Source organism: Cupriavidus sp. 30B13 (assembly GCF_049059565.2).
In the GTDB taxonomy this organism is placed as follows: Bacteria; Pseudomonadota; Gammaproteobacteria; order Burkholderiales; family Burkholderiaceae; genus Cupriavidus.
The window spans coordinates 226,253-283,065 of record NZ_CP188224.1 but is presented as its reverse complement, the minus strand read 5'-3'; the positions used below and the strand labels follow the sequence as shown (position 1 = coordinate 283,065).

The following is a 56,813-nucleotide window of genomic DNA, read 5'->3' as shown; positions in this document are numbered from 1 at the left end:
CGCCCCCGACGATGCGCCGGCCGAGGTGGACATGCTGCGCAGATACCTCGCCCGGCAGGCCGCGCAGGCCCGCGGCGGCGAGTACGCGCAGGAACTGCTGGCCTCGGGCATGGTGAGCGCGCTCGAAAGCGGCAGGCTGCCGGCCTACTGGGGGCGCGCCGAGGTGATCGCCGACCAGGCCGCCAAGGTCACGCTGCCGCCCGAAGACGATGCCAGCCACGCGATCCCGCAACTGGCGCGCCTGCTGGGCAGCGCGCAGAGCGAGCTGTCGCTGGTCTCGCCGTACTTCGTGCCAGACCGCAAGTCGATCGACTGGCTCGCCGGCATCGCCCGGCGCGGCGTGCACGTGCGCATCCTTACCAATTCCTTTGCCGCCACCGATGTCAGCGCCGTGCACGCCGGCTACGCGCCCGCGCGCCAGGCCCTGCTCGCAGCGGGCATCGAGCTGTACGAGCTCAAGCCCTCGGCCTACGCGGAAATGGCGCGCGGCGGCCACCGCAGCCTGGTCAGCAAGAGCCGCGCGAGCCTGCACGCCAAGAGCTATATGGTGGACCGCCGCCTGCTGTTCGTCGGCTCGCTCAACCTGGACCCGCGCTCGGCCCGGCTCAACACCGAGATGGGCGTGGTGCTCGACAGCGCGGCGCTGTGCGCCGCCCTCGGCGCGGGGCTGGACGACAAGCTGCTCGACGTCGCCTACAAGGTCATGCTGGAAACCGACCCCGCCGGCGGGCAGCCGCGGATGGTGTGGATCACGCGCGAGGACGGCCTGCTCAAGACCTACCGCAGCGAGCCGGACATGAGTTTCCTCCAGCATGTCGGCCAGGGGCTGCTGCGCCTGCTGCCGCTGGAGGCGGAACTGTAGGCGCGGCGAACGACGCTAAACTGCCTGCCACGCCGCGCCCGCCGGCACGCTCTCACTGCAAGGATTTCAAGCGCCACATGGACCTCAACGCCCTCCGCCTGTTCGTGGACATCGTCGACGCCGGCAACCTGTCGGCCGCCGCGCGCAAGCTCAAGATGACGCGCGCCAACGTGAGCTACCACCTCAAGGCGCTGGAGGAAGCGCTCGGCGTGCAGCTGCTGCGCCGGACCACGCGCCACGTGGAGCCCACCCCGGTGGGCGCCGGCCTCTACGAGCATGGCCGCAACATCCTCGGCGAGGTGGCGGCCGCCAACGCGCTGATCAACAGCATGGGCAAGAGCCTGCAGGGCCATGTGCGCCTGTCGGTGCCGACCGGCCTGGGCCACGCGCTGATGTCCCAGCTGCTGGTGAAGTTCAAGCACCGCTACCCCGACATCACGCTCGACGTGGTGTTCGACAACCGCATCCACAACCTGGTGTCCGAAGACGTGGAAGTGGCCCTGCGCATCATCTCCACCCCGCCGGACTCGGTGGTCGCCACCGAGATCGGCGTGGTGGAGTGGATCGTGTGCGGCGCGCCCGGCTACCTGGCCGCCCACCCCGCCCCGCGCGAGCTGGCCGACCTCAAGGATCACGCCATCGTGTGCGCCTCGCCGATCGGCCAGAAGCTCAAGGCGTTCGGCACGCGCGGCCACGGCGCCGATGCCGCGCGCGAACAGGTGGCGCTGGAACCCACGCTGAGCTCGGAGAACTTCGCCTTCCTCAAGGACGGCGTGCTGGGCGACGTGGGCCTGGGCATCTTCCCGCTCTACGCCGTGGCCGGCGAACTGGCCGCGGGCACCCTGGTGGCGCTGCTGCCGGACTACCGCATCAGCGTGTTCGGCAGCCGGCTCTACATGCTGACCATGCCCAACCGCTACCAGACCATGGCCACGCGCTACCTGCTCAATTTCCTCAAGACCGAGCTGCGGGTCCTGTGGCCCGCCCCGCGCCAGGCGGTGCCCGCCGGAGAGCCCGACGCGGCACCCGGCGCGGACTGAGCCCCGCATGGCGCCGGCGTCACCGCCATCCCATCCCCACCGATAGCGGCTTTGCATCCGGGCGGCGCCGTCTATAGTAGGAAACGCAGGGGTCCCCCGGCCCAGACTGCAACGTACAGCGAAGGAGACGCATCATGGCCTTGGCTACCACCCTGGCAAATTGCCTGAACAGCAGGAACAGCCGTTTCGATACCATCCGCCATCCCTACACCCTCAGCAGCATGGCCACTGCCGAGGCAGCGCACGTTCCCGGAGACCGCCTGGCCAAGACCCTGTTGCTGGAAGACGAGATCGGCTATGTGGCCGTGGTGATCCCGTCCACCCATCACCTGAACCTGTCGGCGCTGTGCGCGCAGACCGGCCGCACGCTGATCCTCGCGCAGGAGGACGAGATCCGCGAAGTCTTCAAGGACTGCGACTTCGGCGCCATCCCGCCGGTGGCGATGGCGTACGGCATGCACACCTACCTCGACGACAGCCTGCTGGCCCAGCCGGAAGTGTTCTTCGAGGCGGGCGATCACCAGCAGCTGGTCCACATGACCTGCGAGCAGTTCGCCGAACTGATGGCCGGCGCCGAGCACGGCCGCTTCTCCCGCCACATGATGTAGGCCGGCACGGGGCGCATGCCGCCGGCCGGCGGCATGCGCTACTGCAGGCTGATCCCCGACTGCCTGACCAGCTTTTCCGTGCGCGGGATCTCCGCGCCCACCATCGCGCTGAAATCCGCCACCGAGCCGCCGCGCGGCTCCGCGCCCGTGGCAGCCAGCTTCTCGCGGAAGCCGGGGTCCTTGAGCAGCTTGTTGATCGACACGTTGAGCTTGTTGACCACGTCCGGCGGCGTGCCCTTGGGCGCGACGATGCCGTACCACGGCGCGATGTCGTAGCCCGGATAGCCCTGCTCCGCGATGGTGGGAATGTCCGGCGCCATCGCCGAGCGCTTGCTGTTGGACACGCCCAGCGCGCGCAGCTTACCGGCCTTCACGTAGGGCAGCCCGGTCATGATGGTGTCGAAGTACATCGACACCTGGCCCGACAGCAGCGCGGGGATCGCCTCGCCGGCGCCCTTGTACGGCACGTGCACGATGTCGATGCCGGCCAGCGCCTTGAGCATCTCGCCGGCCATGTGCGAGGTGGTGCCGGCGCCGAACGACGCATAGGTCAGCTTGCCCGGATTGGCCTTGGCGTAGGCGACCATCTCCGGCAGCGTCTTGAACGGCAGGTCCGGGCTGGACAGCAGGATGTTGGGCGTGAAGGCCACCACCGCGACCTTCTCGAACGCATCCGGGTCGTAGCTGAGCTTCTTGTACAGGAAGCGGTTGGTCACCATCGAGGCGGGGCCGGACATCAGCAGGGTGTAGCCGTCGCCGGGCGCGCGCGCCGCGGTCTCGCTGCCGATCATGGCCGCCGCGCCGGGGCGGTTCTCCACCACGAAGGTCTGGCCGTATTCCTTGCCCAGGCCGATGCCGATCTGGCGCGTGATGAGGTCGGTGGCGGAGCCCGCCTGGAACGGCACCACGATGCGCACCGGCTGCGTGGGCCAGTCGCGCGCGCCCTGGGCGAACAACGAAGGCGCGGCGGCGCCCAGCAGGATGGCGAGCATGGCTGCGCGTCGTTTCTCGAACGAAGGATTGTGCATGGTATGGCTTGCCTCTAGGAGATTGGATCGTCCCGGCTCGGGGTGTAGGCCAGTCAAGCAATTGCCATGCCATTGAGAAACGGCATTTTTTTGAATTTCCAATACCGTTTACGGCGCAATATGCACGCTATTGGATTTCCGCTTCCGTTTCATGCACTGCGATGGAATTTCAAGCCGGCGCGCGCCGGCACAAAAAACGAAAAAAGCAGGACAGTATCGCGCAGAAGGCGACAGGTTCGCCCTTTCCGTGCGATACGGTCCTGCCATTTTTCGGGAAATCCGAAGTTATGAATTGCTCGATTTCTTTAAATCAATACCGTCATTCGAGATGAATCCAGGTCGTCTTCAGGTCCGTGTATTTATCGAGCGCATGCAATGACTTGTCACGCCCGTTGCCGGATTGCCTGACGCCGCCGAACGGCACCGTGACGTCGCCGTCCATGTAGCAGTTGACCCACACCAGGCCGGCGCGCAGCCGGCGCGAAACGCGATGCGCGCGCGACAGGTTCGCGGTCCACAAGCCGGAGCCGAGGCCGTACGGCGAATCGTTGGCCATGCGCACGGCTTCGTCCTCGGTGTCGAACACGGTCACGGCCAGCACCGGGCCGAAGATCTCCTCGCGCACGATCGACAGCGACTGCGACGGGCACTCGAAGATGGTCGGCTCGAGGAAATAGCCGCCGCTCTCGCCGCGCACGCGCTGCCCGCCCAGGCGCAGGCGCGCGCCTTCGCGCTGGCCCGCGTCGACGAACGACAGCACGCGGTCGAGCTGGCGCGCGTCGACGATGGCGCCCATGGCGGAGGACGGATCGAGCGGGTCGCCGGGCTGCATGCGCGCCGCGGCCGCTTCGAGCCGCGCCATGAAGGCATCGTAGATGCCGCGCTGCACGTAGAGCCGCGAGCCGGCGATGCAGATCTCGCCCTGGTTGTTGAAGATGCCCACGGCGGCCGCCTGCGCGGCGCGGTCGAGGTCCGGGCAGTCGTCGAACACGATATGCGGCGACTTGCCGCCGCACTCCAGCCACACGCGCTTGAGGTTGGACTGGCCCGCGTATTCCATGAAGCGCTTGCCGGTGGCGGTGGAACCGGTGAAGGCGATGCAGTCCACGTCCGGGTGGCGCCCCAGCGCCTGGCCCGCTTCCGCGCCCAGGCCCGGCACCACGTTGAACACGCCGGCGGGAATGCCGGCCTGCTCCGCCAGCTCGGCCAGGCGCAGCGCGGTCAGCGGCGACTGCTCGGCCGGCTTGAGGATGACGCTGTTGCCGGCGGCCAGCGCCGGCGCCACCTTCCAGCTTGCCATCAGCAGCGGGTAGTTCCACGGCACCACCGCGGCCACCACGCCGAGCGGCTCGCGCGTGATGGTGGCCAGCGTATTGCCGTCGGTGGGCGCGATCTCGTCGTAGAGCTTGTCGATGGCCTCGGCGTACCACGCATAGGTGCGCGCGGCCTCGGGAATGTCGTACAGCAGCGCGTCGCCGATGGGCTTGCCCATGTCGAGCGTCTCCAGCAGCGCCAGTTCCTCGCGCTGCGCCTCGATCAGCGCGGCCAGCCGCAGCAGCGCCGCCTTGCGCTCGCGGCGCGGCATCTGCGACCACACGCCGGACTCGAACGCCGCGCGCGCGGCCGCCACGGCGCGGTCCACGTCCGCGCCGCCGCACGCGGCGACATGCGCCAGCAGCGCGCCGGTGGCCGGGTTGCGGGTCTCGAAGGTGGCGCCGCCGGCGGCGTCGGTCCAGGCGCCGCCGATATAGGCCTGGGTGCGCATCGGCACCGTGGCGGCGCGCTGGCGCCAGTAGGCGAGGTCGTGCAATTCACTCATGATGATTCCGCGGTTGAGGTGGAACGAAGGCGCGCACCGTCCGGAGCCGGCGCGCGCGTTGGCAAGGTCAGGGACAGCCCGGCCGCGATGATCAGCGCGATGCCCGCCAGCGCCGGGCCGTCGGGCCAGCGGCCGAACCACAGCGCGCTGTACACCAGCGCCAGCAGCAGGTGGCAATAGTTGAGCGGCGCCAGCGTGGAGGCCGGCGCGCGCTGCAGCGCCAGGATCAGCAGCACCTGCGCGCCGGCGCTCATGAAGCCCATGGCGAGGATGGCCAGCCAGTCCGCCGCGCCGGGCCACGCGGCCGGCGGGAAGAACGGCGCCGGCAGGCCGGTGGCGACCAGGCAGATCACCGCCGCGAAACCGTACTGCACGCCCGCGTCGGCCTTGCCGGCCAGGCGCCGCGTCAGCAGTTGCAGCAAGGCGTAGGACAGCGCCGCGGCCACCATCAGCAAGGTGCCCAGCAGCGGCAGCTGCCCGCCCGGGCGCACGATCAGCAGCATGCCGCCGAAGCCGGTGGCCACCGCCAGCCACTTGCGCGGCCCCACGTACTCGCCCAGCAGCCACGGCGACAGCGCGACGATCACCAGCGGCGACATGAAGTAGATGGCGGTGGCCTCGGCCAGCGGCATCCACAGCAGCGCGGTCATGAAGCAGGTGCCCACCAGCGCCAGCATCACGCCGCGCAGCGCGAGCTGGCCGCGGTGCGGCGTGCGCCAGAAGCGCAGGCGCCCGGCGCGCGCCAGCATGACGGCCGCCACCGTCGCGGTGGCGGCATAGCGCACCGCGTTCAGGAACGGCGCCGGATAGCGCCCCACCAGGTGCTTGGCGGTGGCGTCCACGGTGGCGAACAGCGCCACCGCGCACAGGAAGATCAGGCCGCCGCGCCACCAGCCCGCCGCGCTGCCGCCCGCCGGCACGGCGGCGCTCATGCGCCGGCCTGCGCCACCATCGCGCCCAGCAGCACGTTGGCGCCGGCTTCCAGGTGCTCCGGCCTGGCATCCTCCACCTCGTTGTGGCTGATGCCGTCCTTGCACGGCACGAAAATCATGGCGGTGGGCGCCACCGTGGCGATGTACACCGCGTCGTGCCCGGCGCCGGTGACGATGTCCTGGTGCGTGTAGCCGAGTGCCGCGGCCTGGCCGCGCACGTGGCCCACCAGCTCCGGCGCGAACGGCGTGGGCGGGAAATACTGCACGTCCTCGATCTTCACGCCGAGCGGCGCGCCGGTGGTCTCGCCGCGCGCCAGCGCCGCGCAGGCCGCGCGCAAGCGCGCGTCCATCTCGGCCAGGCGGTCCGCATCCTGGTGGCGCAGGTCCACCGTGAACTTCACTTCGCCGGGGATCACGTTGCGCGAGGCCGGATGCACTTCGAGCACGCCCACCGTGCCGCGCCCGTGCGGCGCGAAGTCATGCGCGATGCGCACCACTTCCTGCACGATGAACGAGGCGCCGTACAGCGCGTCGCGCCGCAGCGGCATCGGCGTGGGGCCGGCGTGCGCCTCCATGCCGGTCACGGTCAGGTCGTACCAGCGCAGGCCGAGCGAACCGGTCACCACGCCGATCACGTTGTCGGCTTCCTCCAGCACCGGCCCCTGCTCGATATGCGCCTCGAAATACGCGCCGATCCCGCGCCCGCCCACCTCGGCCTCGCCGGCATAGCCGATCGCGCGCAGCTCGTCGGCCACGCGCTTGCCTTCGTTGTCGGTGGCATCCAGCGCGGTCTGCAGCGGGAAGATGCCGGCGAACACGCCCGAGCCCATCATCACGGGCACGAAGCGCGTGCCTTCCTCGTTGGTCCAGATCGCCAGCTCCAGCGGCGCCTCGGTCTGCACGCCGTGGTCGTTGAGGGTGCGCATCACCTCCAGCCCGGCCAGCACGCCGAAGCAGCCGTCGAACTTGCCGCCGGTGGGCTGGGTATCGATATGGCTGCCGGTCATCACCGGCGGCAGGCTGCCGTTGCGCCCGGCGCGGCGGCCGAAGATGTTGCCCACGCGGTCCACGGTGACGCTCAGGCCGGCCTCGCGCATCCAGCCCGTCACCAGGTCGCGGCCCTGACCGTCGAGCGCGGTCAGCGCCAGGCGCGCGTTGCCGCCGCGCGGCGTGGCGCCGATGCGGGCCAGGTCCATCAGCGATTGCCACAGGCGCTCGCCGTCGATCTTCAGTGCGGTCATGTCGTGTCTCCGTTGTTCTCTGTTCATGCCATCGCCGGCACCAGGCCGGACAGGAAGGCGTCCAGCGCCGGGCCGATCGCATCGACCTCGTAGCCGCCTTCCTGCACCACCACCGTGGGCACGCCCAGCGCGTTGATGCGCTCGCCGATGCCGCGGTAGGCGTCCAGCCCCACGCGCAGCACGCTGATGGGATCGTGGATGTAGGTATCGAAGCCCAGCGCCAGCACCAGCGCCTGCGGACGGTAGTCGCGCAGGGCGTCGAGCGCGTTGTCGAGCGCGGCCAGGAAGCCGTCGTCCTCGGTGCCGTGCGCGAGCGGGAAGTTCAGGTTGTAGCCGTAGCCCGCGCCGTAGCCGCGCTCGTTGGCGTAGCCGGTATAGAACGGGTAGTAGCCGCTCGGGTCGGCGTGCAGCGAGATCGTCATCACGTCGGAGCGCTGGTAGAAGATCTGCTGGGTGCCGTCGCCGTGATGGGCGTCCACGTCCAGCACCGCCACCTTGCCGAAGCGCTTGAGCAGCGTCTCCGCGGCGATGGCGGAGTTGTTGACGTAGCAGAAGCCCACCGCGCGGTCACTGTGCGCATGGTGGCCGGACGGGCGCGACAGCGAGTAGGCGATGCCCTGGCGGTCCTGCTGCTCGCACACATACTGCGCGGCGGCCACCGCGCTGTGCGCCGAGCGCAGGATGGCGCGCCAGCTCTGCGGCCCGAGCGGCGCGCTCAGGTCGCCGAGGTAGTAGCCGGCCTGCGCGATGATCGAGTCGGTCGGGCACGGCACGCGGCGCGGCTGGTCCACGCGGCCGTTGTAGTAGGGCGAAAGATTCGGCAGCACCTCGATGCCGGGCTCGAAACCGGGCCGCGCCAGCGCCATCCAGCGCTCATGGGCATAGCCGAGGAAATCGAGGTAGGCCGGGCTGTGCACGGCCTCCAGCGGCGCGCGGCCGAAATCGGCCGGCTCGGCCAGCTCGATGCCGCGCCCGGCCAGCGCGCGCTGCAGCGCATGGGCCCGCGCCGGCACGTCGGTCGGTTCGCACAGGCGGCCCGCGCGCATGAACTGGCGGGGCTGGTGCAGCAGTTGGTCATCCGAGAAGAAGGCGCGCATGATGTCGTGTTCGTGGTGAGGCTGGGTGAAGCGTGGTGAGGCTTTGGTGCAGATGACTGCCGGTTGGCTCCCGCCGGTTGGCTCCCCTCTCCCGCAAGCGGGAGAAGGGAGCGGCACAAAGCGCTAGGCGGCCGCCCGCTGCCGCGCGAACGCGGCTTCGCGGATCTCCGTGAGCGTCACGCCCGGGGCGATGCCGTCGGCGTCGTAGCGCAACTCCAGCAGTGCCGGCAGCTTTTCCTGGTCAGCGAAGGCCCGCGCACGCGCGAACGCGGGGCCGAACGCTTCGTCGCTGTCCACCACCTCGCCGTAGCCGCGATAGGCGCGGATCAGCTCGGTGAACTCGGGGTTGTCGAAGCCCAGCGCGATCGTGCGGCCCGGGAATTCGCGCTCCTGGTGGGAGCGGATGGTGCCCCAGATGCCGTTGTTGAACACCAGGATCACGATGCCGAGCCGGTATTGCATGGCCACGCCGAGCTCCTGCAGGTTCATCTGGAAACAGCCGTCGCCGGCATAGCAGACCACCGTGCGCTCCGGGTTCTCCAGCTTGGCGGAGATCGCCGCGGGCAGGCCGTAGCCCATCGAGCCCACGGTCGGCGCCAGGCTGGTGCCCACGCCCTTGAAGCGGTAATAGGCATGCGGGAACAGCGCGTAGTTGCCGGCGCCCACCGTGATGCACGCGTCTTCGGGCAGCACGTCGCGCACGTGGCAGGCGGCGCGGTTCAGGTTTAGCCTGCCGGGCGCGGCCTTGGGCTCCTGCGCGGCCAGGTACTCCTGGCGCGCCGCGCGGGTGTGCGCGGCCCAGGCCGGTTCGCGCGCGGGCGACAAGCCGTCGAGCGCGGCGGCGAACGCGTTCACGTCCGCCGCCACCGGCAGCGCGGGCTGGAACACGCGGCCCAGCTCGTCGGCGTCCGGGTACACATGCACCAGCTTCTGGCGCGGCAGCGGGCTTTCCACCACCGTGTAGCCCTCGGTGGTGGCTTCGCCCATGCGCGTGCCCACCGCGATCAGCAGGTCGGCCTCGCGGATGCGCCGGCGCAGCGCCTCGCCCATGCCCCAGCCGACGTGGCCGGCGTAGTTCGGATGATGGTTGTCGAAGCACTCCAGCCGGCGCCAGGCCACGCCCACCGGCAGCGCGAAGCGCTCGGCGAACGCCTCGAGCCGGCGCTGCGCCGGCGCGCTCCAGCCCGAGCCGCCCACCAGCATGAACGGACGCTCGGCGCGCTCCAGCAGGCCGGCCAGCGCGTCCAGCGCCGCGGGCGTGGGCGCGCCGTGCGCGCGCTGGTAGCGCGGCATGTCGGCCACCGCCGCGGTGCCCCACAGCGTGTCCTCGGGCAGCGCCAGCACCACCGGGCCGGGCCGGCCGCTGGTGGCCACCGCGAACGCGCGCGCGATGAACTCGGGGATGCGGTCGGTGCGGTCGATCTGCGCCACCCACTTGGCCATCTGGCCGAACATGCGGCGGTAATCGACTTCCTGGAACGCCTCGCGCTCGATGAAGTCGTTGCCGACCTGGCCGACGAACAGGATCATCGGCGTGGAGTCCTGGTGCGCCGTGTGCACGGCGATGCTGGCGTTGGTGGCGCCGGGCCCGCGCGTGACGAAGCAGATGCCGGGCTCGCCGGTGAGCTTGCCGTAGGCCTCCGCCATGTAGCCGGCGCCGCTTTCCTGCCGGCACACGATGGGCTCGATCGCGTCCTGGTGGTCGTACAGCGCGTCGATGCAGGGCAGGTAGCTTTCGCCCGGCACCAGGAACACGCGCTTGACGCCCTGGATGCGCAACTGCTCGACCAGGATCTGGCCGCCGTTGCGCTCGCGCGGCGCGGCGGCGTGGGTTGAAGGTGCATTCATCGCTTGATCTCGATTTCCACGAACACGCACTCGCCTTCGTGCGCGTTGATGACGTTGTGCTCCACGCCGGCCGCGCGGTAGTAGGCCCGGCCCGCCACCAGCTGGCTGACCACTTCGCCGGCCGGCGTCTCCAGCCGCAGCGCGCCGGTGGTCATCGGCACCACCACGTAGTCATGGCCGTGGCGGTGGTGGCCGGTCTCGGCGCCCGGCGCGAAGCGCCACTCGGTGACGGCCACGCGGTCGTTGTCGACCTGAACGGTGGGAACGGCTTGGGGTCTGCTCATGGCGGCTCTCCTGAAGGGCGTGATGGCTGAAGGGCGTGAGGGGGTTGCCGTGCGGGCTCAGCGGTCCACGCCGCCCATGCACAGGTACTTGGTCTCGAGGTATTCCTCGATGCCGTAGCTGGAACCTTCGCGGCCCAGGCCCGATTGCTTGACGCCGCCGAACGGCGCCACCTCGTTGGAGATCAGCCCGGTGTTGATGCCCACCATGCCGTATTCCAGCGCCTCGGCCACGCGCCACACGCGGCCGATGTCGCGGCTGTAGAAGTAGGACGCCAGGCCGAACTCGGTGTCGTTGGCCATGTCGATGACTTCCTGGTCGCTGCCAAAGCGGAACAGCGGCGCGAGCGGGCCGAAGGTTTCTTCCTTCGCCACCAGCATGGCGGGCGTGACGCCGGCCAGCACGGTGGGCTCGAAGAAGGTGCCGCCGAGGCGGTGGCGCTTGCCGCCGCAGAGCACGCGCGCGCCCTTGCCCACGGCGTCGGCGATGTGCTGCTCGACCTTGGCCACCGCGTCCTCGTTGATCAGCGGGCCCTGCAGCACGCCGGGCTCGAGGCCGTCGCCGACCTTGAGCTTTGCCACCGCGGCCACCAGCTTCTGCGCGAAGGCGTCGTACACCTTGTCGTGCACGTAGAGGCGGTTGGCGCAGACGCAGGTCTGCCCCGCGTTGCGGTACTTGGAAGCCATCGCGCCTTCCACCGCGGCGTCGAGATCCGCATCGTCGAACACGATGAACGGCGCGTTGCCGCCGAGTTCCAGCGACAGCTTCTTGATGGTGGGCGCGGACTGGCGCATCAGGATGCGGCCCACTTCGGTGGAGCCGGTGAAGCTGAGCTTGCGCACCACGGGGCTGCCGGTCAGCTCGCCGCCGATCTCGATCGAGCTGGCGGCGTCGCCGGTCACCACGCTGAGCAGGCCGGCCGGCAGCCCGGCGCGCTCGGCCAGCAAGGCCAGCGCGAGCGCCGACAGCGGCGTGTCCTCGGCCGGCTTGAGCACCATGGCGCAGCCGGCGGCCAGCGCGGGGCCGGCCTTGCGCGTGATCATGGCCAGCGGGAAATTCCACGGCGTGATGGCCGCGCACACGCCCACCGGCTCCTTGACCACCAGCAGGCGCTTGTCGGCCGCCGGCGTGGCCAGCACGTCGCCGTTTACGCGCTTGGCTTCCTCGGCGAACCATTCCAGGAAGGAGGCGGCATAAAGCGCCTCGCCGCGCGCCTCGGCCAGCGGCTTGCCCTGCTCGCAGGTCATCAGCACGGCGAGATCGTCGGCGTTGGCGATCATCAGGTCGTACCAGGCGCGCATCACCTGGGCGCGCTCGCGCGCGGTCTTGCGCCGCCACGCGGCCTGCGCCACGCGCGCGGCCTCGATGGCGCGGCGCGTCTCGGCGGCGCCCATCAGCGGCACGGTGCCGATCAGCGCGCCGCCGGCCGGGTTGGTGACGGCGAAGGTGGCGCCGCTGTCGGCGTCCTGCCACAGGCCGCCGACGAAGGCCTGCGAGCGCAGCAGGCTGGGATCCTTGAGTTGCATGATGTTCTGTCTCGTTATGTTGGTCTTGAAGTGCCGGAGCGCGGGCCGCAGCGGCCCGGCCTCAGCGCGTGAGCACGTCGGCCAGGATGTCCAGCCCTTCGTTCATCACCGCGTCGGGAATCGTGAGCGGGAACAGGAAACGGATCACGTTGCCGTACACGCCGCACGACAGCAGCAGCAGGCCCTGCTCCAGCGCGCGGTTCTGCACCTCGCGCGTGAACTCGGCGTCGGGCGAGCCGTCGGCGCGGCGGAACTCCACCGCCACCATCGCGCCCAGGCCGCGCACTTCGGCGATCTGCGGCACGCGCGGCTTCAGGCTTTCCAGCCGCTCCACCAGGCGCTGGCCGAGCGCGGCGCCGCGCGGGATCAGTTGCTCGCCTTCGAGCACGTCGAGCACGGCCAGCGCGGAAGCCACCGCCAGCGGGTTGCCGGCATAGGTGCCGCCCAGGCCGCCAGGCGCGGGCGCGTCCATGACCTCGGCGCGGCCGCACACCGCCGACAGCGGCATGCCGCCGGCCAGGCTCTTGGCCATGGTGGTCAGGTCCGGCGCCACGTCGTAGTGCTCCATCGCGAACAACTTGCCGGTGCGGCCGAAGCCGGTCTGCACCTCGTCGGCGATCAGCAGGATGCCGTGCTCGTCGCAGACCGCGCGCAGCGCCTTGACGAAGGCCGGCGGCGCCACGTTGAAGCCACCCTCGCCCTGCACCGGCTCGAAGATGATGGCGGCCACGCGCTTGGGATCCACGTCGGCCTTGAACAGGTGCTGCAGCGCCTTGAGCGAGTCGTCCACCGACACGCCGTGCAGCGCGCACGGATACGGCGCGTGGAACACCTCGCCCGGGAACGGCCCGAAGCCCACCTTGTACGGCACCACCTTGCCGGTCAGCGCCATGCCCATCATGGTGCGGCCGTGGAAGCCGCCCGAGAAGGCGATCACGCCGGGCCGGCCGGTGGCGGCGCGGGCGATCTTGATGGCGTTCTCGACGGCTTCGGCGCCGGTGGTGAAGAAAGCGGTCTTCTTGGCCGAGCGGCCCGGCGCGCGCTGGTTGATCTTCTCGGCCAGCTCGATGTAGCTGGCGTACGGCACGATCTGGTACGCGGTATGGGTGAAACGGTCGAGCTGGCGCTGGATCGCCTCGACCAGGCGCGGATGGCGGTGGCCGGTGTTGAGCACGGCGATGCCGGCGGCGAAGTCGATATAGCGCTTGCCCTCCACATCCCAGATCTCCGAATTCTCGGCGCGCTCGGCGTAGAAATTGCACATCACGCCCACGCCACGCGGGGTGGCGGCGTCCTTGCGGCGAACCAGTTCGGCGTTCTTCATCTGTCGTTGCTCCGTCTTTGATGTCGGGTTGTTGCGCGCTGCCCTCAGGCAGCGGCGCGGATCAGGGTCGGGTCCCATTCCTTGCCGGGGACCGCGGCAATCAGGCGCTGCGTGTATTCGTGGCGCGGCGCGTCGAAGATCTGGTCGGGCGGGCCGGACTCCACCACGCGCCCCTTGTGCATCACGATCACGTGATGGCAGATCTGCGCGGCCACGCGCAGGTCGTGCGTGATGAAGATCAGGCCGATGTTCAGGCGCTTCTGCAGGTCGGCCAGCAGCTGCAGCACCTGCGCCTGCACCGAGACGTCGAGCGCGGAGACCGATTCGTCGGCCACCAGCAGCTTGGGCTCCAGCGCGAGCGCGCGCGCGATGCCGACGCGCTGGCGCTGGCCGCCCGAGAACTGGTTGGGATAGCGGTCGAACGCCGACGGCTCCAGCCCCACCAGCTGCAGCAGCTCGCGCCCGCGCGCCTGGGCCTGTGCCAGCGGCACGCCGTTGGCGACCGGGCCGTCGGTGATGATGCGGCCCACCGTGTGGCGCGGGTTGAGCGAGGCGAACGGGTCCTGGAAGATCATCTGCACGTCGCTGCGCAGCGGGCGGAATTGCCGCTCGCTCAGCCGCGCGATGTCCTGCCCGTCGAACAGCAGCTCGCCGCCGTCGATGCCGGTCAGCTTGAGCAGGCACTTGCCGATGGTGGACTTGCCCGAGCCGGACTCGCCGACGATGCCCAGCGTCTGCCCGCGCTGCACGCGGAAGCTCACGCCATCCACCGCGTTGACCACGCGCTTCTTGCTGAACAGGCCGCCGCCCGAGACGTAGGTCTTGCGCAGGTCGCGCACTTCCAGCACGGTCTCGGCCGCGTCCGCCTGGCGCTCCTTGGCGCGCCCGTGCGGCACCGCGCCGATGAGGCGGCGCGTATAGGGATGCTGCGGGTGGTTGAGCACCTGCTGCGCCGGGCCCATTTCCACCAGCACGCCTTTTTCCATCACGGCCACGCGGTCGGCGATCTCCGCCACCACGCCGAAGTCGTGCGTGACGAACATCACGCCCATGCCCTTCTCGGCCTGGATGCGCTTGATCAGCGCCAGGATCTGCGCCTGCGTGGTGACGTCCAGCGCGGTGGTGGGCTCGTCGGCGATCAGCAGCGCGGGCTCGAGCGCCAGCGCCATGGCGATCACCACGCGCTGGCGCTGGCCGCCGGACAGGCGGAACGGGTAGCTGTGGGTCAGCGTGGCGGGGTCGGGCAGGCCGACGAATTCCAGCAGTTCCAGCACGCGGCGGTTGCGCGCCTCGCCCGGATAGGCGCCGTGCACGCGCATCACCTCGGCGATCTGCTCGCCCACTGTCATCACCGGGTTGAGCGCGGACAGCGGTTCCTGGAACACCATCGCCATGTCCTTGCCGCGCATCGACAGCAGGGTGTTTTCGTCGAGCGCCAGCAGGTCGCGGCCCTTGAACAGGATCTGGCCGCCCTGCGGCTTGAGGTAGGGCGGCAGCAGGCCCATGATGGCGTTGGCGCTCATCGACTTGCCCGAGCCGGACTCGCCGACGATGCACAGGATCTCGCCGGCGCGCAGGTCGTAGCTCACGTCCCTGACCGCGTGCGGGCGGTCGCCGCCGGCGGGCAGCGCGATGGTGAGGTCGCGCACGGACAGCAGCGGCGCGGCGTTCTGCGCGGGATTCTGGTCTGGTGCTTGCATGTGCGGCATCCTTTCGATCATTCGCCGCGGCGGCGCAGCTGGGGGTTCATGGCGTCGTTCAGGCCTTCGCCGATCAGGTTGATGGACAGCACCGTGAGCAGGATCGCCACGCCCGGCCACACGCTCATCCACCAGGCTTCGCGGATCATGGTGCGGGCCGCGCCGATCATGAAGCCCCAGCTCATCATGTTGCGGTCGCCCAGGCCGAGGAAGGACAGCGCCGACTCGGTCAGGATCGCCGTGGCCACCATGAACGAGGCCGAGACGATGATGGGCGACATGGCGTTGGGCAGGATCTGCGTGAGGATGATGCGCAGCGGCTTCTGGCCGATCACCACCGCCGCCTGCACGAACTCGCGCTGCTTGAGCGTGAGGAACTCGCCGCGCACCAGGCGCGCCACGGGCGGCCACGACACCACCGAGATGGCCGCCACGATGGAGTAGATGGTCGGGTTGAAGATGGCCACGATCACCACCGCCATGGCCAGTTGCGGAATGGTCTGGAAGAACTCGGTGAAGCGCATCAGCGCGTCGTCCACGCGGCCGCCGCAGTAGCCGGCCACCGAGCCGATCAGGATGCCGAACACCAGCGCCACGCCGGTGGAGATCACGCCCACCAGCAGCGAGACGCGCGCGCCGTACAGCATGCCGGCGGTGATGTCGCGGCCCAGCATGTCGGTGCCGAACGGATAGGCCGCGTCGGCGAACGGGTGCACCAGCGGCTCGCCCACCATCAGCCACGGCGAGTCCTCGTACAGCACGGGCGCGAGCAGCGCCACCGCCACCACGGCCAGCAGCACCAGCAGGCCGATCACCGCGCCGTAGTTGCGCGCATAACGTCGAGCGAAGGCTTTCATGCCGCGGCTCCCTTGCCGCCCACCGCGATGCGGGGGTCGATGAAGCGGTAGACGATGTCCGTCACCAGGTTGAAGAACACCACCAGCGCCGAGGTGACGAAGAAAATGCCCAGCAGCAACTGGTAGTCGCGCTGCAGCAGCGCGTCGAACATCAGGCGGCCGATGCCCGGCCACGAGAACACGGTCTCGGTCAGCACCGCGCCGCCGGCCATCTGGCCGAGCTGGATGCCGGCGAAGGTGATCACCGGCAGCAGCGCGTTGCGCAGCACGTGCACGCGGATCACGCGCCCGGCCGGCACGCCCTTGGCGCGCGCGGTCTTGACGAAGTCCATGCCCATCACTTCCAGCATGGAAGCGCGCGTGAGGCGCACGTACACCGCCATGAAGAAGCAGCCCAGCGAGATGGTGGGCAGCACCATGTGCAGCGCCACGTCCTGCACGCGCGCCAGGCCCGTGTAGCCGGCGCCGATGGTTTCCATGCCGAAGGCGGGCAGCCAGCCCAGCACCACCGAGAACAGGATGATGGCCATCAGCGACAGCCAGAACAGCGGCGTGGCGTACAGCAGCAGCGCGCCGGACATCACCGCGCTGTCGATCCAGCGGCGCTTGTTCTCGTAGCGCGTGCGCGCCGAGATCACGCCCAGCAGCACGCCGAGCACCAGCGAGAACAGGAACGCGCCGCTCATCAGCACGAAGGTGGCCGGCAGGCGGTCGAGGATCAGGTCCAGCACCGGCAGGTGGTTGCGGTACGAGTAGCCCAGGTCGAGCCTGGCCACGCCCTTGAGATAGATGCCGAGCTGGGTCAGCACCGGCTGGTCCAGGCCGAACTGCTCGCGCAGCTGGTTGACGAAGGCGGCATCGCCGGCGCCGGCCTCGCCCGCCATGACGGTGGCGGGGTCGCCCGGCGCCATGCGGATCAGGAAGAAATTGATGATGACCACGCCGAGGACGACCACCAGGGCCTTCCACAAGCGGGACAACAGGAAAGAGAGGAAATTCACGGCATGCTCCACGCGGGCAAAGGCTGGGCCCGGGCGCCATCGCGCCCACATTGCTGCGCCGTTCCCGCGGGCGCGGGAACGGCCCGGGGCGGGCGCGGATTCCGCTGCGGAACCCGGCACGCCCCGTCATGCATCTGCACGACTCAGTTCTTCTCGATGGAAACGTTGTCGAACGACTCGTTCAGCCCGATCGCGGTGGTCACGAGGTTCTTGACGTTCTTGCGGTACAGCGTGGGGAACTCCAGCTCGAACAGGTTGCCGGCGGCCACTTCGGTCACCAGGATCTTCTGCACTTCGCTGTACAGCTTCTGGCGCTCGCCCGCGTCCAGCGCGACGCCGGCCTGGGCCCACAGCGCATCGGCCTGCGCGTTGCTGTAGCCCTGCACGTTGGCGAACGGCGTGCCCTTGACGATGTTCTTGGTCACGTAGAGCCGCTCCACGCCGAGCGCGGGGTCGCCGTACTGGTAGGTGTAGGTGGCGGTCAGGTCGAAGTCCCAGTTGCTGACGCGGCTGGACCACGTGCCGGCATCGGCCGACTCGATGCTCACCTTGAAGCCGAGCTGCTCGAGCATCTGCTTCATGTACTCGTCGAGGCGGTCCCAGTTGGCGCCGTACGACGACGACAGGATCTTGACCGGGTACTGGCCGACGTTGACGCCCGACTCCTTGATCAGGTCGCGCGCCTTCTTCAGGTTGAAGTCATAGGCCGGCATGTTCTTGTCGAAGAACAGCGTGGCCGAGGCGAACGGGCTCACCGCCGGCTTGCCCATGCCGAAGAAGATGTTGTCGACGATCAGCTTGCGGTTGAGCGCATGCATCACCGCCTGGCGCACCTTGACGTTGTTGAACGGCGGCTTGCGCTCGTTCATCAGCAGGTTGGACATCGGCGAGAACATCTCCCAGCCCTTGGTGGTGTATTCCACGTTGGGCAGCGCGCGCAGGCGCTTGACGTCCACGTTGTCGACGTCGCCGCCGCGCAGCACCTGCACGTCGCCCTTCTCGAAGGCCACCGCGCGCGAGGCCGAGTCCGGGATCACGTAGAACACCAGCTCGTCCAGGTAGGGCTTGCCCTTCTTCCAGTAGTTGGGGTTCTTGGCCAGCTTGATGTAGGCGCCCTTTTTCCACTCCTTGAACATGAAGGGACCGGTGCCGACGGGCTTCTGGTTGGCCGGGTTGTTGCGGTAGTCGGTGCCGTCGTAGATGTGCTTGGGCATCATCGGCATGGTGCCGGTCTCGAACATCGAGATGAACGGCGGGAACGGCTCCTTGAGCTTGATCTCCACGGTGCTGTCGTTGACCGCGCGGATCGAGTCCATGTACTTGTTGATCACCGCGCGCGTGCGCACGTGCACCTCGCGCAGCATCTTGTCGATCGAGAACACCACGTCGGCCGAGGTGAACGGCTTGCCGTCGTGCCACTTCACGCCCTGCTGCAGCTCGAAGGTGTAGGTCAGGCCGTCCGGCGAGATCTTCCACGACTTGGCCAGCTCCGGGCGCGGCTTGAGGTCCGGGCCGTAGGTCAGCAGGCCCTGGTAGATCTTGCCGGCGATGTATTGCGTGGGCGCCTGCGAGTTCAGCGCGCTCACCAGGATCGGCGGCTCGGGCTGGACGATGCCGGACAAGGTGCCGCCAACGGTCTGCGCCGCGGCGCTGCCCGCGGGCAGCAGCACCGGCGCGAACGCCAGGCCGGCGCTGGCCAGCGCCATCGACACCAGGCTTTTGCCAAAGCTCTTTTTCAGGTGTTGGGTGAAGAATTTCATCGGTCAGTTTCCTGTGGTAGTGATCGTGCTCTGCGGATACGGAAGGTACGAAAGACGATTGCCGCGGCTTGCTGCGGCTGCTGCGGCTGCCGTGGCTACGTGATTGCGCGCTCAGGCGGCGGCCGGCTCGATGCCGCACCAGTCGTGCATGAACTGCGCGAGCGTGGTGGCCACGCGCACCATGCTCTCGATGGAAACCGACTCGTCGATGCCGTGGATGTTGCGTGCCTGCGGGCCGTAGCAGGTCACCGGCGTTTCCAGCATCATGCGGAAATGGCGCGCATCGGTGGTGGCGGTGGAGGCTTCGCGCCGCACGGGCTCGCCGGTGGCCTTGCGGTGCGCGGCCGCGAGCGCCTGCATGCCGTCGCCCTCCAGGTCGAACTCGCATCCGGGCGCGTGGAAACCCTCGTAGCGGATGTCGAGCTGCAGGTTGCTGGCCAGGCGCGCGAGCGTGGCGCGCACGCAGTCCGCCACGCGCGCCTTGGCGTCGTTGACGTCCATGGACGGGAAGAAGCCGATGCGCACGCCCAGCGTGCAGGTGCAGGGCACCGAGGAATTCCACTCGCCGCCCTGGATCTGGCCGATGTTGAAATTGATCGGGTGCGCGTGGTCGCGGTACGCGGCGGGACGGTTCTGCGGCAGGTTCCACTCGGCCTCGAGGCGGCGCAGGTCGGCGATCACCTCGATGGCGGCCTCGACCGGGTTCACGCCGCTGGACATGTAGGCGGCATGCGCCGGGCGGCCGGTGAGATCGACGAACATCCAGAACACGCCCATCTGCGCGCTCATCATGGTTTCGCCGAACGGCTCGGGGATCACCACGGTGTCGAACGAGGCCAGCTTGCCCGCGCCCACCGCGCTGCGCAGCGCGGCCACCGTGGCCAGCGCGCCGTTGCCGGTGTTCTCTTCTTCCAGCACGGAGTTGAAACCGACCGCGCCGGCGGGCTGCACGCCGAGGTCCTTGAGCGCCTTGAACGCGGCCAGCGTGCAGACGATGCCGGCCTTCATGTCGCCCGCGCCGCGCCCGAACAGCCAGCCGTCCTCGACGAACGGCGCATACGGCGACTGGCGCCACATCGACTCGGGACCGGTCGGCACCACGTCGAGATGGCCGTTGAACAGCACCGAGCGGCCGCCCCGGGCGGCAGGCCGGTGCGTGGCGAGCAGGTTGTAGCGGCCGCCGTCCGGGCAGCACGGCGGCGAGAACAGCGGCAGGTCCTTGAGCGCTTCGCTGCGCAGGTAGATGCGCTCGGATTCGAGGCCGAGCTCGCGCAGCGCGCCTTCCATGAAGGCCACCGCGGGCTGCTCCTGCCCCGACGGGCTCGGCGCCGCCACGAAGTCCGACAGCGTGCGCACCATGTACGGCTCGAGCGCGCGCACGGCGGCGGCAATGGCATCGGTTGTCAGCGCGGGAAGATCGGGCGTGGCGGAAATCGCGGCACTGCCGGCGGGACGTTGCATGGTGGCTCCACTGACTGGTCCGGCATGCGCATGCGAGCGTGGCCGGAGGGGGATCGAATCAGCCGAATCGGCAAGACGTTCGTCTGAAAAACGACGAACCCAACAAGATGTGTCGAAAGTTAGCCGATCATTGGTACCATCGGTAGGTCCATGTTTCGCTTTTTAGCCGGTGCCACTTTGAAAGAGACGATTCTGTCGGAGCTGCTGCTGCAGCGTCTGGAAAGGCCCGCCGATGGTGCGGAAGACAAGAGCGGCGCGCATATGAACCGCCAGCTCTACGAGATCATTCGGCAGGAAATCCTTGCTGGGTCTTTGGTTGCGGGTAGCAAGCTGCCTGCGTCGCGGCTCCTGGCGAAGGAGGTCGGGGTCTCGCGCAACACCGTGCTGTATGCCTACGAGCAGTTGTTGGCGGAGGGCTACGTCACCGCCTCCAGCGGAAGTGGCACCTTCGTGTCGCAGAGTTTTCCCGACCATAGTGCATTGCACAACGGAAGGGCGCAAAGTGGCACCATCGCTGTGCCTGCGGTGCAGCAAAACCCGAACCGCTTCACGTTATCGCGGCGCGGCCAGCACCTGGTGTCGCATTCCGGTGCATCGGACCGGCAATGGGGCGCGTTCGTCGCGGGCGTGCCCGATGTCTCGCTGTTTCCGCACGCTGTCTGGGCGCGCCTGCTCAACAAGCACTGGCGCGCACCCAAGCCGGAACTGCTGACGTATGCGCACAACGGCGGCTACATGCCGCTGCGCCGGGTGCTGGCCGAGCACCTGCGGCTGGTGCGCTCGGTGCGCTGCGAGCCCGAGCAGATCATCCTGACCACCGGCATCCACCAGGCCATCGACCTGATCGCGCGCCTGCTCGGCGACCCCGGCGACAAGGCCTGGATGGAAGACCCGGGCTACTGGGGCACGCGCAGCCTGCTCAACAGCGCGGGCATCGAGACCATCCCGATCCCGGTGGACGGCGAAGGCATCGCGCCCGACGCGGCCACGCTGCAGAACCCGCCGCGCTTCATCTTCGCCACGCCGTCGCACCAGTATCCGCTCGGCATGGTGATGAGCCTGTCGCGCCGGCGCATGCTGCTCGAGTACGCGCGCCAGCGCGGCGCGTGGATCGTGGAGGACGACTACGACAGCGAGTTCCGCTTCGAGGGCCGGCCGCTGGCTTCGCTGCAGGGCCTGGACGAGCACGACCGCGTGATCTACATGGGCACGTTCTCCAAGACGCTGTTCCCCGGGCTGCGCATGGGCTTCATGGTGCTGCCCAAGCCGCTCGCGCCGCATTTCGCCACGGGGCTGTCGGAGCTGTTCCGCGAGGGCCAGCTGATGCAGCAGGCGGTGCTGGCCGACTTCATCGAGGAAGGCCACTACGCCACCCATATCCGCCGCGTGCGCCAGCGCTACGCGCAGCGCCAGGGCCTGCTGCGCGAGGCCATCGCCGCGCGCCTGGGCGCGGACTGGCCGACCTCCACGCACGAGGCCGGCCTGCACATGGTGATCCACCTGCCGCCCGGCGCCGACGATCTCGGCATCAGCATGGCGGCGCGCACGCAGGGCCTGTCCACGCGGCCGCTGTCGCGCTACTTCGCCGATCCGGCGCGGGCCACCAGCCAGGGCCTGCTGCTGGGCTACGCCTGCGTGCCGGACGACCAGATCGCGCCGGCCTTCCATAAGCTCGCCGAAGTGATCGAGCCCGCGCTGGAGCACCTGGCGCGCACGCAGTCGCCGCGCCGCGCGCCCGCCGCGGCGATCAACCAGGAGGCGTGGAGCGGCGCGTAGGGCGGCCTGCGCGCGCGCCGCCGTGGCGCCATGCCGCGGACCGCGATTGGCCCTTCCCGCCGCTTGCCGCCGTGCCCTAGTATTGCTGCTTTCGCATCGCCACGTGGCCGACATGACCGATTCCAACCCCGCAAGCAAGGCGCCCGGCGCCATCCTCGAGGCGCTGGCCGCCTTGCTGGACGGCCCCGGCCTGCAGGCCGGCGACGCGATCGAGACGCGCTTTCGCAAGGACTGGTACGCGCCGCTGGGCGCGCCGCCGCTGGCCGTGGTGCGCCCGCGCAGCAGCGCGGAAGTCGCCGCCGTGCTGGCGCTGTGCAACCGCGTCGGCCAGCCGGTGGTGCCGCAAGGCGGCCTCACCGGGCTGGCTGGCGCGGCCACGCCGGCGGGCGGCGAGGTGGTGCTGTCGCTCGAACGCATGCGCGGCGTGGAAGAGATCGACACGCAGGCCGGCACCATGACCGTGCTGGCGGGCACCACGCTGCAGGCCGCGCAGGATGCGGCGCGCGAGGCCGGCTGGCTGCTGGCGGTGGACCTCGGCGCGCGCGGCAGTTGCCAGATCGGCGGCAATATCGCCACCAACGCCGGCGGCAACCGCGTGATCCGCTACGGCATGATGCGCGACCAGGTGCTCGGGCTGGAAGCCGTGCTGGCCGACGGCACCGTGGTGTCCTCGCTCAACAAGATGCAGAAGAACAATGCCGGCTACGACGTGCGCCAGCTTTTCATCGGCAGCGAAGGCACGCTCGGCGTGATCACGCGCGCGGTGCTGCGGCTGGCCCCGCTGCCGGCCGCCACCCAGACCGCGCTGTGCGCGCTGTCCGGCTACGGCGACGTGGTGCGCCTGCTGCGCCATGCCCAGCAGAAACTCTCGGGCCGCCTCAGCGCGTTCGAAGTGATGTGGGCCGATTTCTACGGCGTGGTCACCACGCAGGTGGCCGGCGTGCGCGCGCCGCTGCCCGCCGGCCATCCGTTCTACGTGCTGCTCGACCTGCAGGGCAACGACGCCGCGCAGGACGCGCCCGCCTTCGAAGGCATGCTGGAAGCGGCGATGGAAGCCGGCCTGATCCAGGACGCGGCGGTCGCGGCCAGCCACAAGGAAGCGCAGAGCTTCTGGCAACTGCGCGACGCCGTGGCCGAGTTCCCGGTGATGTGGGCGCCCAACGCCGCCTTCGACGTCAGCCTGCCGATCGGCCGCATCGGTGACTTCGCCGACGCGCTGCGCGCGCGCGTGCTGGCCACGTGGCCGCATGCCGAGCTGGTCAACTTCGGCCACGTGGGCGACAGCAACCTGCACGTCAGCGTGCGCCTGCCCGGCGCCACCGACGAGGACTTCCCCGAGCACGAGATCTCCGGTGCGGTGTACGCCGTGGTGCGGGATTTCCAGGGCAGCATCTCGGCCGAGCACGGCATCGGCTTCCACAAGAAGCCTTACCTGCACTGCTCGCGCTCGCCCGGGGAACTGGCGCTGATGCGGCTGCTGAAGCGGTCGCTGGACCCGAACAATATCCTGAGTCCGGGCCGGGTGTTCGACCTGGGGTGAAGGCGCGGGGCAAATGGCCGCTTCGTTGCGGCGCCACGCATGACGCCAGGCAGCGCCCAGGCTACTTCAGCAGCTTCCCTTGCGTCGCCCCCAGCGGCGTGTGCGCCTGCGACGCCACGAACACGCCCGCGTTGTCGTCGCGGCCCTGCAGCAGGTACTTGGCGTCGGGCTTGCCGTAGGTCTGCACCGCCACGCCGGAGAGCTTGCCGATGTCGCTGGCGCGCAGGCGGTTGACGATCAGCACGGCGCGCGTGTCGGCGAAGTCCTGCATCATGTTCTGGTCGCCCTCGCTGTCGCCGGCGACGAAGACCGGGCCGTAGCCGTAGCGCGACACCAGGAAGCGCTCGATGGTCTGCGTCTTGCCCTTGCCTTGCGTCTGCGCGTAGCCGCGGCGGAATTCGGGCTGGATCACGCCCTGCGCGTCGCGTTCGAGCTCCATCGCCAGCACGCGGTCGGCGGGGTTGCCGTAGCCGTAGGCGGGGTTGGAGGAAATCTCCTTGACCACGTCGACGAACGACGCCGAGCACACCCACACGTCGAAGCCGGCCGCGCGCATGCGCGCGTAGAGGTCCTGCATCTCGGGCACCAGCCGCAGGCCGTTCTTCCAGCTCACCGAGACCACGCCGGCGCGCCCGGGCAGCGCGGCGGGGCTGGTCCACTTGACCTTCTCGATGGGCTGCCCGAGCTGCCAGGCGACGGTGTCGGCGGTCAGGCTGCGCACCTGTGCCCCGGTCATGCCGGCGAAGTGGTAGGTCACCCACGGATAGGCCACGGCATGGTCGAAGCTGTCGCCGATGGCCTCGTACAGGTAGCGCATCTTGGCGATGAAGTTCTGGTAGTGCGGGCTGGCCTTGACCTGCTCGAGCGACTGGCTGCCCTTCAGGCCGCTGTAGTTCTGGTACAGCCACGTGTAGCTCTCGATGATGTCGGGCGCCACCTTGTCGATGTCCACCGGCTGGCCGGCGGCGTTGTTGAAGGGCGCGTTGAACGCCTTGTGCGGGATGTTCAGGCGGATGGCGGTGTCGAGCTGCTGCGGCGTGGCGCCGAAGCGCAGGTTCTGCAGCTGGTACACCAGCACCGCCTCTTCGATGTCGAGGAAGATGCTGGTGTTATCCCAGTCGAACACCGCATACGGCGGCTTGCGCGCGTCGTAGCCCGGGCTGCCCTTGCCGTAGGCTGCAATCAGGGCGTCGATGCGGGCGCGGTTGAAGGCATCCCAATGGCCCTGCGCCAGCGGCTGTACCGCGGCCTGCGCGGCGGCGGCGGCGCGCGCGCCGGGGTCTTGCGTGGCGCAGCCGCCCGCGGCAAGCGCGGCGGCAAGCAGGGATGCGATCAGCAGGCTCTTTTGCTTCATGGCGATTTCCTCGTTTTCGTTGTCGTGGGTGCTGCAGGAAAAATGGCGTCACGAAGCCGGCCGGCCGGAGCCGGCGGCTTGGTCGGACAGGTTTTCAGTCGGATGCGGGCAAGGCGTCCGGCGCGGGGTCCGGCGTGGAACCCGGCAGCGCAACGCCGCCGCTGTCGTCTTTCAGGTCCACCCCGCTGCGCCCGAGCGCCAGCGCGCCGCGCAGCAGGAAGACGAGCTTGTCCGCCGCCTGCGCATAGGGCAGCCCTTCGGGCCGCACGTTGGAAATGCAGTTGCGCTCGGCGTCGCTGCGGCCCGGGCGCGGCGCATAGGTCAGATAGATGCCCAGGCTGTCCGGCGAGCTCAGCCCCGGCCGCTCGCCGATCAGCATCACCACCTGGCGCGCGCCGAGCAGGTGGCCGGCCTCGTCGCCGAGCGCCACGCGCGCCTGCGCGGCAACCACCACGGGGCCGATGCGCCAGCCGGGCAGGCGCGCGCGCGCGGCCTGCAGCAGCGGCACGCCGTGGCGCCCGGCCGCCAGCGCGGAAAGGCCGTCGGCGATCACGAACACCACGTCGGGCGCTTCGGCGGGGCGCGCCTGCGCCAGCCGCGCGCGACTTTCGTCGTCGAGCCGGCGGCCCAGGTCGGGCCGGCGCAGGTAGTGCTGGCGATCCGCCGCGGCGCTGTGCGCGGGCACGCTGGCAAAGCCGGCCTCGGCCAGCGCCTGCTCGATGTCGGCGCGCGCCAGCGGCAGGTGCACGGCGTCGCGCGCCTGCGCATGGGCCAGGCCGAAGGCCAGCACGGTGTCGGTGGTCTGGCTGTTGCCGGCGCGGCCCAGCGCGATGCGCGCGGCGGTGAACTGGCGCAGGCGCTGCCACGGGTTGGGCTGGGTCAGTTTGCGGCTCATGGCGGGCTGGTCCGCTTACAGGCCGTGCGCAAGCTGCAGCAGCGGCTGGCGCTCGGCCAGCTCCAGCAGGCGGCCGTCCTCGCCGAGGATGCCCATGCGCCGCAGCCAGTCCTCGAACTCGGGCGCGGGCCGCAGGCCGAGCGTGTCGCGCAGGTAGAGCGCGTCGTGAAACGAGGTGCTCTGGTAGTTCAGCATGATGTCGTCGGCACCGGGCACGCCCATGATGAAATTGATGCCGGCCACGCCGAACAGCGTCAGCAGCGTGTCCATGTCGTCCTGGTCGGCCTCGGCATGGTTGGTGTAGCAGACGTCGCAGCCCATCGGCACGCCCAGCAGCTTGCCGCAGAAATGGTCTTCCAGCCCGGCGCGGATGATCTGCTTGCCGTCGTAGAGGTACTCGGGGCCGATGAAGCCCACCACGGTATTGACCAGCAGCGGCGAGAACTCGCGCGCCACCGCGTAGGCGCGCGCCTCCATGGTCTGCTGGTCCACGCCGTGGTGCGCGTTGGCCGACAGCGCGCTGCCCTGGCCGGTCTCGAAGTACATCACGTTGTTGCCCACCGTGCCGCGCGCCAGGCTTTGCGCGGCGGCGTGCGCCTCGGCCAGCAGCGCCAGGCTGATGCCGAAGCCGGCGTTGGCGCGCTCGCTGCCGGCCACCGACTGGAACACCAGGTCCACCGGCGCGCCCTGCTCGATGGCGCGCACGGTGTTGGTGACGTGGGTCAGCACGCACGACTGCGTGGGCACGTCGTAGCGGCAGCGCAGGTCGTCGATCAGGCGCAGCAGCGTGACGATGGCGCCGAGGTTGTCGGTGGCGGGGTTGATGCCGATGGTGGCGTCGCCGCAGCCGTACAGCAGGCCGTCGATCATCGAGGCGGCGATGCCCTTGGGGTCGTCGGTGGGGTGGTTGGGCTGCAGCCGCACCGAGAGCCGGCCGGGCAGGCCGATGGTGTTGCGAAAGCGCGTGACCACGCGGCACTTGCGCGCCACCGCCACCAGGTCCTGGTTGCGCATGAGCTTGCTCACCGCCGCGGCCATCTCGGGCGTGATGCCGGGCGCCACGCGCGCCAGGGTGGCGGCGTCGGTCTCGTGCAGCAGCAGCCAGTTGCGCAGGTCGCCCACGGTCAGCGCGGCGATCTCGCGGAAGGCCGCGCGGTCATGGCGATCGACGATCAGGCGCGTGACTTCGTCGTCTTCGTACGGGACCAGCGCTTCCCGCAGGAACTGCGCCAGCGGCACCTCGGCCAGCGCCATGCGCGCGGCCATGCGCTCTTCCTCGCTGGCGGCGGCCACGCCGGCCAGGTAGTCGCCCGAGCGCGCCGGGCTGGCCTTGGCCAGCAGCGTCTTCAGATCGGCGAACAGGTGGCGGCGCGCGCCGACGGTGTGGGTGAAGGCCATGATCGCTCCCGGTCGGTCTCAGTCGGCCGCCGGCGCGGCGGCGGGGCCGCTGCCGGCAAGGTCGCCGTGCGCCACCTGGTGCCGCGCGCGCCAGTGGTAGTGCGCGTAGCCCACCGCCAGCACGCCGGCATACAGCAGGGCGATCAGCGGATTGAACCAGACCATGGCGCCGAGCGAGACCAGCGCCCCGGCCAGCGCGACGAGCGGGAAGAACGGATAGAACGGCGTGCGCCACGGCCGCTCCATGTCCGGCGCGCTGCGCCGCAGGCGGAACAGGCTGGCCATGCTGAACAGGTACATGGTCAGCGCGCCGAACACCGACATGGTGACGATGTTGGCGGTCAGCGGCTGGCCGCCGATGACGATCAGGCCGTCGCTGTAGATGGCGAGGATGCCCACCACGCCGCCGGCCAGCACCGCGCGGTGCGGGGTGGCGAAGCGCGGGTGCACGCGCGCCAGCCAGCCCGGCAGGAAGCCGGCGCGCGCCAGCGCGAAGATCTGCCGCGAGTATCCCAGGATGATGCCGTGGAAGGACGCCACCAGCCCGAACAGGCCCAGCCACACCAGCATGTGCAGCCAGCCCGAGTGCTCGCCCACGATCATCTTCATGGCCTGCGGCAGCGGGTCGTTGATGTTGGCCAGGCGGGTCCAGTCGCCGGCGCCGCCGGCGAACACCATCACCCCCACGGCCAGCGCCAGCAGCGTGAGGATGCCGGTGGTGTAGGCGATGGGAATCGAGCGGCGCGGGTCGCGCGCCTCCTCCGCCGCCATCGCCACGCCCTCGATGGCGAGGAAGAACCAGATCGCGAACGGGATCGCGGCGAACATGCCGGGCACCGCCGCCAGCGAGAAACCGTCCTGCCCGGCCCAGCCGCCGCGGACGAAGCTGGCCGCCGAGAAGCCGGGCGCCACCACGCCCATGAAGACCAGCAGCTCGAAGATGGCGAACAGCGTCACCACCAGCTCGAAGGTGGCGGCGATGCGCACGCCGGCGATATTGAGGCCCATGAACACAATATAGGCGCCCACCGCCGCGTGCTTGGGATCGAGCCCCGGAAACTGCACATTGAGATAGGCGCCGATGGCCAGCGCGATGGCCGGCGGCGCGAACACGAACTCGATCAGCGTGGCCAGCCCGGCGAGGTAGCCCGCGCCGGGGCCGAACGCGCGGTAGGCATAGGCGAACGGCCCGCCCGCGTGCGGAATGCTGGTGGTCAGCTCGGTGAAGCTGAAGATGAAGGTGGCGTACATGGTGGCCACCGCCAGCGCGGTGACCATGAAGCCCAGCGTGCCGGCGCTGGCCCAGCCGAAGCTCCAGCCGAAATATTCGCCGGAGATCACCAGCCCCACCGCGATGCCCCACAGCTGCACGGTGCCGAGCGTCCTGGTCAGCGTGCCGCCGCCGGCCGGATGGGAGGCGCTGGCGGGAGACTGCGGGTGCGGGGGCTGGCTGGACATGGCTAGGGTTTCTCCGGACGATGTGCCGGCGGCGGGATCGTTGCCCCGGTCGCGGCGTTTCCGGCATCATCGCCAAAAGCGCGCGGGCAGCGTTATCGAAAATCGGCACCCTTGCGGATGCGGGCGAGTGTGGCGTGGACGTGGCGACGCGGCCCGCCGGCACGGCTGCCCCCGGTGGAATGGAACTTGCAACGGCCAGGCTTGCCCCGCGTACCCAAATCTTCGCCATGAATGCCACCCGCGACACCCTGCCCGCCGTCCACGCCACCTTCCGCGTCACCGCCGCGCGCGACGCCGACGAGCATGCCGCCAACCTGTCGCGCTGGAACCAGACCTACGACCAGCTTTCGCCGGGCGCCTTCGCCGGCGAGGTCCGGGAGCTGTGGCTGCCGCACGCCCAGGTCTTCGTCGAGCGCACCAACCGCAGCCTGCGCCAGTCCTGCATGGCCTGGCCGGACGCCATGTGGTTCGGCGTGCCGCTGCCGTCGGTGCAGGCGCCGGCCACCGTGGGCGGCACCGTCATCGCGCATGCCGACATCGCGGTGCGGCCCGGCGGCACGGAATTCGAGCTGCGCACGCCCGAGGATTTCGGCATCTTCGGCATCGTGGTGCGCACCGGCGAATTCGCCCGCTACATGGACGAGGTGGAACACCGCGACCCCGCCAGCGTGCTGGGCCGGCGCGAAGTGCTGTCGGTGCAGCCGTGGGCGCGCGCCAGGCTGTGCCGCGCGCTGCTGGAGATCCTGTCCGAGGCGGCGCGCCACGCCGCCCCGCCGGACGGCGCCGCCGCCGCCGATGCCACCGAGCTGGCGCAGGCCTGCGGCGACCTGCAGGAGCGCCTGCTGGGCAGCCTGGTGACCTTGCTGATGGCCTCGAACGAAAGCACGGCGCGCCCCACCGTCACGCACATCAACCGCCAGCGCACCGTGCAGCGCATCCGCGACTACCTGCTGGCCCACGCCGCGGACCCCATCACCGTGCCCGACCTGTGCCGGCACTTCCACCTGAGCCGGCGCGCGCTGCAGTATTGCTTCGAGGACGTGGCGGGGATGTCGCCGGCGGCCTACCTGCGCGCGCTGCGCCTGAACGGCGTGCGCCGCGACCTGCGCGCCGGCGCCGGGCAGCGCACCGTCTCCGACGTGGCCGCGGCCTGGGGCTTCCACCATCTCTCGCAGTTCGCCCAGGACTACCGCCGCATGTTCGGCGAGCTGCCGTCGGCGGCCTTGCGCGGCGCGGCGAACTAGCCCCGCGCCGGCCGCCGCTCCCCGGCGCCTGCCCGGGCGCCGCCCTGCTCCGTCCGCGCTCCGTCCCTGCTGCGGAAATTGCCCGGCCGCCGCCGCGCCCGCCTTTGCGCGCGCGGGCGCGCTTGCCTTAGCCGGCCGCCGGACCGACAATCGAGCGCCGTACCATCCACAGATTGCCGGCCCCCCCGCGCCGCGGGCGGCCATGCAGGAGATTTGATGAATCAACCCGATCCGCCGCGCCTGCCCCGCTTGCCGGAAGCAGCGTGGTTCAACGTCGGCACGGCCGCCTACCTGCTCGCCGCCCTGGCTTTGTGGGTAGTGATGCAGGCCAACCTGGTCGCGGCGCTGCTGGCCGGGCTGCTGCTGTATTCGCTGGTGGACGTGCTGGCGCCCAAGCTGGTGGGCCTGCACCAGAAGCATGACGCCCTGGCGGTGGCGATCCTGTCCGCCGTCACGTTGCTGGCGCTGACGCTCGGCGGCTGGGCGCTGATCCGCTTCGTCGGCGGCGACGGCAATCACCTGGACACCCTGCTGATCCGCGCCGCCGACATCATCGACAAGTCCCGCGCCCAGTTGCCGGTCTGGGTCAGCGACGCGCTGCCGCGCGGCGTGGAGGAGCTGGCCAATGCGCTGATCGCCTGGCTGCGCGAGCATGCGCAGATGGCGCAGAAATTCGGCGCGGAGGTACTGCGCACGCTGGCGCATATCCTGATCGGCCTGGTGATCGGCGCCATGGTGGCGCTGTACCGCGCCATCGCCAAGCCCAACCGCAGGCCGCTGGCCGCCGCGCTGGTGGAACGCGCGCGCAACCTGCAGCGGGCCTTCGCGCAGTTCATCTTCGCCCAGATCCAGATCTCGCTGATCAACACCGTGCTCACCGCCATCTACCTGCTGGTGGTGCTGCCGCTGTGCGGCGTGCACCTGCCGCTGACCAAGACGCTGGTGGCGCTGACCTTCCTGGTGGGGCTGCTGCCGGTGCTGGGCAACCTGATCTCGAACGCGGGCATCGTGGTGGCGTCGCTGTCGATCTCGCTGCCGATCGCGATCGCCTCGCTGGTCTACCTGGTGGTGATCCACAAGCTCGAGTACTTCCTCAACGCGCGCATCATCGGCGCGCGCATCAACGCCGCCGCGTGGGAGCTGCTGACGGTGATGCTGCTGATGGAGTCGGTCTACGGCATCGCCGGCGTGATCGCCGGGCCGATCTTCTATGCCTATCTCAAGCGGGAGCTGGCGGGCAAGGGGCTGATCTGAGCACAGCGCGGCGGCGGTCGGACCAATCCCGGCCGCCGCGTGCGCGCCTGCGTCAATGCGCGCCCGGCTCAGTCTTCCCCGCGCTCCGCGCCCGTGCCTTCCCCACCTTCACCGCCCTCCTCGTCCACCCGGGCACGCACGAAATCGATGTGCGTCTGCATCGCGGTGCGCGCTTCCTCCGGGCGCCGCGCGAGGATGGCTTCGCACAGGGTGCGGTGCTGCAGCAGCAGTAGCGCCGAGGCGTCCTCGTCCTGCACGCGCAGGCCGGTGCCGTTGATGGTGATGTGTTCGCGCAGCATGCCGATCACGCTGGTGTGCAGGTGCAGGAACATGGTGTTGTGCGAAGCCTGGGCGATGGCCTCGTGCAGTTTCGCGTCGGCCTCGGCCTCGGCGGCCTTGTCGTCCTGCTCGCGCGAGGTCTCCAGCGCGCGCAGCAGCCCGCGGATGCGCTTGAGGTCGGCGGGATCGGCGCGCAGCGCGGCGAAGTAGGCGGTGGCGCCTTCGAGCACGCGGCGGAATTCCAGGATGTCGTCGCGCAGCACCGGGTGATCGGCCACCAGTTGCCGCCATGGCGAGGCGATGCCGGCGCGCAGCTGCTCGGTGACGAACACGCCGGCGCCGCGCCGGCTCTGCAGCAGGCCGCGCGCGCCGAGCCGCTGGATGGCCTCGCGGATGGTGTTGCGGGCCACGCCGTATTGCCCGGCGAGCAGCCGCTCGGCGGGCAGGCGGGTGCCGGCCGGCCAGGTGCCGTCGAGCAATGCCGTCTCCATCCGCCGCATGACCTGTTCCACGCGCCCGCGCGACTGCGTGCCCCCCGCCATCCTCGTCCCCGTTTTCCCCCGCGCGCCGCTGGTCCAACCAATTTGAACTGCCGCGCGTCTCGCGGAATTATGCGCCAAACAGCGGCGGACCTGATGGCCAGGCGACCGTCCCCCCCACGGAGCGAGACATGAATCCACGGCGCTACCCCCCTGCCCCGGCGCAGGCCTATCTGTTCGCCACCTGCCTGGTCGACCTGTTCGTGCCGCAAGCCGGCCTGGACGCGGTGCGCCTGCTCGAGCGCGAAGGCCTGACCGTGCACTTCCCGCGCGGGCAAAGCTGCTGCGGGCAGCCGGCCTACAGCAGCGGCAACCCTGAGCAGGCGCGCAAGGTGGCGCTGGCGCAGCTCGACCTGTTTGCCCAGCCGTGGCCGGTGATCGTGCCCTCGGGCTCGTGCGCCGGCATGATGCGGCACCACTGGCCGCAGCTGTTTGCCGACGACCCCGTGGCGGGCCCCAAGGCGCGCGAGCTGGCCGAGCGCGTCTACGAGCTGAGCGAATTCCTGCTGCACGTGCTGAAGGTACGCTTCGACACCGCCGCGCCCGCCCAGCCCGACGAAACCGTGGTGCTGCATACCTCCTGCGCGGCGCGCCGGGAAATGGGCACGCGCCAGCATGGCGTGGCCCTGGTCGACGCCCTGCCCGGCGTCACGCGCGCCGAGCACGTGCGCGAATCCGAGTGCTGCGGCTTCGGCGGCACCTTCTCCCTCAAGCACCCCGACATCTCCGGCGCCATGGTGCAGGACAAGATCGCCTCGGCCTGCGCCACCGGCTGCGACCGGCTGGTGTCCGCCGACTGCGGCTGCCTGCTCAACATCGGCCACGCCGCGCGGCACCAGGGCGCGCCGCTGCCGGTGGAGCACCTGGCCAGCTTCCTGTGGCGGCGCACCGGCGGCGCCGGCGGCAACAAGGGGAGCAAGGCATGAGCGCGCTGACCTCCCGCGAACGCATGCTGGGCCGCCTGCGCGCGGCCGCGCCGGCGGCGGCCGCGGTCGCCGCCGATGCGCTGGACGCGCGCATCGATGCGCATTTCGACGGCCGCCGCGCGGCGGCCGCGCCCGCAGACCCGGTGCAAACCATGCAAGCCGCGCTGGAGGCCTCGCACGCGCAGGTCTGGTGCGCGAGCGGCGACGCCTGGCCCGCGCAACTGGCGAACAAGCTCGCCGCCGCGGGCGTGCGCCGCCTGCTGCTGGACCCGGCCGGCGCGCCGGGCGCGGCGCTGGCGCGCGCGCTGCCCGCCGGCGTGGCGGCCCTCGCCTACGACCGCCCCATCGAAGACTGGAAGGCGGAACTGTTCGATACCGTGGACGCGGGCTTCACCGTGGCGCGCTCCGGCATCGCCGCCACCGGCACGCTGATCCTGGCGCCGGACGCGCGCACGCCGCGCACCGTCTCGCTGGTGCCGCCGCTGCACGTGGCGCTGGTGTATGCCGACACGCTGCACGCGGACCTGCACGCCGCCGCCCGCGCCGAGCGCTGGCGCGACGGCATGCCGACCAACCTGGTGCTGGTGTCCGGCCCGTCCAAGACCTCGGACATCCAGCAGACGCTGGCCTATGGCGCGCACGGCCCGCGCGAGCTGTGGGTGATCATCGTGACGCGCGGCGCCGCCAGCGGAGACGCACGATGAGCACGATGAGCACGCCCGCCACCCACGACACGCCCGCCGCCAGCCCGCTGCATTTCGTGCCGGCGGCCGACTTCAGGGCGCGCACGCGCGCCGCGCTGGACGACCCCAGGCTGCGCAGCAGCTTCCGCGGCGCGATGGACTTCCTGCAGGCCAAGCGCGCCGTGCAGTTCCCCGACGGCGACGAGCTCGAACGGCTGCGCGACCTCGGCGAAGCGATCCGCCAGCACGCGCTGTCCCGCCTGCCGGACCTGCTGGTGCAGCTCGAGGACAAGCTCACCGCCGCCGGCGTGCAGGTGCACTGGGCCGAGACCGCCGAGCAGGCCAACGCCATCGTCCACGGCATCGCGCAGGCGCACCGCGCACGCCGCGTGATCAAGGGCAAGTCGATGGCCAGCGAGGAGATGGAGCTCAACCACTACCTGGCCGAGCGCGGCATCGACTGCATCGAGTCCGACATGGGCGAGTACATCGTGCAGCTCGCCGGCGAGAAGCCCTCGCATATCGTGATGCCGGCCATCCACAAGACGCGCGGCGACATCGCCGCGCTGTTCGAGCAGCATATCCCCGGCACGCCCTATACCGAGGACGTGGACGAGCTGATCCAGACCGGCCGGCGCGCGCTGCGGCAGGCCTTCGCCGAGGCCGACATCGGCCTGTCCGGCGTGAACTTCGCCGCGGCCGACACCGGCACGCTGTGGCTGGTGGAGAACGAGGGCAACGGCCGCCTCTCCACCACCGTGCCCGACGTGCACATCGCCATCATGGGCATGGAGAAGGTCGTGGCCAGGCTCGAGCACATCGTGCCGCTGGCCAGCCTGCTCACGCGCTCGGCCACGGGCCAGGCCATCACCACCTACTTCAACCTGATCTCCGGCCCGCGCAACGAAAGCCGCGGCGAGCGCGACGGCCCGCGCGAAGTGCACCTGGTGCTGCTCGACAACGGCCGCAGCCAGGCCTACGCCGACGAGCAGCTGCGCGCCACGCTGCAATGCATCCGCTGCGGCGCGTGCATGAACCATTGCCCGGTGTACACGCGCATCGGCGGCCACGCCTATGGCACCACCTACCCCGGGCCGATCGGCAAGATCATCTCGCCGCACCTGCTGGGGCTGGAAGCCACCGCCGACCTGGCCACCGCGTCGAGCCTGTGCGGCGCCTGCGGCGAGGTGTGCCCGGTGCGCATCCCGATCCCGCAACTGCTGATCCGCCTGCGCACCGAAGCCAACCGCGACCCCGGCGAACAGGTCGCCCACCCGCTGCGCGGCCAGGGCGCGAAGTTCAGCCGCAGCGAGCACCTGGTGTGGCGCTTCTGGAGCGGCGCGTTCGCGCATCCGCTCGCGTACCGCGTGTTCCGCTGGGCCGCGACCCGGCTGCGCGCGTTCGCGCCGTCGCGGCAACTGGGCTGGACGAAGCACCGCGCGCCGCTCACGCCGGCGCCGCGCAGCTTGTCGGACCTGCTGCGCGAGCGCGGGCAGGCGGAGTAGGCGGGGGCAGGCGCGGGTTTTCAAGACACCACTGAGGCAACTCCCCTCTCCCGCTTGCGGGAGAGGGGTTGGGGGAGAGGGCAGGCGCCCGCGCAGCGCGCAACGCATCGCCATTGCGAAGGCCCGCCCTCTCCCCCGGCCCCTCTCCCACGGCGTGGGAGAGGGGAGCAAACCCTCGGCGACAGGACCGCTCCTGCAACCCGCGAGCCCCAAAAAACACAAGACACAAACCAAAACCACGCAAGAAGGCGCCCCCTTCCACGTTCATTTCAAACGCATCCATCGGAGGAGACCCGACCATGCAACCCTGGACCCAGATCTATACGCCGCTAGGCAGCCTGTGGCTGTCCGCGCTCGCGGCGGCGCTGCCCATCCTGTTCTTTTTCCTCGCGCTGGCGGTGCTGCGCATGAAGGGCCACGTGGCCGCGGCCATCACGCTGCTGCTGGCGCTGGGCGTGGCCGTGCTGGCCTACGGCATGCCGGTGCCGCAGGCGCTGGCCGCGGCGGGCTTCGGCTTTGCCTACGGGCTGTGGCCGATCGCGTGGATCATCGTGACCGCGGTGTTCCTCTACAAGATCGTGGTCAAGACCGGGCAGTTCGACATCATCCGCGCGTCGGTGCTGGCCATCACCGACGACCAGCGCCTGCAGATGCTGCTGATCGGCTTTGCCTTCGGCGCGTTCCTCGAAGGCGCGGCGGGCTTCGGCGCGCCGGTGGCGATCACCGCGGCGCTGCTGGTGGGGCTGGGCTTCAACCCGCTCTATGCGGCCGGGCTGTGCCTGATCGCCAACACCGCGCCGGTGGCCTTCGGCGCGATGGGCATCCCCATCATCGTGGCGGGCCAGGTGACCGGCATCGACGCCATGCACATCGGCGCGATGGCCGGCCGGCAACTGCCGCTGCTGTCGCTGGCGGTGCCGTTCTGGCTGGTGTTCATCATGGACGGCAAGCGCGGCGTGAAGGAGACCTGGCCGGCGGCGCTGGTGACCGGCGCCAGCTTCTCGGTGACGCAGTACTTCACCTCCAACCACATCGGGCCGGAACTGCCGGACATCACCTCGGCGCTGGTGAGCCTGGTCTCGCTGACGCTGTTCCTGAAGGTCTGGCAGCCGCGCGGCGCCAGCCAGCGCGCGGGCGGCGCGGTGGCCGTGGGCAGCGGCGGCGCGGCCGCGCTGGCGCGCATCGGCGGCGGGCTGGCCGCGGGCGGCCTCGGCAAGGTCGCGGGCGACAACCGCCGCGCCTCGCCCTACACCACCGCGCAGACGCTGCGCGCGTGGGCGCCGTTCGGCATCCTGACGGCCATCGTCACGGTGTGGAGCCTGCCGTCGTTCAAAGCGTTGTTCGCCGGCGGCGGCGCACTGGCGGCGACGGTGCTGAAGTTCAAGGTGCCGGCGCTGGACCAGCTGGTGATCAAGGCCGCGCCCATCGTGGCGCAGCCCAAGGCCTACGAGGCGGTACTGAAGATCGACCTGCTCGCCGCCGTGGGCACCGCCATCCTGCTGACCGCGCTGATCTCCGCCGCGCTGCTGCGCATGAAGCCGCGCGACGCGCTGGCCACCTTCGGCGAGACCGTGGCGGAACTGCGCCGCCCGATCCTGTCGATCGGGCTGGTGCTGGCCTTTGCCTTCGTCGCCAACTATTCGGGCATGTCGTCCACGCTGGCGCTGCTGCTGGCCGGCACCGGCGCCGCGTTCCCGTTCTTCTCGCCGTTCCTGGGCTGGCTGGGCGTGTTCCTGACCGGCTCGGACACGTCGTCCAACGCGCTGTTCTGCTCGTTGCAGAGCACCACCGCGCACCAGATCGGCGTGTCCGACACGCTGCTGGTGGCGGCCAACACCACGGGCGGCGTGACCGGCAAGATGATCTCCCCGCAGTCGATCGCGGTGGCCTGCGCGGCCACCGGGCTGGTGGGCAAGGAATCGGAACTGTTCCGCTTCACGGTGAAGCACAGCCTGCTGTTCGCAGTGATCGTGGGGGGGATTACGATGGTGCAGGCTTATGTTTTGACGGGGATGGTGCCGTAGTTTTTGGTATTTTAGTTTTTGACTTTAAAGTCGAAGGTTTTAACTTCAACGGATTAACTTCAAAGTCAAAATCAAAGGCTTAAAGTCAAAGGCTTTCGCTCCCCCGGAGCGACCTACTTTCTTTTTTCCGAAAAGAAAGTAGGCAAAGAAAGCGGACTGCCTGGCCGGCAGGGGCAGAAACGTTGGGTTTCTGATTGTTGGTGGTTTCGTGGTGGGGACTGCGGTTCTGCTGGCATCCTGCCGTTACCGGTGCAGGCGTCCGCGATCTTGCTGGTGGTATTGGTTTCGGGGTCAGACCTATGATGGCGGGCGCACTGCTTGTCCGGCCATCTGCCGTTACCGGTTTTGGCGGCCACGACGTAGCACCCTCGTGGTTTCGTGGTGGGCGTGGTGGACCGGGGCGCGGGTGTATGGGGCTACGTTCAAACTGGAGCCACCGCGCCCACCACGAAACCAGGGCCGTGCCTATGACGTGGCATCCGCCCCGGTCGCGGCAGCAGCCTGAACTACCTGGGCCTACGCCATCATGCAGCGCCACCACGAATCCAGCTCCGCTTGCAGAAGCGTGGCCATTAAACCCGGTAACGGCAGGATGCACGCAGAACTACAAACCCCACCACGAAACCATTAACATTAGTAACCCCAATGTTTCTGCCCCTGCCGGCCAGGCAGTCCGCTTTCTTTGCCTACTTTCTTTTCGGAAAAAAGAAAGTAGGTCGCTCCGGGGGAGCGAAAGCCTTTGACTTTGACTTTGACTTTGACTTTGACTTTGAAGTTAATCCGTTGAAGTTAAGCCTTTAAAGCCTTTGACCGTAAATTCCCCCAAAAGAAACCCCCTTATTCCCCATCATTCGCCGCCACCAGCGGCAAAAACCGATCCCCCTCGGCCAGCGGCGCAAACCGATACGTCGCCGGCGTACGGCTAAGCTTCACGGGCGCGCCCAGCCCCTTGTAGCCGCCCGGCATCTCCACCACCATCTCGCGGTGCGCCGTGTGTGGATGCTGCAAGGCATCGGCCACCGACAGCACCGGCGCGCACGGCACGCCGGCTGCCACCAGCGTATCGGCCAGGACCTTGCCGTCCAGCTTGCCCATGCGCGACTCCAGCTCGACCTTCAGCGCGGCCCGGTTGACCGAGCGCGCGCCCGCGGTGGCGAAGCGTTCGTCGTCGGCATATTCGGCAATGCCGAGGTGCTCGCACAGGATGCGGAACTGGCGGTCGTTGCCCACCGCCAGGAAGATCGGGTCGGTGGCGGTGGCCACCGTGTCGTACGGATAGATGTTCGGGTGGGCGTTGCCGGTGCGCGCCGGTTCCTTGCCGTTCATGAACCAGTTGGCGGCATGCGGGTGCAGCAGCGACAAACCCGAGTCGTACAGCGCGGCCTCGACGAACTGGCCGCGGCCGCTGCGCTCGCGCTCCTGCAGCGCCAGCAGCACGCCGAGCGCGGCGTTCAGTCCCGTGACCATGTCCACCACCGGCAAACCCACGCGCAGCGGATCGCCGCCGGCTTCGCCGTTGATGCTCATGATGCCGGCCATGGCCTGGATCGCGGCGTCGTAGCCGGGCAGCCCGCCGAGCGGGCCGTCGGCGCCGAAGCCGGACACGCGGCAGTGCACCAGGCGCGGGAAGCGCGCGCACAGCGCGTCGTAGCCCAGGCCCCATTTCTCCAGCGTGCCGGTCTTGAAGTTCTCCACCAGCACGTCGGCCTCGGCCAGCAGCGCGAGCAGGACTTCGCGGTCGGCTTCGGTGGTCAGGTCCAGCCGCATCACGCGCTTGTTGCGATTGAGGCCGAAGTAGTACGAGGCCACGCCGTCCTTGAACGGGGGCCCCCAGGTACGGGTGTCGTCGCCCTGCGGCGGCTCGATCTTGAGCACGTCGGCGCCGTGGTCGCCGAGGATCTGGCCGCAGAACGGGCCGCCGAGGATGCGCGAGAGATCGACCACGCGGATGCCGGCGAGCGCGCCGGGCGAGGCAGGGGGTTGGCTCTGGATTTGGCTCATCAGGGGGCTCCGTTCATGGCGGGAATGGCTGGGGATATGGGCCTCGCCGGCGGGGCGGCGCGGCATCCGGTTATTTGGCGGGCGCGCGCTCCACCAGCTTGAAGGTGCCGGTGGCCAGCGCCAGCAGCTCGCCCTTGTCGTCGCGGATCTCGCCGCGCACGAAACACATGGCGCGGCCGCGCCGCTCGCACCAGGCGATGCCGGTCAGCTCGCCGCGCCCGGGCGCGGTGAAGTGCACGGTCAGGTCGACGGTGGCCACGCCGTAGTTGCGCGGATCGTGGCCGCGCGCGGCGCACGACAGCGCGCAGTCGAGCAGCGTGGCGATGGCGCCGCCGTGGACTTCGCCGCGGCTGTTGGTGTGGTCCGGGTGGTAAGGCATGCTCACGCGCGCTTCGCGCGCGTCGATCTGCACGCCGCGCAGGCCGAACACGCGCGCCATCGGCATGGTCAGGCCGAACAGCGTGCCGGGGGGCTCGCCGGCGAATTCGTTGGCGGGCGCGTTGGCGGGCGTGGCGGTGTCGAGAGCGTTCATGGCGTTACGGATGCGAAAAGGAAGGGAAAGCGGGCCGCGCCGCGCAAATGCGGCGCGTGGCGGAGGTCGATACTACCGCCGATTGGCCCTTCCCTGACCGGCCGACACGGGTTGCCGCCGTAATGCTGCGCGATGATCGGCCATCGGCGGCATGGCGGCGGCAGGCGAAAAGTGCCGCGCGCCTCAGTCGAGCTGCGCGCCCGATTTCTGCACCACGCCGCGCCACTTGGCGACTTCCGCCTTGACGAAGCCGCCCAGTTGCTCGGGCGTGGTCGACGGCGGGAACTCCAGGCCCTGGGCCTGCAGCGTCTTGCGCACCTCGGGCTGCCTGAGCGCGTCGGCGAAGGCCTGGTTCAGCCTGGCGATGACCGCCGGCGGCGTGCCGGCCGGCGCCACCACGCCGAAGAACACCGACACGTCGAAGCCGGGCACGCCCTGCTCGGCCACGGTGGGCACGTCGGGCAGCGCCTGCGAGCGGCCCTTGGTGGTCACGCCCAGCACGCGCACCTTGCCGCCCTTGATGAAGGGCAGCGCGGTCAGCACGTCGGTGAAGGTCATGCTGACCTGGCCGCCGAGCAGGTCGTTGAGCGCGGGGCCGGTGCCCTTGTAGGGGATATGGCGGAAGTCGGTGCCGGCCAGGTTGTTGAACAGCACGCCGGCCAGGTGCGAGGACGCGCCGTTGCCGGACGACGCATAGGTGAGCTGGCCCGGGTGCGCCTTGCCGTAGGCGACCAGCTCGCCCACGGTCTTGGCCGGCACCGTGGGGCTGACCACCAGCACGTTGGGCAGCTGCCCGATCTGGATCACCGGCGCGAAGCTCTTGACCGGGTCGTAGTTGATCTTGCGATAGAGGCTGACGTTGATGGCCAGCGGGGCCGAGGTGCCGAACATCAGCGTGTAGCCGTCCGGCTCGGCGCGCGCCACCGCCTCGGCGCCGATGTTGCCGCCGGCGCCGGCGCGGTTTTCCACCACCACGGTCTGGCCGAGGCTGGTCTTGAGCGCCGCGGCCAGCGTGCGCGCCATCACGTCGGTGGGGCCGCCGGGCGGGTAGGTCACGATCATCATGATCGGCTTGGTGGGATAGTCTTTCTGCGCCAGCGCGGGGGCGATGCCCACGCAGAGGGTGCACGCGGCGACGGCGGCAAGGCGTTGCCAGAGGGTCATGATGGTCTCCTGATGTCAGTCGTCTTCCGCCCGGCGAGGTGGGCCGGGGCGGAGTGCGCGGGCGCCGGTGGGCGCGGCCGCGGGGGCTTGTCGGTAGTGCGGTGCTGCGGTGCTGCGTTCCGTGGTGCTGTGGGGGCATGGGGCGCGGCTTGCGCCGGCCCTCTCCCCCGGCCTCTCCCGCAAGCGGGAGGGGAGCAAACAACGGGTGATCTCCTTTCCCTGCGGCGCGTTCAGAACAGGTTGACCTGGTCCACCGCGCCGGCGGCGCGCACGGCGCCGTCGGCCGGCGGCGCCACGGTGTCGGCCAGCCAGCCGGGCTCGGCCTCGCCGGCCAGCGGGTCCTGCGGCAGCACGCGGTGCACCAGCACCAGCTGGGCCAGGCGCATGCGGCGCTCGGAGCCGATGCGGCCGGCTTCCCAGGCCATCGCGACGGCGCTGGTCACGTGGTACAGGGCGGACGCCGCCTGGCGCGCCAGCACGTCGCCATCGGCGCCGGCTTCGGCGGCGCGCGCGGCCAGCGCCGCCGCCCTAGCGAGCGCGCCGCCGAAGGCGGCACGCGCGGCCGGATGCAGCGGCGTGTCGCGCAGCAGGCCTTCCAGGTGGGCCTGCAGCACCGGCAGCGCGCCCTCGCGGCGGATCGCGCGCAGCACGTCCAGCGCGACGATATTGCTGGTGCCTTCCCAGATCGAGCCGAGGTGGGCGTCGCGCACCAGGCGCGGGTCGCTCCATTCCTCGATGTAGCCGCAGCCACCGCGGATCTCCATGGCGTCGCCGGTGACCTTGCGCGCGTCGCGGCAGGCGCGGAACTTGATCAGCGGCGTGAGCACGCGCATCAGCGCGTAGGCGCCTTCCTCGCCGGCGTCGGCGCGGCGCAGCGCCTCGGCGGTCTGGAACACCATGGTGCGGGCCTGCTCGGTGGGCAGCGCGAGCTTGAGCAGCTGGCGGCGCATCAGCGGCATGTCGACCAGGCGCTTGCCGAACGCGCGGCGCTCGCGCGCGATGAACTGGCCTTCGGATAGCGCGCGGCGCATCAGGCCGGCGGCGCGCACGCCGTTGGACAGGCGCGAGTTGTTGATCATGTCGGCCATCTGCACGAAGCCGCGGCCGAGTTCGCCGACCAGCCATGCCTGCGCGCCTTCGAGGCGGATCTCGCCGCTGGCCATCGAGCGCGTGCCGAGCTTGTCCTTGAGGCGGATGATGCGGTACTGGTTGGCGCTGCCGTCGGCCAGCGTGCGCGGCAGCAGGAACAGCGACACGCCCTTGATGCCGGGCGCGGCCTGGCCGTGCTCGTCTTCCACGCGCGCCAGCACCATGGCCAGCGCGGCGTCCGGGTTGGAGCAGAACCACTTGTCGCCCGACAGGCGCCAGCCGCCTTCGGCCCGCGCGTCCCGCACGGCGCGCGTGGTGGTGGCGGCCACGTCGGAGCCGGCGCCCTGCTCGGTCATGAACATGGCGCCCTGGTACAGGTCTTCGAAGACCTGGGTGGTCAGGTTGGGCAGGTAGCGCTCGACCAGCGCCGGGTCGCCGAACTTGCGCAGCGTGCGGGTGAGCGAGTCGGTCATCGACAGCGGGCAGCACAGGCCGAACTCGGCCTGCACGAACAGGTAGGTCAGCGCGTACTTGGCCGCCGCCGGCATCGGCTTGTCCCAGCCGAGCACGCCGGCGCGGTGCGAGGCGGCCGCGAGGCCGAATTCGGAGAACGCCACGCGCTCCAGCTCCACATAGGCCGGATGCTTGTCGATGGTCTGCGCGTCCAGGCCCGTGCGGGTGCGGTGCGACAGCGTGGGCTTGTTGTGGTCGGCGGTATGCGCCAGCTGGTCCAGCACGCCGCCGGCCAGCGCGCCCATGCGGTCTAGGTGCGGCAGCAGGTGGGCGAACAGGTCGGGCGGCAGGTACAGCGGCAGCAGCGCGCGCAGGTCCGGGTCGCTGGTGAACAGGTTCGCGCCCTGCTGGTCGGGCACCGGATGGGCCGGGGTGGCCGGGGTGGCAACGGAAGCGGAAGCGGCGGGCTGGCGCGCAGCGCTGGTCTGCATGAGGTATCTCCTGTGTGTGCCGGCACGCGCCGGCGGCGCCGGGCCGCGCGGGCAGCAAGGCTGCGCGTGGGCCGGTGGTGTTGCGGTAGCTGGTGTCGGTTGTCTCTGTTGCTTGTATTTGTGCTTTTCGCGGCCCTTTTTGGCTTCCTGCCTTCCAGGACAGGGCCCTGCGGCAATCCGCCACGCTGGCGCGGGCCGGATGCTTTGTCTCCATTATTCAAAGCCCGGCGATTCGTGTCTAATTCTAAAATTGGCTTGGTCCATATATTTTTTATATCGCCATGGAATTTCGTCACCTGCGCTACTTCCTCGTCCTGGCCGAAGAGCTGCATTTCGGCCGGGCCGCCCGCCGCCTGTCGATCTCGCAGCCGCCGCTGTCGCTCAATATCCAGCAGCTGGAAGCGTCGGTCGGCGCCCGGCTATTCGAGCGCGACAGCCGCGGCGTGCGCCTGACGGCGGCCGGGCGGGCCTTCCGCGAGGCGGCCGGGGCGTTGCTGGCGCAGGCCGAGGACGCCCGCCAGCAGGCCCGCGAGATCGAGGCCGGGGCCATCGGCCGGCTGCGCATCGGCTTCGTCGGCTCGATGCTGTACCGCGGCCTGCCGCAGCGCCTGCGGGAGTTCCAGGCCGGCTATCCCGGCATCCAGGTGACGCTGACCGAACTCAACTCGCAGGAACAGATCGACGCGCTGCTGCACGACCGGCTCGACGCCGGCTTCATCCACACCAGGCGCGTGCCCGACGAGCTGGCCACGGCGCTGGTGCACAGCGAGCCGTTCCTGTGCTGCGTGCCGGCCGACCACCCGCTGGCGGGCCAGTCGAGCGTGGCGCTGGGCGCGCTGCGCGGCGAGCCGTTCGTGCTGTTTTCCCGCAAGGTCTCGCCGGACTACTACAACCGCATCTTCGAGATGTGCGCGGCGCAGGGCTTCTACCCACAGATCCGCCACGAGGTGCGGCACTGGCTGTCGGTGGTGTCGCTGGTCTCGCAAGGCACCGGCGTGGCGGTGGTGCCGGCGGCGCTGCAGCGCTCGGCGATGGCGGGCGCGGTGTTCCTGCCGCTGGCCGAGGCCACGGTGCCATCGGAGGTGTATTGCGCCTGGAAGGGCGCGGTGGAGGATCCGGCCCGGGAGCGCTTCCTGGAAATGGTCAGGGCGGGGTGAGCGCCGGCCCGGCGCCATGGGACCGGGACCGGGACCCGGAAAGAAAAATGCCGCCTGCTTTACCGGCAGGCAGCATTGTCAAGTACGCGTGGAACGGGGTGTTCAGCGTGCGGCCAGCTTACCGCGCGGGTCAGCCCCGACCAATAACGCAAATGCGTTATTCCCCTCCCCCCATCTGGGAGGGGGAGCTTTCCGGCGCGGCCGGCGGGGCTCAGAAGCCTTCGACGGCGATGCTGACGTGGCCCACGTCGGGCGCCGAGGCGAAGTGTTCGCCGACCAGCTTGCGCCACTCCGTGAAGTCGTCGGATTCGCGGAAATCCACCATGTGGTTCTCGACCGTTTCCCACTTCACTTCGAGCGTGAAGCGCGACGGGTTCTCGATCGAGCGGAGCAGGCGCATGCCGTGGCAGCCGCGGGCGCGCCGGAACAGCGGCGCGGCCTTGGCCACGGCGGCTTCGAAGGCCGACTCCGAGCCGGTCTTGATCTGGAACTGCGCGATTTCGAGGATCATGTCTTGTGACTCCGTATTTGCTTGTCTTGCGGATGGGAAAGCCGGCCCGGCAGGCGCCGGGCGCGGCGGCCATGCCCTTGCTGCGGCATGCGTCGACTCGCATTCTATGCCGGGGCACGCTATGCTGTTGCGCCTTCGCCGCCGGGTTGGCTGCAGGACCTGCCGGAAGCCTTACCGATCCGCCTTGCCCGATCGCGCGGTCAGCCCGATGACAGTGCGGCGAAAGCAGGGCGCAAGCAGGGCTAAAACGCGGCGAAAACCAAACGTCCCAGGGCAAATCGGCTACAATGGGAACGATTTTCATTTACCACCCTGGCGTGAGTTTGCCGACCGCGTGCCGTGCCTCGCGCCAACGGACTGGAAGCCTCATGCGGTTGTCTGAACTTCCGCGGCGCACCGCCGCTGTCATCGTCTCGGTCGATGACACCTCCACCAACGATCCCGTCGCACGCCGCCTGCGCGAGCTCGGCTTCGTGCCCGGCGAGGCCGTGCAGGTCATCGCGCTGGGTCCGTTCGGCATGGATCCCCTGGTCGCGCAGGTCGGCTTTACCCGCTTTGCCCTGCGCCGCTCGGAAGCGGCACGCATCACCGTGGAAGCCGTGAGCGCTTCCGTGTCCAGCATCACGCCGGCCGCGCAGCCCGACGCGCCCGCCGCCAAACGCACCGCCGCCTGAAGCGCGGCACCTGCCTAGACTATGTCCGCCGCATCCCCGACCTCCGCCGCCCAGCGTCCCGCCTTGCGCGTGGCGCTGGTGGGCAATCCCAATTGCGGCAAGACCGCGCTGTTCAACCGCCTGACCGGCAGCCGCCAGAAGGTGGCCAACTATGCCGGCGTCACCGTCGAGCGCAAGGAAGGCCATTTCGTCTCGCCGGCCGGGCGCCAGGTGCGCGTGCTGGACCTGCCGGGCGCCTATAGCCTGCACGCGGCCAGCCTCGACGAGGCCATCACGCGCGATGTCTGCCTGGGCCAGCGCCCCGGCGAGCCGCGCCCGGACCTGCTGGTGTCGGTGGTGGATGCCACCAACCTGCGCCTGCACCTGCGCTTCGTGCTGGAGCTGCGCCGCCTCGGCCTGCCGATGGTGCTGGTGCTCAACATGAGCGACGCCGCCGCACGGCGCGGCATCCATATCGACCGCGACAAGCTCGCCGCCGCGCTCGGCATGCCGGTGGTGGAGACCGTGGCCGTCAAGCGCGACGGCGCGGCCAGCCTGCTGGCAGCGCTCGACGCCGCCCTGCCCGACGCGCCGCCGCCCGCGGCCGAGCCGCCCTCGGACCTGGACGTGCACCAGGAGGTCAAGCGCCTGCTGGAAGCCGCCGTCACCATGCCGGCGCGCACCGCGGCGATCGACGACCGGCTCGACCGCATCGTGCTGCATCCGGTGTTCGGCCTGGCGATCCTGGCCGTGCTGCTGTTCCTGATGTTCCAGGCGGTGTTCTCGTGGGCCGCGCCGGTGATGGACGGCATCGAGGCCGGCGTGCACTGGTTCGGCGAGCTGGTCGGCAGCCACCTGCCCGAAGGCATGCTGCGCAGCCTGCTGGTGGACGGCCTGATCGCCGGCCTGGGCAGCGTGATCGTGTTCCTGCCGCAGATCCTGATCCTGTTCCTGTTCATCCTCACGCTTGAGGAATCGGGCTACCTGCCGCGCGCGGCCTTCCTGCTGGACCGCCTGATGATGGGCGCGGGCCTGTCCGGGCGCTCCTTCATCCCGCTGCTGTCGAGCTTTGCCTGCGCGATTCCCGGCATCATGGCCACGCGCACCATCCAGGACCCGCGCGACCGCATCACCACCATCCTGGTGGCGCCGCTGATGACGTGCTCGGCGCGCCTGCCGGTATATGCGCTGCTGATCGGCGCCTTCATCCCGGCGCGCACGGTGATGGGCGTGTTCAACCTGCAGGGGCTGGTGCTGTTCGCGCTGTACGTGGCGGGCATCGTCAGCGCGCTGGTGGTGGCCTACGTGCTGAAGTACTTCCGCCGCGACCGCACCGACCACCCGCTGCTGATGGAGCTGCCGTCGTACCGCATCCCCAACCCGCGCGACATCGCCATCGGGCTGTGGGAGCGCGCGCGCATCTTCCTGTCGCGCGTGGGCAAGGTGATCCTGACGCTGACGGTGCTGCTGTGGTTCCTGGCCACCTTCCCGTCGCCGCCGGCCGGCGCCACCGCGCCGGCCATCGACTACAGCTTCGCCGGCATCATCGGGCGCGGGCTGGAGCACGTGTTCGCGCCGGTGGGCTTCAACTGGCAGATCTGCATCGCGCTGGTGCCGGGCCTGGCCGCGCGCGAGGTCGCCGTGGGCGCGCTGGCCACCGTCTATGCGCTGTCGGGCAGCGACGACGCCGTGGCCAGCCAGCTCGCGCCGATGATCGCCTCGCAGTGGTCGCTGGCCACCGCGCTGGCGCTGCTGGCGTGGTATGTGTTCGCGCCGCAGTGCATCTCGACGATGGCGGTGATCCGGCGCGAGACCAATTCCTGGAAGGTGATGGCCGCCTCCACGCTCTACCTGTTCGGCCTGGGCTACCTGGCCGCCTTCGCCACCTATCGCATCGCCCTGATGTTCAGCTGACCCGAGGTGCCGCTGCCATGAGCCTCTATCACGCCTTCGAAACCCTGCTGGTGCCGCTGATCGTGCTGGTCTGCGCGGTCTCCGTGCTGTCGCGCTACGCGCCGCGCACGCGCGAGCGTTTCAAGGCCTGGCTGGCGGCGCGCCTGGGCGGCGCGGCGGCCACCGGCTGGCGCCTGCGCGCGGTGGCATGGCTGGCGCCGCAGGCCGTGGCGGGCTGCGCCAGCGGCTGCGACAGCGGCGGCTGCAATACCTGCGGCTCGAGCACTGCCGAGGGCCAGCCGGCCGAGCCCGCGCGCGGCGAGCAGGTCATCCGCTTCGTCGCCAAGCGCTGAGGCGCGGCGCGAAACATCTCGCCGGAAGACGCATCCGGCTCCCGCGCGGCCCACGCAGAATTGGGTACGCTTTCGCTTTGCGCCGGTTTACCTGCGGTCCCGGCGCCGCTGCGTTTCGGCTCCCCGTATCCCCTGTCCCTTTTTCAATGACGACGGCGCACGGCAGGCATACCCGCCGTGCGCCGCGGCATTTCCGGGCCGCCGGGGCCCGTCAGCTCACCGTGCCCGGAATCGTGACCGTCACCGGCTCCAGTTCGGGACCGGCCGTACAGGTCGCCGTCACCGAGAAACTGCCCGTCGCCAGCGGCGTCACCAGGACCTGGGCGGCATTGACGCCGGGCGCCAGCGCCACGTTGGCGCTGCCGGTCCAGTTCCAGCCCGAGCAATCCGAGAAGATGTCGTCGGCGCCGTACAGCTTGAGCGTGGCGGTGGCCGGGATCGGCAGCGGCAGGCCCAGCAGCAGGCGCAGCGGCTGCGGCCCGTTGTAGACCAGCGCCCACTTGGGCTGCTCGGTCACGGCCAGGCTCGCCCTGGGCGTGGCGGCGATCTTGCTGCTGGTCGCGGTGACCTGCAGCACGCTCTGCACGGTGGGCGCGCCGGGCGGCAGGCCGGTGCTGACCGTGGCCTGCCGCGTGGCCGCGTCCGCCGCCACGGACAGCGTGGGCGAGGCGGCGGCGTAGGTCCAGGCGCCGTCGAAATCGGCAGTGGCGTCCTGCGCGTCGCTGCGGATCACGCGGGCGCTGAAGGTCTGCGGATAGCCGTTGAGCACCGACAGCGCATTGACGGGCGCGCCGCCCTGCGACAGCTCCAGCCGGTAGGTATAACCGGCGTTCTTCTGCACCGTGACCAGCATCTGGCCGCTGGCCGCGATGCCGTTGGGCGCGGTGACCGAGACCGTGACCGTGCCGAGCGCGGCGGCGGTGGCCGAGCTGTTGCTGCCGGTCAGCGTGGCGCTGTTCTGCGCGGCGCTGACCTGCACGTTGGCGATGGAGCTGGCCCAGGCCCAGTCGTGCACGGCGGCGCTGACGTCGGTGCCGTTGGCGTCGAGCAGCGTGGCCTTGACCGGCAGCGCCTGGCCGTCGGCCAGCGAGAGCACCGGGTTGGACAGCGCCAGGCTGTAGCTGGCCGCGGTGGGCAGCACCGTGATGGTGGCGGCCTGCGCGGGCAGCGTGAGCGTGCTGCTGTCGGACGTCTTGATGGTGGCCAGCACCTGGATGGTGGCGGTGCCCGCGGCCACGCCGGTGACGGTGGCCGTGCCGTTGGCGGCGGCCACGGGCGCCACGGTGGCCAGCGCGGCGCTGGAGGAGGCCCAGGCAAAGGTGCTGGTGCCGGTCAGGTCGTTGCCCTTGCTGTCCACCACCGATGCGCTCATCGAGATGCTGCGCCCGATGGCGACCTGCCCCGAGGTCATGGAGAGCGTGACCGAGTACTGTACCGGCGTGAGGTCCGCCGCGGTGCCGGTGGTGGACGGCGCGGTCCCGGCACTGCCACCGCCGCCGCCGCCCCCGCCGCCGCACGCGGCGAGCATCAGGGCCATCCATGCGCACGCCAGCCACGCCGGCCATTTGCGGGCGTATTTCCCGGTGTTCTTCATGATGCCTGCCTCCGTTGGTGTCTTGTCCGCGCACGCGCGATCGACGCCGTCCGCTAGCGAAACACTTCGATTCCTCTCAAGGCTAGTCACGATGCGCGCGCGGCTGTACCAGCCATAGGGTTGAGGGTGCGAGGCCTGCGTGCGACATCGCACGCGCGCACGCGCATGGCGGACGTGCGTGGCGGGGATGTGGTTGACGCTGGCGAGGCTTGTGCACTATCCTTGCCCGATGCTGCGGGTCGCATGATGTATGCACGATGTATGCACGATTTGCATCGCATGACTTCAAGTGACCGTCATGGCGATATCCGCGCAACACAGACCACCCAGCCGAATGCACCAGACCAGCAGCCACCGCCGCCATGCCGCCGATGCGATCCGCATCGGCGCCGCCGCGCGCGCGGCCGGCCTGGCCGCCGCACGTCTGTCCTCCTCGCTACTGCTAGCACTACCGATCGGTTGCCGGGCCTAGGGCCTCGTGGCAGTTCGGCAGCCTTGCGCCACCCTTTTCCCGTCTGAACTCCGCCTGAGTTCCGCACGCGCAGTGCGCTGATTCCCCGCGAATCACGCCCGCGCGGCACAGGCGCATTCCCGTCTTGCCCCCGGCATCTTCCCGCGCGGAAGGGCCACCGAGGAGAAACCGTCATGATGTTGCGCAACCCCGCCACCAAATACCGCCCCGCCGCCGCCGTCGACCTCGACGACCGCACCTGGCCCAGCCGCCGCATCGAGCGCGCCCCGCTGTGGATGAGCACCGACCTGCGCGATGGCAACCAGGCCCTGATCGAGCCGATGAACCCGCAGCGCAAGCTGCGCTTTTTCGAGCAACTGGTGAAGATCGGCCTGAAGCAGATCGAGGTGGCGTTCCCCTCGGCGTCGCAGACCGATTTCGATTTCGTGCGCATGCTGATCGAGGAAAACCGCATTCCCGACGACGTGACCATCGTGGTGCTGACGCAGGCGCGCGAGGACCTGATCCGCCGCACCGTGGATTCGGTGCGCGGCGCCGCGCGCGCGGCCATCCATCTCTACAACCCGATCGCGCCGGCGTTCCGCCGCATCGTGTTCGGCGCCAGCCGCGCGGAGGTCAAGGAGATCGCGCTGGAAGGCACGCGCCTGATCAAGGCGCTTACCGACGCCATGCCCGAGACCGCCTGGACCTACGAGTACTCGCCGGAAACCTTCAGCATGACCGAGCTCGATTTCTCGCTCGAGGTCTGCGACGCGGTTTCCGCCATCTGGCAGCCCGGCCCGGCGCGCCCGCTGATCCTGAACCTGCCGACCACGGTGGAATGCAGCACGCCCAACATCTTCGCCGACCAGGTGGAATGGATGCACCGCCACCTGGCCCGGCGCGCCGACATCGTGCTGTCGGTCCATCCGCACAACGACCGCGGCACCGCCGTGGCCGCCGCCGAGCTTGCCGTGATGGCGGGCGCGGACCGCGTGGAGGGCTGCCTGTTCGGCAACGGCGAGCGCACCGGCAACGTGGACCTCGTCACGCTGGCGCTCAACCTCTACACGCAGGGCGTGGACCCGCGACTCGATTTTTCCGACATCGACGAAGTGCGCCAGTGCGTGGAGCATTGCAACCAGCTCCCCGTGCATCCGCGCCACCCGTACGTGGGCGACCTCGTCTTCACCGCGTTCTCGGGCTCGCACCAGGACGCCATCCGCAAGGGCTTCGCGCAGCAGCAGGCCGACGCGGTCTGGGAAGTGCCGTACCTGCCGATCGACCCGGCCGACCTGGGCCGCAGCTACGACGCGGTGATCCGCGTCAACAGCCAGTCCGGCAAGGGCGGCATGGCCTACCTGCTGGAGCAGGTACACGGCATCTACATGCCGCGCCGCCTGCAGATCGAGTTCAGCCGCGCGGTGCAGGCGATGACCGACGAGAGCGGGCTCGAGGCCAGCGCCGACGATCTCTACGGCCTGTTCCGCCGCGAATATCTCGACAGCGAGACGCCGCTGCGCTACGTGGGCCACCAGATGGTGTCCGGCAGCGACGGGCAGGTGGAGATCGAGGTCACGCTGCAGCGCGATGGCGGCGCCGTCGGCGTGCGTGGCCGCGGCAACGGGCCGATCGATGCGTTCGTGGGTGCGTGCGCCGGCGCGCTCGGCATGCCGGTGCGGGTGATGGACTATCACGAGCACGCGCTGTCGTCCGGCGCCAATGCCGCCGCGGCCAGCTACGTGGAGATCCGCGTGGGCGATTCGGCCACCGGCTTCGGCGCCGGCGTCGACGCCAATATCGTCACGGCCTCGCTCAAGGCGGTGGTGTCCGGCATCAACCGCCACCTGCGCGCCGCGCGGCACGCGGCGCGCGAGCACGAGATGGCGGCGTGACGGCCGCCCCGCGGTAGCGTCAGGACGCGTCCCGCGGGCTTGCGGCCGGGCTCGCGGGCGCCGCCTGCGCGAGCACGGCCGCGAGGTCGCTCTTGCGCAGCGGCTTTCTCAGCAGCGCCCGGATGCCGGCCGCGCGCGCCTCGCTCTCGAGCGCGGCGTTGCCGTATCCGCTGCACAGCAGGACGGGCAGCGCCGGCCGCAGGCCCCTGATCCTGAGGGCCAGCTCGATCCCCGTGAGCCCTGGCATGGTCTGGTCCGTGAGCACCACGTCGAAGCGCTCCGGATCGGCCTCGAAGGCTTCCCACGCGGCCAGGCTGGAATGAAAGCCGACCGGCTCGTAGCCCAGCTCGGCCAGCACTTCTTCGCCCAGCGCGACGAGCGCCTGCTCGTCGTCGACCAGCAAGACGGTCTGCCCGTCTCCGCACGGCGCGTCGGCGCCGGCCCCTTGGTCCGGCGCCGGCAGCGCATCGGCGACCGGCAGGTAGACGTCGAACCGCGTTCCCTTGCCGACCACGCTGTGCACGTCCACGCCGCCGCCGTACTCGCGCACGATGCCGTCCACGAGCGAGAGGCCGAGGCCCGTGCCCTCGCCGGTGCCGCGCGTGGTGAAGAAGGGATTGAAGATGCGCTCGAGGATCTCCGGCGCAATGCCGGTGCCGCTGTCCGCCACGCTGAGGCAGGCGACCTCGCCCGCCTCCACCGTGCCGTGCGACAGCGCCACGGGCCTGTCGAAGCGCTCCGCGCCGAGAGACACGCGCAGCGTGCCGCCGTCCGGCATCGCGTGCACCGCGTTGCTGCACAGGTTCATCAGGATCTGGTGCACATGGGTGGCATCGCCCGAGACGACCAGGTCCGGCGCGTGGATGCGGACGTCGAGCGCGATCCGCGCGGGCAGGCTCGCCTTGAACAGCTCGATCGTCTCCGTCACCACCGGCAGCAGCGGCACGGGCACGCGCAGCGTCATCCCGCTGCGGCTGAAGGTGAGGATGCGGTTGACCAGGGATCTAGCCCGCTCTCCGGCCCGCATGATCTGCTCGACGTGGCGGCGCTGCGCGGCGCCGATGCCGGGCGAGCCGAGCGCCTGTTCGCCATAGCCGAGGATGGCGGCAAGGATATTGTTGAAGTCGTGCGCGATGCCGCCGGCGAACGTGCCCAGCGCTTCGAGCTTCTGCGCCTGCCGCAGCTGTCCTTCCAGGCGGCGGCGGTTCTCCTCGGCTTCGCGCCGCTGCGTCACGTCTTCGACCGTCGCCACGATCAGGTCCAGCGACGGCTGCGGGGCGCTGGCCGACGCCTCCGGCGAAGCGGGAACGCGGGCGATGCTGAGGTCGGCCCACACCACGGTGCCATTGCGATGCAGGTAGCGTTTCTGGAAGCGCACGCTGCCGGCGTCCTCGCGAAACAGCGCCTCGACGCGGCGCCGGGTGTCGGCGGCATCGTCGGGATGGGTCACGTCCTCGGCCCGCAGTCCCGCCAGCTCCGCCGGCGTATAGCCGATCATGCGCTGGAAGGCGGGATTGCTGGCGAGATAGGGACCGTGCAGCCGCTGCACCGTGATTCCCAGCGGCGCGTTCTCGAACACGGCGCGCCAGCGCTGCTCGCTGGCGCGAAGCTGTTCGTTGACGGTCTGCAGGCGCCGCACCTGGCGCGACAGCGCATAGGCGAGCAGGCCGATGAACAGGGAAATCAGGCCCGTGCGGACCAGGGCGATGACCGAGGTCTCGCGCCAGACCGCGAGCACCACGGACTCGTCGCGCGATACCTCGATCGCCAGGGCAAAGCCGGGCACCGGATGGGCCGCCACGCGCACCGGCGTGGGCGCCGGCCGTCCCGACCGGTCGGCGAACACCACCAGCGGGGCACCCGCCTTGCTCAGCAGCCGGATGCCGGTGCCGGGCCCGAGATCGATCTCTTCGTAGAAATGCCGGAAATACTCGATCTGGATCGAGGCGAGGGCGACGCCCCTGAAGCGGCCGTATTCGTCCTGCAGGCGGCCCGCGACGACGAAGGTCGGCCTGCCGTCGGCCATGCCGCGGATCGGCTCGCCGACCACCACCGTGCCGGGGGCGGCGCGCTGCAGGTCCTGGAAATACTGGCGTCCCGACAGGCTGACGTCGCCCGTGGCGGGCTGCAGCGACGTCGCCACGCGGCGGCCGGCCGCGTCGGCGATCGTCAGCGAGCGAACCTGCGGCACGCCGTCGATCTGCTGGCGCAGGAACGCGGTCGCTTCCTCCGGGGCCATGCCCGTGTGCCGCGGATCGAGATACCACACGGAGGTGCGGCGCAGGATGAATTCGACGCCTTGCAGCGTGCGCGCGGCCTGCTCGGCAAGCGCGCTGGCCAGCGAGGACAGCTCCCGGTCGTTGTCGGCGAGCACGGACCGCCGCGCGCGCCACACATCCCAGCCCGAGGCGACCCACAGCAACACGACGATCACACAGCCGCCGATCGCGATGGCCCAATGCCAGTATGGCCACGCGATCATGCGCTTGGACCGCTCGGATTCGATCATGATGGAATTTCCTCGGGGCGGCTCATGGGCTTATGGGCTTATGGGCTCACGGGCTCACGGGCCCGCGGTGGCCAGGAGCATCTCGTTTACCACGCCGGTCAGCCCGGCGCAGCTGAACGGCTTGGCCATGACGCGCTCGACGCCGAGCTGGCGCGCCGTCTCGGCCGCGGTGCCCGGGCCGAACTGGAAGTACGCGGAGACCGCGACGATGCGCGCGCGCGGAAAGAGCGCGTGCACGCCGCGCAAGGTGAATTGCGCGACGCTCAGCGGCGAAGCCAGGTCGATGATGATCACTTTCGGCGCGAGTCCGGCAAACACCGGCATGCGGTTCGGCGCCGCCGCCAGCACCCGCCAGCCGGCGTCGCTCACCAGTTGCGAAATGAGTTCCAGCATACTCGGATCGCTATCCATCACAAGCACATCTGTTGCCGTATTCATGGGGGTCTTTGCTAGCAGGCGGGTGGTGCGGCGACCGCTGCGGCGCCGCTGTTCTCCCCCATGAGACCGGATGCGCGTTGCCGCGCCGTTTCGGCGGCTTGCCGGCTGCGTTACAAGTGAAACGCAGCGTGGCGCGCAGGCCCGCGGCGGCGGCGGCGGCCTATGGCGCCAGGCCCCACAGCTTTTCGACCGGGACGGAGAATATGTAGCCCGCGCCGCGCTCGGTCCGGATGTACTTCGGATGCGCCGGGTCGTCCTCGATCTTGCGGCGCAGCCGCAGGATCTGCACGTCGATGGAGCGGTCGTAGACGTCGTCGTACAGGCGGCTCGCCTCGAGCAGCTGCTCGCGGGTCAGGATCCGCTCGGGCGAGGCGAGAAAAGCGGCAAGCAGGCAGAACTCGCCGTTGGTCAGCTCCACGCGCTTGCCCGCGGGCGAAGTCAGCCGGCGCGAACCGACATTGAGCTCCCAGCCCGAGAACCGGTAAGCGCGCGCGCCGGCCGGCCTGCCGGCCGGCGCCTGCGCCGCGGCGGTCCGGCGCAGCACGGTGCGGATGCGGGCCAGCAGCTCGCGGCAGCTGAAGGGCTTGGTCAGGTAGTCGTCGGCGCCGAGCTCGAGGGCCATCACGCGATCCACTTCGTCGAGCCGGCCCGAGACGATGATGATGGGCATCGCGGTCTGGTCGCGCAGCCGCCGCGCGATCTGCATGCCGTCCTCGCCCGGCATGCGCAGGTCGAGGATGACGAGGTCGATCGCGTACTCCTCCAGCGCGGCGGCCAGCTCCTGGCCGTTGGCCGCGACCGTCACCCGCAGGTCGTTCTCGCCGAGGTACTCCGCCATCAGATTGCGCACGGCAGGATCGTCATCCACCGCCAGGACGTGTGGGAGATTCGCTTCACTCATGCCGACTGCCTCCATCCGGGGACCGGTGCATTGCCGGGCTACTTTATCAAAACGGGCGCGCGGCGGGGATGAAATCGTCCGGCCCGCGCGGACTCCGCGCGCGGCGCGGCGCGGCGCCGGGAGCACCTCGTGCGTTTCATCTGAAATCTGGCGCGGGCCGCCGGAAACCTGCGGGTAATCCCCCGTGAGTTAAATGGGTCATGCCTTGTCGGGCCAGCCGCTCTCCGCGCGAACGGGGCGGCGGCGGGAGCACCGCGGCATTCACGTCCCTTCGAACCACGCTACACGTCTCTACGCGTGCAACCAGATGGAGATTGAAATGATTCCAACCGTCACCCGTAACCTTCTCGCCACACTGGTCGTGTCGGCCGCCTCGCTCGGCGCCGGCATGGCCCACGCCGCCCCCGCCACTGCGCGTGCCACTGCAGGCGCCGGCTACGTCGACCGCCCGGCCACCGCCGGCCGCTTCCTGACCGCCTCGCTGGCGGCGTCCGAGCGCCGCGCCGACCCCTATACCGACGGCGCCCGCAACGGCCCGCGCGACCCGTACACCGACGGCGCGCGCATCGGGCCGCGCGACCCCTACACGGACGGCGCGCGTGGCAGCGGCGTGGTCAGCCGGTTCGTCGAGACCGGCATGGACCGCTCCGGCGTTTCGGCCGACCCTGGCCAGAACCAGGACGCCTGAAAGCCGGCGCAGCCCGGCGCCGGCCCGATGGCCTTGCGAATGCGGCGGACCTCCCGCTTCGTTCGGGTTTCAATCGGTGTCAATCGGTTTCATTCGGGACGGATGGAGACGAACATGCGCTGGCCCATATGCCCAGCGACAGGTTGTTCCGGATGGACACGGCTTTGCCGTGATGCGGCGGCGCGCCGGCACGCCCCGCGGATGATGCGAGCGCGGGATCTCCCGCTCGCCGCCGGGGCCGCCCGAAGGCCGCAAGCCCTGATTCGGGCAAAACTCGCCAGCCCGGCAAAAACACACGTGGAAAAAGAAAAACCGGTGTGCCCCGCCCCCACGGGGCACACCCGGAAAGACGCCTTTGCGGGGCGCCCACGACATGCTCGTTGCTGTGACTGTGTGCACAGCGTAAGGCCGGCCGCCGCGCGCGGCCACGAATATTTGCGCATGTCCTTAGAAGTCCGGCCCGGTGATCGACATGCGCAACGATGGCGCGTCGGCCGCCTCGCGGACCACTGTCGCGGCGCCGCGACGCAGTCGCGCGCGCCCGCCGCCGATGCCGCTGTTCTTGCTTTCGGTCAAGGTCCGCATGGGAACCCTCCGCCACACTGTGCGTGAAGTCTTCCATTACCGAGCCAACCATCATGAAGAATCGCCTGCCTGTCCCCACCCGTCTTGCCACCACCGCTGTCGCCGTCCTGGCCATGTTCGGCGCGCTCGCCGCCACGCCGGCGGCCGCCGCCGACGAAACCCAGGGCAACTGGATGGTGCGCCTGCGCGCCACC

The 56,813-nt window shown here is 70.0% G+C and carries 47 protein-coding genes (2 of these 47 running past the window's edge); 18 read left to right on the top strand and 29 right to left on the bottom strand.

Annotated features, from left to right (window positions below):
* The 3 genes from ACKI2N_RS20610 to ACKI2N_RS20600 all read left to right on the top strand — a co-directional run.
* Positions 1-862, top strand: partial view of a phospholipase D family protein gene (locus ACKI2N_RS20610; RefSeq protein ID WP_420997812.1) — the 3' portion only. Its footprint begins 743 nt before the window's first position; only the last 862 of its 1,605 coding nucleotides appear in the window; its start codon lies beyond the left edge, outside the window; the stop codon is at positions 860-862.
* Between the two features lie 77 nt (positions 863-939).
* Positions 940-1,902 (top strand): LysR family transcriptional regulator, encoded by a 963-nt coding sequence (locus tag ACKI2N_RS20605; protein WP_420997813.1) that lies wholly within the window; start codon positions 940-942, stop codon positions 1,900-1,902.
* Between the two features lie 134 nt (positions 1,903-2,036).
* Entirely contained in the window at positions 2,037-2,510 is a 474-nt protein-coding gene (locus ACKI2N_RS20600) for an aminoacyl-tRNA deacylase (protein ID WP_420997814.1), read from the top strand.
* A gap of 38 nt (positions 2,511-2,548) precedes the next feature.
* Here ACKI2N_RS20600 and ACKI2N_RS20595 read toward each other — a convergent pair whose 3' ends face one another.
* The 14 genes from ACKI2N_RS20595 to ACKI2N_RS20530 all read right to left on the bottom strand — a co-directional run bounded on the left by ACKI2N_RS20595 (position 2,549) and on the right by ACKI2N_RS20530 (position 20,386).
* A complete protein-coding gene (locus ACKI2N_RS20595) occupies positions 2,549-3,502 on the bottom strand; it encodes a Bug family tripartite tricarboxylate transporter substrate binding protein (protein WP_420997838.1) in 954 nt (317 codons plus the stop codon).
* Between the two features lie 355 nt (positions 3,503-3,857).
* Positions 3,858-5,357, bottom strand: a complete 1,500-nt coding sequence (locus ACKI2N_RS20590; RefSeq protein WP_420997815.1) for an aldehyde dehydrogenase — start codon at positions 5,355-5,357, stop codon at positions 3,858-3,860.
* Complete coding sequence (locus ACKI2N_RS20585) at positions 5,354-6,289, bottom strand: DMT family transporter (RefSeq protein ID WP_420997816.1); 936 nt, start codon at positions 6,287-6,289, stop codon at positions 5,354-5,356. The genes ACKI2N_RS20590 and ACKI2N_RS20585 overlap by 4 nt, the downstream gene beginning before the upstream one ends.
* The gene (locus tag ACKI2N_RS20580; protein ID WP_420997817.1) at positions 6,286-7,530 is read right to left on the bottom strand and encodes a Zn-dependent hydrolase; all 1,245 of its coding nucleotides are present in this window, start codon (positions 7,528-7,530) and stop codon (positions 6,286-6,288) included. Before ACKI2N_RS20580 ends, ACKI2N_RS20585 begins: the two co-directional genes overlap by 4 nt.
* A 23-nt stretch (positions 7,531-7,553) precedes the next feature.
* Positions 7,554-8,627, bottom strand: coding sequence for a histone deacetylase family protein (locus ACKI2N_RS20575; RefSeq protein ID WP_420997818.1), 1,074 nt, complete (start codon positions 8,625-8,627; stop codon positions 7,554-7,556).
* 123 nt (positions 8,628-8,750) lie between these two features.
* Positions 8,751-10,475 carry a thiamine pyrophosphate-binding protein gene (locus ACKI2N_RS20570; RefSeq protein WP_420997819.1) on the bottom strand — a complete coding sequence of 575 codons (1,725 nt, stop codon included), beginning with the start codon at positions 10,473-10,475 and terminating at the stop codon, positions 8,751-8,753.
* The gene (locus tag ACKI2N_RS20565; RefSeq protein ID WP_420997820.1) at positions 10,472-10,759 is read right to left on the bottom strand and encodes a cupin domain-containing protein; all 288 of its coding nucleotides are present in this window, start codon (positions 10,757-10,759) and stop codon (positions 10,472-10,474) included. The genes ACKI2N_RS20570 and ACKI2N_RS20565 overlap by 4 nt, the downstream gene beginning before the upstream one ends.
* 57 nt (positions 10,760-10,816) lie before the next feature.
* Positions 10,817-12,283 carry an NAD-dependent succinate-semialdehyde dehydrogenase gene (locus ACKI2N_RS20560; protein WP_420997821.1) on the bottom strand — a complete coding sequence of 489 codons (1,467 nt, stop codon included), beginning with the start codon at positions 12,281-12,283 and terminating at the stop codon, positions 10,817-10,819.
* Positions 12,284-12,344: 61 nt separating this feature from the next.
* A complete protein-coding gene (locus tag ACKI2N_RS20555) occupies positions 12,345-13,607 on the bottom strand; it encodes a 4-aminobutyrate--2-oxoglutarate transaminase (RefSeq protein ID WP_420997822.1) in 1,263 nt (420 codons plus the stop codon).
* A 44-nt stretch (positions 13,608-13,651) separates the two neighbouring features.
* Entirely contained in the window at positions 13,652-15,316 is a 1,665-nt protein-coding gene (locus tag ACKI2N_RS20550; RefSeq protein ID WP_420997823.1) for an ABC transporter ATP-binding protein, read from the bottom strand.
* 8 nt (positions 15,317-15,324) lie between these two features.
* Positions 15,325-16,164: an ABC transporter permease gene (locus ACKI2N_RS20545; protein WP_020202433.1), complete on the bottom strand. Its 840-nt coding sequence runs from the start codon at positions 16,162-16,164 to the stop codon at positions 15,325-15,327.
* Positions 16,161-17,165, bottom strand: coding sequence for an ABC transporter permease (locus tag ACKI2N_RS20540; protein WP_420997824.1), 1,005 nt, complete (start codon positions 17,163-17,165; stop codon positions 16,161-16,163). Before ACKI2N_RS20540 ends, ACKI2N_RS20545 begins: the two co-directional genes overlap by 4 nt.
* Before the next feature lie 143 nt (positions 17,166-17,308).
* On the bottom strand, positions 17,309-18,871 hold the full coding sequence (locus ACKI2N_RS20535) for an ABC transporter substrate-binding protein (protein ID WP_420997839.1): 1,563 nt from the start codon (positions 18,869-18,871) through the stop codon (positions 17,309-17,311).
* Between the two features lie 165 nt (positions 18,872-19,036).
* Positions 19,037-20,386, bottom strand: a complete 1,350-nt coding sequence (locus ACKI2N_RS20530) for an ArgE/DapE family deacylase (RefSeq protein WP_420997825.1) — start codon at positions 20,384-20,386, stop codon at positions 19,037-19,039.
* Positions 20,387-20,563: 177 nt separating this feature from the next.
* Between ACKI2N_RS20530 and ACKI2N_RS20525 the strand changes: the two genes are divergently transcribed.
* Entirely contained in the window at positions 20,564-22,162 is a 1,599-nt protein-coding gene (locus ACKI2N_RS20525) for a PLP-dependent aminotransferase family protein (RefSeq protein ID WP_420997826.1), read from the top strand.
* Positions 22,163-22,274: 112 nt separating this feature from the next.
* A complete protein-coding gene (locus ACKI2N_RS20520; protein ID WP_420997827.1) occupies positions 22,275-23,702 on the top strand; it encodes an FAD-binding oxidoreductase in 1,428 nt (475 codons plus the stop codon).
* Positions 23,703-23,763: 61 nt separating this feature from the next.
* Here the strand turns inward: ACKI2N_RS20520 and ACKI2N_RS20515 are convergent, their stop codons facing one another.
* The 4 genes from ACKI2N_RS20515 to eat form a co-directional block, all read right to left on the bottom strand.
* Entirely contained in the window at positions 23,764-25,056 is a 1,293-nt protein-coding gene (locus ACKI2N_RS20515) for a haloacid dehalogenase-like hydrolase (protein ID WP_420997828.1), read from the bottom strand.
* Between the two features lie 94 nt (positions 25,057-25,150).
* Positions 25,151-25,951 (bottom strand): ethanolamine ammonia-lyase subunit EutC, encoded by an 801-nt coding sequence (gene eutC / locus ACKI2N_RS20510; RefSeq protein WP_420997829.1) that lies wholly within the window; start codon positions 25,949-25,951, stop codon positions 25,151-25,153.
* A gap of 15 nt (positions 25,952-25,966) precedes the next feature.
* Positions 25,967-27,349: an ethanolamine ammonia-lyase subunit EutB gene (locus ACKI2N_RS20505; protein WP_420997830.1), complete on the bottom strand. Its 1,383-nt coding sequence runs from the start codon at positions 27,347-27,349 to the stop codon at positions 25,967-25,969.
* 18 nt (positions 27,350-27,367) lie between these two features.
* A complete protein-coding gene (gene eat, locus ACKI2N_RS20500; protein WP_420997831.1) occupies positions 27,368-28,807 on the bottom strand; it encodes an ethanolamine permease in 1,440 nt (479 codons plus the stop codon).
* Positions 28,808-29,034: 227 nt separating this feature from the next.
* Between eat and ACKI2N_RS20495 the strand changes: the two genes are divergently transcribed.
* Together ACKI2N_RS20495 and ACKI2N_RS20490 are read left to right on the top strand one after the other, a co-directional pair.
* On the top strand, positions 29,035-30,051 hold the full coding sequence (locus ACKI2N_RS20495) for a helix-turn-helix domain-containing protein (RefSeq protein WP_420997832.1): 1,017 nt from the start codon (positions 29,035-29,037) through the stop codon (positions 30,049-30,051).
* A 216-nt stretch (positions 30,052-30,267) separates the two neighbouring features.
* Complete coding sequence (locus ACKI2N_RS20490; protein ID WP_420997833.1) at positions 30,268-31,305, top strand: AI-2E family transporter; 1,038 nt, start codon at positions 30,268-30,270, stop codon at positions 31,303-31,305.
* A 68-nt stretch (positions 31,306-31,373) separates the two neighbouring features.
* On the opposite strand, the gene ACKI2N_RS20485 is transcribed toward ACKI2N_RS20490, so the two are convergent.
* Complete coding sequence (locus ACKI2N_RS20485) at positions 31,374-32,084, bottom strand: FadR/GntR family transcriptional regulator (protein ID WP_420997834.1); 711 nt, start codon at positions 32,082-32,084, stop codon at positions 31,374-31,376.
* Between the two features lie 170 nt (positions 32,085-32,254).
* Here ACKI2N_RS20485 and ACKI2N_RS20480 point away from each other — a divergent pair, with 170 nt between their 5' ends.
* The 4 genes from ACKI2N_RS20480 to ACKI2N_RS20465 all read left to right on the top strand — a co-directional run bounded on the left by ACKI2N_RS20480 (position 32,255) and on the right by ACKI2N_RS20465 (position 37,261).
* Positions 32,255-33,049 carry a (Fe-S)-binding protein gene (locus ACKI2N_RS20480; protein ID WP_420997835.1) on the top strand — a complete coding sequence of 265 codons (795 nt, stop codon included), beginning with the start codon at positions 32,255-32,257 and terminating at the stop codon, positions 33,047-33,049.
* A complete protein-coding gene (locus ACKI2N_RS20475; protein ID WP_420997836.1) occupies positions 33,046-33,753 on the top strand; it encodes a LutC/YkgG family protein in 708 nt (235 codons plus the stop codon). The genes ACKI2N_RS20480 and ACKI2N_RS20475 overlap by 4 nt, the downstream gene beginning before the upstream one ends.
* A 5-nt stretch (positions 33,754-33,758) precedes the next feature.
* Positions 33,759-35,237: a LutB/LldF family L-lactate oxidation iron-sulfur protein gene (locus ACKI2N_RS20470; RefSeq protein WP_420997840.1), complete on the top strand. Its 1,479-nt coding sequence runs from the start codon at positions 33,759-33,761 to the stop codon at positions 35,235-35,237.
* Positions 35,238-35,536: 299 nt separating this feature from the next.
* Complete coding sequence (locus ACKI2N_RS20465) at positions 35,537-37,261, top strand: lactate permease LctP family transporter (RefSeq protein ID WP_420997837.1); 1,725 nt, start codon at positions 35,537-35,539, stop codon at positions 37,259-37,261.
* An 837-nt stretch (positions 37,262-38,098) separates the two neighbouring features.
* Here ACKI2N_RS20465 and ACKI2N_RS20460 read toward each other — a convergent pair.
* The 4 genes from ACKI2N_RS20460 to ACKI2N_RS20445 all read right to left on the bottom strand — a co-directional run bounded on the left by ACKI2N_RS20460 (position 38,099) and on the right by ACKI2N_RS20445 (position 42,991).
* A complete protein-coding gene (locus ACKI2N_RS20460) occupies positions 38,099-39,262 on the bottom strand; it encodes a CaiB/BaiF CoA transferase family protein (RefSeq protein WP_420997441.1) in 1,164 nt (387 codons plus the stop codon).
* Between the two features lie 70 nt (positions 39,263-39,332).
* Positions 39,333-39,794, bottom strand: a complete 462-nt coding sequence (locus ACKI2N_RS20455) for a PaaI family thioesterase (protein WP_426990923.1) — start codon at positions 39,792-39,794, stop codon at positions 39,333-39,335.
* 183 nt (positions 39,795-39,977) lie between these two features.
* Complete coding sequence (locus ACKI2N_RS20450; RefSeq protein ID WP_420997445.1) at positions 39,978-40,958, bottom strand: Bug family tripartite tricarboxylate transporter substrate binding protein; 981 nt, start codon at positions 40,956-40,958, stop codon at positions 39,978-39,980.
* 230 nt (positions 40,959-41,188) lie between these two features.
* Entirely contained in the window at positions 41,189-42,991 is a 1,803-nt protein-coding gene (locus tag ACKI2N_RS20445; RefSeq protein WP_420997446.1) for an acyl-CoA dehydrogenase family protein, read from the bottom strand.
* Between the two features lie 281 nt (positions 42,992-43,272).
* On the opposite strand from ACKI2N_RS20445, the gene ACKI2N_RS20440 reads away from it, so the two are divergent.
* Positions 43,273-44,148, top strand: a complete 876-nt coding sequence (locus tag ACKI2N_RS20440) for a LysR substrate-binding domain-containing protein (protein WP_420997448.1) — start codon at positions 43,273-43,275, stop codon at positions 44,146-44,148.
* 211 nt (positions 44,149-44,359) lie between these two features.
* Here the strand turns inward: ACKI2N_RS20440 and ACKI2N_RS20435 are convergent, their stop codons facing one another.
* Positions 44,360-44,659, bottom strand: a complete 300-nt coding sequence (locus ACKI2N_RS20435; protein ID WP_420997450.1) for an antibiotic biosynthesis monooxygenase family protein — start codon at positions 44,657-44,659, stop codon at positions 44,360-44,362.
* Between the two features lie 368 nt (positions 44,660-45,027).
* Between ACKI2N_RS20435 and ACKI2N_RS20430 the strand changes: the two genes are divergently transcribed.
* The 3 genes from ACKI2N_RS20430 to ACKI2N_RS20420 are packed head-to-tail and all read left to right on the top strand — an operon-like array spanning position 45,028 to position 47,558.
* Positions 45,028-45,333, top strand: coding sequence for a FeoA family protein (locus ACKI2N_RS20430; protein WP_420997451.1), 306 nt, complete (start codon positions 45,028-45,030; stop codon positions 45,331-45,333).
* A gap of 21 nt (positions 45,334-45,354) precedes the next feature.
* Positions 45,355-47,226, top strand: a complete 1,872-nt coding sequence (feoB, locus tag ACKI2N_RS20425; RefSeq protein WP_420997452.1) for a ferrous iron transport protein B — start codon at positions 45,355-45,357, stop codon at positions 47,224-47,226.
* Positions 47,227-47,243: 17 nt separating this feature from the next.
* Positions 47,244-47,558: a DUF6587 family protein gene (locus ACKI2N_RS20420; RefSeq protein ID WP_420997454.1), complete on the top strand. Its 315-nt coding sequence runs from the start codon at positions 47,244-47,246 to the stop codon at positions 47,556-47,558.
* Between the two features lie 211 nt (positions 47,559-47,769).
* Here ACKI2N_RS20420 and ACKI2N_RS20415 read toward each other — a convergent pair whose 3' ends face one another.
* A complete protein-coding gene (locus ACKI2N_RS20415) occupies positions 47,770-49,152 on the bottom strand; it encodes an Ig-like domain-containing protein (protein ID WP_420997455.1) in 1,383 nt (460 codons plus the stop codon).
* A gap of 645 nt (positions 49,153-49,797) precedes the next feature.
* Between ACKI2N_RS20415 and leuA the strand changes: the two genes are divergently transcribed.
* Positions 49,798-51,498, top strand: coding sequence for a 2-isopropylmalate synthase (gene leuA / locus ACKI2N_RS20410; RefSeq protein WP_420997456.1), 1,701 nt, complete (start codon positions 49,798-49,800; stop codon positions 51,496-51,498).
* A 19-nt stretch (positions 51,499-51,517) separates the two neighbouring features.
* Here the strand turns inward: leuA and ACKI2N_RS20405 are convergent, their stop codons facing one another.
* From ACKI2N_RS20405 to ACKI2N_RS20395, 3 genes are all read right to left on the bottom strand, one after another.
* Positions 51,518-54,007 carry an ATP-binding protein gene (locus tag ACKI2N_RS20405; protein ID WP_420997457.1) on the bottom strand — a complete coding sequence of 830 codons (2,490 nt, stop codon included), beginning with the start codon at positions 54,005-54,007 and terminating at the stop codon, positions 51,518-51,520.
* 54 nt (positions 54,008-54,061) lie between these two features.
* A complete protein-coding gene (locus ACKI2N_RS20400; RefSeq protein ID WP_420997458.1) occupies positions 54,062-54,400 on the bottom strand; it encodes a hypothetical protein in 339 nt (112 codons plus the stop codon).
* A gap of 205 nt (positions 54,401-54,605) precedes the next feature.
* Positions 54,606-55,346, bottom strand: coding sequence for a response regulator (locus ACKI2N_RS20395; protein ID WP_420997460.1), 741 nt, complete (start codon positions 55,344-55,346; stop codon positions 54,606-54,608).
* A gap of 319 nt (positions 55,347-55,665) precedes the next feature.
* Between ACKI2N_RS20395 and ACKI2N_RS20390 the strand changes: the two genes are divergently transcribed.
* Positions 55,666-56,034 (top strand): hypothetical protein, encoded by a 369-nt coding sequence (locus tag ACKI2N_RS20390; protein WP_420997461.1) that lies wholly within the window; start codon positions 55,666-55,668, stop codon positions 56,032-56,034.
* A 447-nt stretch (positions 56,035-56,481) separates the two neighbouring features.
* Here the strand turns inward: ACKI2N_RS20390 and ACKI2N_RS20385 are convergent, their stop codons facing one another.
* Positions 56,482-56,619: a hypothetical protein gene (locus ACKI2N_RS20385; RefSeq protein ID WP_420997462.1), complete on the bottom strand. Its 138-nt coding sequence runs from the start codon at positions 56,617-56,619 to the stop codon at positions 56,482-56,484.
* 53 nt (positions 56,620-56,672) lie between these two features.
* On the opposite strand from ACKI2N_RS20385, the gene ACKI2N_RS20380 reads away from it, so the two are divergent.
* On the top strand, positions 56,673-56,813 hold the 5' portion of the coding sequence (locus tag ACKI2N_RS20380; protein WP_420997463.1) for an OmpW/AlkL family protein. 510 nt of this gene lie beyond the right edge of the window; 141 of the gene's 651 nt are visible here — the first part of the coding sequence; the start codon lies at positions 56,673-56,675; its stop codon lies off the right edge, out of view.

Bases quoted from the DNA above. Each gene is read 5' to 3' on its own strand.
- ACKI2N_RS20465 (WP_420997837.1), top strand. From the start codon at position 35,537: ATGCAACCCTGGACCCAGATCTATACGCCGCTAGGCAGCCTGTGGCTG.
- ACKI2N_RS20450 (WP_420997445.1), bottom strand. From the start codon at position 40,958: ATGACCCTCTGGCAACGCCTTGCCGCCGTCGCCGCGTGCACCCTCTGC.
- ACKI2N_RS20390 (WP_420997461.1), top strand. From the start codon at position 55,666: ATGATTCCAACCGTCACCCGTAACCTTCTCGCCACACTGGTCGTGTCG.
- ACKI2N_RS20505 (WP_420997830.1), bottom strand. From the start codon at position 27,349: ATGGCCTTCACCCACACCGTCGGCGCGCGCCGCCACCTGTTCGCCGAT.
- leuA (WP_420997456.1), top strand. From the start codon at position 49,798: ATGATGTTGCGCAACCCCGCCACCAAATACCGCCCCGCCGCCGCCGTC.
- ACKI2N_RS20490 (WP_420997833.1), top strand. From the start codon at position 30,268: ATGAATCAACCCGATCCGCCGCGCCTGCCCCGCTTGCCGGAAGCAGCG.
- ACKI2N_RS20400 (WP_420997458.1), bottom strand. From the start codon at position 54,400: ATGCTGGAACTCATTTCGCAACTGGTGAGCGACGCCGGCTGGCGGGTG.
- ACKI2N_RS20550 (WP_420997823.1), bottom strand. From the start codon at position 15,316: ATGCCGCACATGCAAGCACCAGACCAGAATCCCGCGCAGAACGCCGCG.
- ACKI2N_RS20585 (WP_420997816.1), bottom strand. From the start codon at position 6,289: ATGAGCGCCGCCGTGCCGGCGGGCGGCAGCGCGGCGGGCTGGTGGCGC.
- ACKI2N_RS20580 (WP_420997817.1), bottom strand. From the start codon at position 7,530: ATGACCGCACTGAAGATCGACGGCGAGCGCCTGTGGCAATCGCTGATG.
- ACKI2N_RS20420 (WP_420997454.1), top strand. From the start codon at position 47,244: ATGAGCCTCTATCACGCCTTCGAAACCCTGCTGGTGCCGCTGATCGTG.
- feoB (WP_420997452.1), top strand. From the start codon at position 45,355: ATGTCCGCCGCATCCCCGACCTCCGCCGCCCAGCGTCCCGCCTTGCGC.
- ACKI2N_RS20460 (WP_420997441.1), bottom strand. From the start codon at position 39,262: ATGAGCCAAATCCAGAGCCAACCCCCTGCCTCGCCCGGCGCGCTCGCC.
- ACKI2N_RS20395 (WP_420997460.1), bottom strand. From the start codon at position 55,346: ATGAGTGAAGCGAATCTCCCACACGTCCTGGCGGTGGATGACGATCCT.
- ACKI2N_RS20555 (WP_420997822.1), bottom strand. From the start codon at position 13,607: ATGAAGAACGCCGAACTGGTTCGCCGCAAGGACGCCGCCACCCCGCGT.
- ACKI2N_RS20600 (WP_420997814.1), top strand. From the start codon at position 2,037: ATGGCCTTGGCTACCACCCTGGCAAATTGCCTGAACAGCAGGAACAGC.
- ACKI2N_RS20455 (WP_426990923.1), bottom strand. From the start codon at position 39,794: ATGAACGCTCTCGACACCGCCACGCCCGCCAACGCGCCCGCCAACGAA.
- ACKI2N_RS20415 (WP_420997455.1), bottom strand. From the start codon at position 49,152: ATGAAGAACACCGGGAAATACGCCCGCAAATGGCCGGCGTGGCTGGCG.
- ACKI2N_RS20435 (WP_420997450.1), bottom strand. From the start codon at position 44,659: ATGATCCTCGAAATCGCGCAGTTCCAGATCAAGACCGGCTCGGAGTCG.
- ACKI2N_RS20590 (WP_420997815.1), bottom strand. From the start codon at position 5,357: ATGAGTGAATTGCACGACCTCGCCTACTGGCGCCAGCGCGCCGCCACG.
- ACKI2N_RS20405 (WP_420997457.1), bottom strand. From the start codon at position 54,007: ATGATCGAATCCGAGCGGTCCAAGCGCATGATCGCGTGGCCATACTGG.
- ACKI2N_RS20545 (WP_020202433.1), bottom strand. From the start codon at position 16,164: ATGAAAGCCTTCGCTCGACGTTATGCGCGCAACTACGGCGCGGTGATC.
- eutC (WP_420997829.1), bottom strand. From the start codon at position 25,951: ATGAGCCGCAAACTGACCCAGCCCAACCCGTGGCAGCGCCTGCGCCAG.
- ACKI2N_RS20575 (WP_420997818.1), bottom strand. From the start codon at position 8,627: ATGCGCGCCTTCTTCTCGGATGACCAACTGCTGCACCAGCCCCGCCAG.
- ACKI2N_RS20495 (WP_420997832.1), top strand. From the start codon at position 29,035: ATGAATGCCACCCGCGACACCCTGCCCGCCGTCCACGCCACCTTCCGC.
- ACKI2N_RS20480 (WP_420997835.1), top strand. From the start codon at position 32,255: ATGAATCCACGGCGCTACCCCCCTGCCCCGGCGCAGGCCTATCTGTTC.
- eat (WP_420997831.1), bottom strand. From the start codon at position 28,807: ATGTCCAGCCAGCCCCCGCACCCGCAGTCTCCCGCCAGCGCCTCCCAT.
- ACKI2N_RS20560 (WP_420997821.1), bottom strand. From the start codon at position 12,283: ATGCAACTCAAGGATCCCAGCCTGCTGCGCTCGCAGGCCTTCGTCGGC.
- ACKI2N_RS20445 (WP_420997446.1), bottom strand. From the start codon at position 42,991: ATGCAGACCAGCGCTGCGCGCCAGCCCGCCGCTTCCGCTTCCGTTGCC.
- ACKI2N_RS20520 (WP_420997827.1), top strand. From the start codon at position 22,275: ATGACCGATTCCAACCCCGCAAGCAAGGCGCCCGGCGCCATCCTCGAG.
- ACKI2N_RS20485 (WP_420997834.1), bottom strand. From the start codon at position 32,084: ATGCGGCGGATGGAGACGGCATTGCTCGACGGCACCTGGCCGGCCGGC.
- ACKI2N_RS20605 (WP_420997813.1), top strand. From the start codon at position 940: ATGGACCTCAACGCCCTCCGCCTGTTCGTGGACATCGTCGACGCCGGC.
- ACKI2N_RS20595 (WP_420997838.1), bottom strand. From the start codon at position 3,502: ATGCTCGCCATCCTGCTGGGCGCCGCCGCGCCTTCGTTGTTCGCCCAG.
- ACKI2N_RS20475 (WP_420997836.1), top strand. From the start codon at position 33,046: ATGAGCGCGCTGACCTCCCGCGAACGCATGCTGGGCCGCCTGCGCGCG.
- ACKI2N_RS20530 (WP_420997825.1), bottom strand. From the start codon at position 20,386: ATGCAACGTCCCGCCGGCAGTGCCGCGATTTCCGCCACGCCCGATCTT.
- ACKI2N_RS20565 (WP_420997820.1), bottom strand. From the start codon at position 10,759: ATGAGCAGACCCCAAGCCGTTCCCACCGTTCAGGTCGACAACGACCGC.
- ACKI2N_RS20385 (WP_420997462.1), bottom strand. From the start codon at position 56,619: ATGCGGACCTTGACCGAAAGCAAGAACAGCGGCATCGGCGGCGGGCGC.
- ACKI2N_RS20535 (WP_420997839.1), bottom strand. From the start codon at position 18,871: ATGGCGCTGGCCAGCGCCGGCCTGGCGTTCGCGCCGGTGCTGCTGCCC.
- ACKI2N_RS20440 (WP_420997448.1), top strand. From the start codon at position 43,273: ATGGAATTTCGTCACCTGCGCTACTTCCTCGTCCTGGCCGAAGAGCTG.
- ACKI2N_RS20430 (WP_420997451.1), top strand. From the start codon at position 45,028: ATGCGGTTGTCTGAACTTCCGCGGCGCACCGCCGCTGTCATCGTCTCG.
- ACKI2N_RS20515 (WP_420997828.1), bottom strand. From the start codon at position 25,056: ATGAAGCAAAAGAGCCTGCTGATCGCATCCCTGCTTGCCGCCGCGCTT.
- ACKI2N_RS20570 (WP_420997819.1), bottom strand. From the start codon at position 10,475: ATGAATGCACCTTCAACCCACGCCGCCGCGCCGCGCGAGCGCAACGGC.
- ACKI2N_RS20470 (WP_420997840.1), top strand. From the start codon at position 33,759: ATGAGCACGCCCGCCACCCACGACACGCCCGCCGCCAGCCCGCTGCAT.